Raw genomic sequence first — 57671 nt, 5'->3', positions numbered from 1 at the left:
GCCCATTCGTACGGTCCGCTCACCGTGACCCCGAAGCGCTCGCGCACCGGCTGCCCCTCGCGCTGCCACAGCGCGAGCGCTTCGTGCGGATCGAGGGTTGTGGAAGTCAGCTCGAGAAGGAAGCGGAAGAGCTCGTTCTGGAGGACCCCGCGTGGGAGCCCGCCGGTGTTCTGCCCGTACGAGGCCCGTACGTCCCCGCCGCGCAGCGGTACGAAGTAGGCGGGCGTGTGCAGGAAGCGCCCCTCGGCGTGCTCCGCGTCCCGCACGGTCAGCGCGATCAGCCCGGTGGCCAGCGGCGCGAGGATGCGGGCGCCGGGGCGGCACTGGGCGAGCCAGGCCCTGGGCACCGAGGTCAGGGTGCAGGTGGCGATGATCCGGTCGTAGGGCGCCCGCCCGGGGCAGCCGGCCGCGCCGTCGCCGGTGACCACCGCCGGACGGTACCCGGCGGCTGCCAGGTGCTGCCGCGCGGACTCCGTGATCTCGGGGTCCAGGTCGACGGTGGTCACGTGGTCGTCGCCGAGCCGGTGGGCGAGCAGCGCGGCGTTGTAGCCGGAACCGGCACCGATCTCCAGCACGTCGCAGCCGACGCCGTCGCGTCGTACATCCCCCACGTCCCCCATATGCAGTTCGCTGAGCATCTTCGCCATCAGGGACGGCTGGCTGCTGGAGGAGAGCAGGTCACCGTCGCGCACCCGGGTCGCCAGCGGGGCGTCCGTGTAGCAGCCGCGCAGCCAGCGGGCGCGGCGCCCTTCGTCGGGGTCCTCGCCCCACAGGCGCTCGTAGCCGCCGCCCGTGCCCACGTAGAAGTAGGGCACGAACAGGTGCCGCGGGACGGCCTCGAACGCCGCCCGCCAGCCGGGGTCGTCCCGCCACACCCCGCTCGCCTCGATCTCGCGCAGGAGGGCGGCCCGGGCCTCGGAGAGGAGGACAGGATCGGGTTCCATGTGTCCACTGTGCTGTGCCGACGGCCACGATGCGAGTGGCGGAACCCGGCCGCGCGCCGGACGGAGCCGGGGGTGGTCCTAAGCCTTCCGTACTCGGCCGCCCCGTCTGAGACCATGGAACGCGTGACAGAGATTCCGCGCGGCACGCTTCAGGAGCAGACCTACTACGAACAGGTCGGCGGCGAGGAGACCTTCCGGCGCCTGGTGCACCTCTTCTACCAGGGGGTCGCGGAGGACCCGCTGCTGCGGCCGATGTACCCGGAGGAGGACTTGGGCCCGGCCGAGGAGCGCCTCGCGCTCTTCCTCATGCAGTACTGGGGCGGCCCCCGCACGTACAGCGACAACCGCGGCCACCCCCGCCTGCGCATGCGGCACGCGCCGTTCACGGTCGACAGGGCCGCGCACGACGCCTGGCTGAAGCACATGCGCGCGGCGGTCGACCAGCTCGGTCTCTCCGAGGAGCACGAGCGCACGCTGTGGAACTACCTGACGTACGCGGCGGCTTCCATGGTCAACTCCGAGGGCTGAGCCCCGCTCCCCCGGGGGGCTCTGCCCCACGGGGGCCGGCGGGGTGACGGCGAGCCTTCTCCGGGGACAGCCCCCGTCCTCGGGGAGGGGCGGCCACTCACGCAGGGGTGACGCTGAGCCCTCCGACGCCGGCGCGGCGTACCACGACGGACCCGTACGCCGTGCGCAGCCGCAACCACGCCCCCGACGACAGCAGCGTCAGGTCGTCGCCGCGCAGGAAGCCGAGCGACTGTGCCGCGTGTGCGGCCCGCACCGGCAGCCCCGTGTCGCCGACGGTCCTCGACCAGATCTCCCGGCCCACCCGGTCGAGCTCGGCCCGCACCCGCCGCTCGGCGGGCAACTCCTCTACGCGGGAACGGAATTCGGCGACGGCCGCCCGCACCAGGGCCCGCATCACCTCCGGAGCCGGAAGCCCCGGCTCCGGCCGCCAGCCGCCCCGCGGCGGCAGCACGCCCGCCCACGGCGGTCCGGTGACGGCGCCCGGGACCTCGGCGACCCCGGCCGTCTCCACGGGCTCCGCCGACGCGCCGACGCGCTCCAGGAGTTCACCGGCGGAGACGGTGACGTCGAGCGTGGCGTCGAGCCCGTGTTCGTACGGCTTGGCGAGCCGCGCCGTGCGGACGACCAGCACCTCGAACGACGGCGGCCGCCCGAACACGGCGAGCGTGTCCCCGGCGGCCTGCAGCCGTACCGCGGCCGCCTTGTCGTAGTGGATCAGCCGGGCCAGGAAGGCGGCGAGGTCCGCCGCCTCCCCGGCATCCGCGAAGTGCAGCCGCGCGGTCATGCGGCAAGCGCCCCCGAGCCGCCTCCGACGCCACCGGCGCTGTCGTCCACGTACTCCTCGAGGAACGAGCGCTCCTCGGCCGAGATCCGCCGCGGTCGCTGCGCCTCCAGGTCGAAGGGCACGACCACGGTCGAGGCCCGCACATACACCTGGTCCGCGTCCTTGATCTCGTACGCGATGGTCAGCGACGCCGCACCGATCTTCGTCACCCACGACTCGACGGTGACCGGCTCGTGCCGGTGCACCAACGGCCGTACGTAGTCGATCTCGTGGCGGGCCACGACCGACCCGCCGGAGAACGACGGCGAGCCGTCACCGGGCGCGAGCCGGAACATGAAGTCGATGCGCGCCTCTTCCAGGTACCGCAGGAAGACGACGTTGTTGACGTGCCCGAAGGCGTCCATGTCCGACCAGCGGAGCGGGCATTGGTATATGTGTCGAGCCACGGCCGCCTCAGCCTCGCGTGAGCTTCTTGTAGGTGGCACGGTGCGGACGGGCCGCGTCCGCGCCGAGACGCTCGATCTTGTTCTTCTCGTACGACTCGAAGTTGCCCTCGAACCAGTACCACTTGGAGTCACCCTCGTAGGCGAGGATGTGCGTGGCGACCCGGTCGAGGAACCACCGGTCGTGGGAGATGACCACGGCCGCGCCGGGGAACTCGAGCAGCGCGTTCTCGAGCGACGACAGGGTCTCGACGTCGAGGTCGTTGGTCGGTTCGTCGAGGAGGAGCAGGTTGCCGCCCTCCTTGAGGGTCAGCGCCAGGTTGAGGCGGTTGCGCTCACCACCGGAGAGCACGCCGGCCGGCTTCTGCTGGTCCGGGCCCTTGAACCCGAAGGCGGAGACGTACGCCCGCGAGGGCATCTCGACCTGGCCGACATTGATGTAGTCGAGCTCGTCGGAGACGACCGCCCACAGCGTCTTCTTCGGGTCGATGTTGGCGCGGCCCTGGTCGACGTAGGAGACCTTGACCGTGTCGCCGACCTTGATGGTGCCGGAGTCCGGCTGCTCAAGGCCCTGGATCATCTTGAACAGCGTGGTCTTGCCCGCGCCGTTCGGACCGATGATGCCGACGATGCCGTTGCGCGGCAGCGAGAAGCTGAGGTCGTCGACGAGGACCTTGTCGCCGAAGGCCTTCGAAAGGTGCTCGACCTCGACGACGATCGAACCGAGCCGCGGGCCCGGCGGGATCTGGATCTCCTCGAAGTCCAGCTTCCGCATCTTGTCCGCCTCGGCGGCCATCTCCTCGTAGCGCGCGAGGCGCGCCTTGGACTTGGCCTGCCGCCCCTTGGCGTTGGACCGCACCCACTCGAGCTCTTCCTTGAGCCGCTTGGCGCGCTTGGCGTCCTTCTGGCCCTCGACCTTGAGACGGGACTGCTTCTTCTCCAGGTACGTGGAGTAGTTGCCCTCGTAGGCGATCGCGCGGCCGCGGTCGAGCTCGAGGATCCACTGGGCGACGTTGTCCAGGAAGTACCGGTCGTGGGTGACGGCGATGACGCAGCCCGCGTACTTCGCGAGGTGCTGCTCCAGCCAGTTCACCGACTCGGCGTCGAGGTGGTTGGTGGGCTCGTCGAGGAGGAGCAGGTCGGGCGCCTCGATGAGGAGCTTGCAGAGGGCCACGCGGCGCTTCTCACCACCGGAGAGGGTGGTGACGGGCCAGTCGCCGGGCGGGCAGCCGAGCGCGTCCATGGCCTGCTCGAGCTGGGCGTCGAGGTCCCACGCGTTGGCGTGGTCCAGGTCCTCCTGGAGCTTGCCCATCTCCTCCATGAGCGCGTCCGAGTAGTCGGTCGCCATGAGCTCGGCGACCTCGTTGAAGCGCTTGAGCTTGCCCATGATCTCGGCGGCGCCGTCCTGGACGTTCTCCAGAACGGTCTTCGACTCGTCGAGCTGCGGCTCCTGCATGAGGATGCCGACGCTGAACCCGGGCGAGAGGAACGCGTCGCCGTTGGACGGCTGCTCAAGCCCGGCCATAATCTTCAGCACCGTGGACTTACCGGCGCCGTTGGGGCCCACGACACCGATCTTCGCGCCAGGAAGGAAGCTCAAGGTGACATCGTCGAGGATCACCTTGTCGCCGTGCGCCTTGCGCGTCTTGCGCATGGTGTAGATGTACTCAGCCAAGAGAAACCGTCCGGCAATCAGTGAGTGGGCAGATACACCCCATCTTGCCTGACAGCCACCCCCCGGAGGAAACCAGTATGGCCGGGGGGCCGTGAGCTTGGGCGTTCCTGGCCTACGACGGCGAGCGACCCGTCACTTTCCGTCGTTGCCTGTCGCCGTCGAGCGACCTCGGGCGGCGGCGACGCAGGCCCTCAGGGCGGGCAGCTCCATCCCCGCGGCATCGACACGATCTCTACCAAGCCCGGAGCACCGGGCACACCCTCGATACGGATGAAGCGGCCTCCACGGGATCAGTTCAAGCATCAGGCACACCGAGGTCTCGCCGCATGACCTTGCGGAGGGCGGCCACCACCGAGTCGAACTCATCCTCCAGCGCTCGGTGAGCAGCGGCCTCGTCCGCGGCACCGTCCAGGAGCAGGTCCCGCATGTCCCTCAGGACCACGAACGCGGCACGTGACGCCTCGACCACGTCCTGCGGGGCGATGATGGCCAGCTGGTGACGGATCTCGTACGCCCCGGGTGCCAGGAACAGATCCCGCACCCGTAGCGGACGCTCCTCCGCAGGGATGTCTGCCTGCACGCACTCATTGAGCGCGGTCCGCATGCGCGAGAGCGCGGCGGTGTAGTCGGCGTAGAGCTGCCTGCGCACGTCGAGGCTCTGGCCGGCACGCTCTCTGCGCCAGCTGATGCGGTCGGCGATCAGCGTGGAACCCACTCCGATGACGGCGCCGAGCAGCGTACTCACCGGCGATATCCACTCCATGACCGCGCCGCCCGGCCGCGCCTCCCGCTCACTCCTCCGTTGACGTCTCCGTCGAGTCACCCCTCTTGCGGACGAGGAAGACCGCCGCGCCGCCGAGTACGACGAAGCCCACCGCGATCGTGGCGATCAGGGGCGTGTTGCTGGAGCTGCCCGTTTCGGCCAGGTCGCCGCCGCCCGAGGTGCCGCCTGCCGAGGCGGGGCTGGGCTGGGAGGCGGGCTGCGCCTTGTTCTCGATCGCCGCGCCCTCGGTGCGGCAGTCGAGGACGCCCTTGAAGCGCTTCTCGAAGCCGTTCGGGCCCGTGATCGTGAAGTCGTAGGGCTGGTCCTCCTGCAGCGGTATCGTCACCGTCTGTGACGCGCCCGCCTTGATGGTGTACTCGAAGCCCATCAGCCGGAACGTGAACGGCTCGTCGCCCTTGTTCGTCGCGGTGATGTCCACGCCGCTCTTCGCGCAGTTCTTCTCCGCCGAGAGCGCCGGTACGGCTCCCTTGTCGGCCCAGTCGGCCGTCGCCGTCGCCGAGACCGTCGACTCGCTGGAGCCCGCGAGGATCTGCGTCTGGCTCCTGGTCTCGGACGCGAAGGCGCGGCCCACCGGGACGGTGGTGGACGCCTGGAGGGAGAGCGCGGCCGATCCGTCCGGGGCGTCCTTCGGCACGTCGAAGTAGAGGCGGCTGCCGTCGCGCGCCGACTTCACGGTCTTGCCGTTCTTGCCGACGACCTTCACGCCGCTCGCCTCGGAGTCGGCGGGCGGGGTCACCGTCACCGAATCGGCGTCGGTCCGCACGGTCACCGGGCCGACGCGCTCCCCCGCGCGCCCCGACACGGCGGGCGGGTCGAGGGTCAGCGAGGCCTTCGGCTCCGCGCTGTCGCGCGCGCTCCGGTGCAGGTAGTCGGCGAGCTTCTCGGCCTGCGGGTCGACGGCGTCGACCTTGACGTGGTCGGAGTAGCGCCAGATCGCCACCTGGGTGCCGGCCGCGGCGGTCTGTGCGGTGAGCGAGCGCACGCCCGCCTTCCTGGCCAGCGCCGCGAGATCGTTCACCTGCGGATAGGAGTGCTGCAGGATCCAGCGGATCTTGCCCGCGTCACGGTTGGCGTTCAGCGAGGTGCCGCTCCACGGGGTCTCCTGGTACTTGGCGTCCTTCTGCGTGGGGTTGAGGATGTCGACGCAGTACGTCTGCAGGGTCCCGCCGCCCTCCACCGACATCTCGAAGAGGCCCGCGGGCACCTGCTGCGAGCTGCCGTTGTCCCGGATGACGGCCTGGTCGTACGTCCGCAGCCCGCCCAGCGTCGCGGTCGCGCCGCCCTGGTGCTGCGGCGCCGCTGCCGCCGCGGCCGCGGTGGCGGCGGTCATTCCGCCCGCCACGGCCAGCCCCGCCGCCATGGTCACTGCGGCGAGGCGCGCGACGCCTCGGCTACGTATGGACAACGCAGAAAACACTGGATTCCCCTCCGGGCGGGACCCGTTCACAACGTTGGGGGGTGGTCCCGCCAGCAGACTGAGTGGGGCAGGATCATCGGCCGCCTGCGTGGCCTCACCTGCCGACTGCCCCGTGAGCTACGTCCGGCATCCTAAGGAAACAGCGGATCACGAGCCTCACCCATCCCATCGGGCGGCGGATCCGACTCGGAATCGTTATCCCCAATAGCTGCCCCGAGCTGGGCTTATCGACAAATCAACCGGCTTCATTCACCGATATGCCGCACAACGGTCGCCGCCAGAGGGAGTCCTGCTGACGGCACGTCACCCCACGGGCACCGGCTCCTTCTTCCTCGCGTCGGTGATCTCCTCCTCCCGTTCCGCCGTCGGCGCCGTCAGCGCGGGATTGCCCTTGGCCACCCGCCGGAACGCCGCCGTACCGCGCGACAGATCGTGTCCGATGGTCAGCGCCTCGATGTCCGCCGACGTCCAGTGCTGCCCACCTCGCTCCTCGTCGCGCACCTTCAACCGGCCCTGCACGATGACCGGTTCGCCCACGGACACCGAGCCCTGCACGTTCGTGCCGAGCGCCCGCCAGGCCCAGACCGTGAAGAAGTTGGTGTGCCCGTCGTTCCACGCGTTCTTCGCCGCGTCGAAGTACCGCGCGGTCACCGCCAGTCGGAACCGCGCCACCGGCCCCGAAGGCAACTCCCGGTACACCGGCGTCGTCGCGACATTGCCCACCACCGTCACCAAGGTCTCGTTCATGTCGATCCACTCCCCCGCTTCGTCTGCGCTTTTGCCGCCGCGCACTCCGCGGCTGCGTTCTCAGACTGCACCGGCCGCGCCGATCCCGCCGAGCCCTGTGGACCACCGCCGGGTTGTGGAAATCTCCGTCACTCGAAAGGGTCTCCGGGCGCCCCGGGGTGGTGGCTCTGGGGAACTCATTCCCTCACCCCACCGGCACCCCCTTCACCCCACCGGCACCCCCGTCACCCGCACGTACTGCTCCCTGACCTCCCGATAGCGCAGCAGCTCCGCCGCCACCGGATCGAGGACCCGCGCCCGCCCGCACCCGGCGGCCGCCTCCCGCAGTCGCCGTTCCGCCTCGGCCCCGTACCGGCGCGCGGGCCCCCGGGCCGCGAGGCGGCTCGTCCACTCCACGCACGGGCCGCCCACGATGCCCGCCAGCATCAGCAGCACCGGCACACCCAGGTTCGGCGTGGCCACGCCGATGATCTGCGCCACCAGCCAGAGCCCGCCCACGACCTGGAGCAACGTCATCGCCGCCTGGGTGAGGACGGCGGCCGGCCACCAGCCGGGCCGCGGCGGTCGCCCGGCCGGCACGCCCACCGTCACCGCCAGCTCGTCGAGCACCTCCGGCAGCCCCTTGGCACCGCGCACCGCGGCCTCCCGCACGGCCTGCCCCCAGGGCACCGGCAGCCCCGAAGCCGCCTCGTCGGCCACCGTGCGCACGGCGTGCTCCACGCGCTGGCGAGCCGTCGCCTCCTCGTCCACGGGAGCCAGCGCGGCCGACGCCGGGAAGCCCTGCGGGGAGCGCTGGGCCTCGTACCAGCGCCACAGTTTGAGCCAGGGGTCGCCGCACGCCTTGCCCGCGTTCCTGCGCCAGGCCCGTTCGGCCGCGTCCCCGGCCGCCGCCGCGCCCACGGCGTCCGCGAGGCGGTCGGCGAACTCCTCGCGTGCTTCCTCGCTGAGTCCGATCCGTCCGCGGTTGCGGCCCGCGTGCCCCTCGGCGACGTACACCGGACGCAGCCGGTCCGCGGCGGCGTCCAGGTCCGCGGCGATCCGGCGGGCCGCGGCGCCCCTCTCCTGGGTGAACTGGCCGAGCGCCTCGCGCAGTTCTCCGACGCCCTCGCCGGTCAGCGCGGAGACCGCCAGGACCGTGGCGCCCGGTTCGCCGTGTTCGCCGAGCGCGACGCCGTCCTCGTCGAGGAGCCGCCGCAGGTCGTCCAGGACCTGGTCGGCGGCGTCCCCGGGGAGCCGGTCGATCTGGTTGAGGACGACGAAGGTGACCTCCGCGTGCCCGGCCATGGGGCGCAGGTAGCGCTCGTGGAGCATCGCGTCGGCGTACTTCTCCGGGTCGACGACCCAGATGACGGCGTCGACGAGGGCCAGAATCCGGTCGACGTGCTCACGGTGCTCGCCGACCGCCGAGTCGTGGTCGGGCAGATCGATCAGTACGAGGCCCTGGAGTTCGTCGGTGCCGGGCCCCTGGAGTGGCCTGCGGCGCAGCCGTCCCGGGATCCCGAGCCGGTCGAGGAGGCCCGCGGCGCCGTCGGTCCAGCTGCATCCGATGGGGGCGGCGGTCGTGGGCCTGCGCACGCCGGTGTCGGAGATCATCACACCCGCGAGGGAGTTGAAGAGCGTCGATTTGCCGCTGCCGGTGGCTCCCGCGACGGCGACCACGGTGTGCCGGTCGGAGAGCCTGCGCCGGGCGGCGGCCTCGTCGAGGACGCGGCCGGCCTCGGCGAGCGTGCCGCTGTCGACGCGGGTGCGGGAGAGCCCGACGAGTTCGCGCAGTGCGTCGAGTCGTACGCGCAGGGGCCCCTCATAAGAGGTGGGCGATCCGGGGCTGCCTGAGCGGGTGTACGAGCGCACGCCGGTGTCGGCGTCCGGGCCCGCGGGACGGGCCCCGCCCGCGACGCGCCGCGCGATCAGGCCGTCGTCCCAGGCCCGTTCGGCACGGCCGCCGGGACGCTCGCGGTCCCCGCCGTCGGGCTCACTTCCGTCACTGTGGTCACCGTGGTCGGTGCGATCGGTGTGGTCGGGGCGGTCAGTGAGGGCGGTCACCGTGGTCACCTCTCCTTCTGCAGTACGGACAGGGCGGCGATCAGCTCGGCCTGGGGTTCGGGGTGCACCTCAAGGGCGTACAGGGGTGCGAGGCGCCGCTCCCGCTCGACGGTGAGGACCTTCTCCAGGTACTCGGCCAGCAGGCGTGAGCCCCGGTCGCGCAGCCGGACCGCGCTCTGCGCGCCGATCCGTTCCGCGAGGCTCTCCCCGGCGGAACGTGCCCGGCGCCCGCCGAGCAGGGCGGTGGCGAGCAGCGCGGCGACGACCTCGGGGTCGGGCAGCGCGTTCTTGTCCACCCGCTCGATCCCGCGCACCTCGTCCTCGGCGTACTCCTCCAGGACGCGCCGCCATCTGCGGACGGCCATCCCGATGCGGTGCTCGGCGCTCTCCGCCTCCGGGTCGCGGCCGGTGAGGCCGGGGGCCCCGGCGGCGGGTTCGTGCCGCCAGGCCTCGTCGATACGCTCGTCGGCGGCGGTGACGGCGCAGAGCAGCAGGGCTTCCAGGCTCTCGGCGATGGCGTCGAGCAGTTCACCGGCGCCGCAGTCGAGCGGGTAGCTGCGCCAGCGCTTCAGGGCGTCCCCTGCGAGCACGCCTCCGGCCCGCAAACGCCCCCGTACGCGCGCGTGCTCGTGTTCGTACGCCTCGTCGACGGCGGAGGTGAGCCGCAGTGCGGCCGCGTACTGGGCGGCGACGGCCCCCGCGAGTTCCGGCATCCGGGTGTCGAGGGAGGCGAGGGCGCCCTTGGCGGTGCGGGCGACGGCCTCGCTGCGGGCCGCCGGTTCCTGGACGCGTTGGGTGAGCCAGGCGCGCAGCGGGGCCACGGCGGTGGCGGGGAGCAGCCCGCCGCCGCCCGCGGACTCGGGCAGTTCGGGCACGGTGAAGCGCGGTACGTCGCCGAGGCCTGCCTTCGTGAGCAGCGCCCCGTACTGCCGTGACACCTCTGTCACCACTTGGTGGGGGACGCGGTCGAGGACGGTGACGAGGGTGGCGTCGTGCTCCTTGGCGGTGCGGAGCAGATGCCAGGGCACGGCGTCGGCGTACCGCGAGGCGGTGGTGACCATCACCCAGACGTCGGCGGCGGCGATCAGCTCGGCGGCCAGTACGCGGTTCTCGGCGATGAGCGAGTCGATGTCGGGCGCGTCGAGGAGGGCGAGCCCGCGGGGCAGGCTCTGCGCGATCTCGATCCGCAGGGCGCGCTCCTCCTCGTCGACAAGGGCGTGCACGTCCGCGTCGTCGTTCCTGCCGTCGTCCTCACCGCCCTCCGACGGCTCCGGCCGGGGCACCCACACGCGCGTGAGGTCGGGCAGTACGCGCATCCCCGAGAACCAGTGGTGATCCTCCGGATGGCAGACGAGCACCGGCGTACGCGTGGTGGGCCGCAGCACGCCCGCCTCGCTGACCTGCTGCCCCACGAGTGAGTTCACGAGGGTGGACTTGCCGGCGCCGGTGGATCCGCCGACGACGGCGAGAAGGGGCGCTTCGGGCGCCCTGAGGCGGGGCACCAGATAGTCATCGAGCTGTGCCAGCAACTCGTCCCGGTTGGCACGCGCGCGTGGCGCCCCCGGCAGGGGGAGCGGAAAGCGTGCGGCGGCGACACGCTCGCGCAGGGCGGAGAGTGCGTCAAGCAATTGAGGCCGTACGTCCAAGGTCACCACATGCGAAGAATGCCCAATTTTGGCGGCTTTCTGAAGCATATGACGGTCCCTGCGCGCCGATCGGACACAGGGGATGGAAGGGGCGACTGGGGCGCAGGCATAACGAGTGCACAACACCCGGGGCGCGAGACGCCAAAAGCGATGCGAGATTCGCACCTGCCTGCGATTATCAGGATCGCTTCACCGAACCTCCACATCGCGGCGCGGAGGCGAAGCACCAGGGGCAGGGACCCGGGAGCCCTATCCTTGTCCCCGGCAAGGTCACGGATCTCCCCCACATCCGGGCTCCATGCCACCGGCCACACCCGGCCCCCGTAGCTCAGTGGATAGAGCAGGCGCCTTCTAAGCGCTTGGCCGCAGGTTCGAGTCCTGCCGGGGGCGCAAACAGCCTCTCACCTGCGGAAACGCGTGAGGGGCTCTTTCATGTCCGGATGCACATCGCTCCGACAGCAAGCGCCTTCGCCCGGCCGCGATCGCGGGACAGACAAAGCTCGCGCCGACAAACCCCGCGCCATGGCGACAACGGCCCTCGTCGGCGAACCACGGTCGAAACACGATGTAGCACCGGGTAGCACACCTCCGTTATCGTGGACAGCATGACAGCGCAGCCGGAGATCACTCAGCGCGATCTGCGCACCCGCTCCAAAGAGATCATGGATGCCGTCCAGGGAGGACAGGCGTTCACCGTCACACGCGACGGACACCTTCTCGGCGAGCTGATCCCGCTCCGCCGCCGTCGCCGCTTCGTTCCCCGTGCCGAGTTCGCGGCCATGTCACGCACCGCCCCTGACATTTCCACGGACGCCTTCCGCGACGACCAGGACGCCCTCGTCGAGCAGGAGTTGGACGACCCATATGCCCGTTGAGCACGAGCAGGGGCTGCTCGATACCAACATCATGATCCTGCGCAAGTGGATCGACACCGACGAGTTGCCCGCCGAGATGGCCATCAGTGCCATCACCCTCGCGGAACTCTCAGCGGGCCCCCATCAGGTACGCGGCAGCGACCAGCAGAGTGCCTATGACGAACATGCCGAGCGGGCGCGCCGCACGGACGTCCTGCAGCGCGCCGAGAACGAATTCGATCCGATCCCCTTCGACGTGGAGGCGGCCCGAATCTACGGCAGGATCTGCGCCGCCGTCGTCTCCGCAGGCCGCAAGCCCCGTCACCGGGTGGCCGACCTGATGATCGCCGCCACCGCAGCCGCCGAGGAGCTCCCCCTCTTCACCACCAACCCCGACGACTTCAAGGGCCTCGACGACTTGATCACCATCGTGCCCGTAACCAGGCCCGAGATCCCGCACGCCCGGTAGCACCGAACATGAGTGACCGCTCGGCCCGTGATGAGCCGAACAGTTCCCAGCCGATGAGCGCACGAAGTGACAGCAAGCGCCTTGACGGCTTTCGTTCGTGAACGGCCTGCCAGTACGCAAGTGAGCACATCGCTCAACCTCTGACACCTTCTAAGCGCTTGGCCGCAGGTTCGAGCCCTGCCGAGGTGTGGTCTCTTGCCGCCGGGCCGACCGCCGACGGCAGCTGGCCCCTCTCATATTGGGGTAAATGGTCATCCAGATTGAGGGAACGGTTGATTCCGCACCATCCTTACGGGCATGGCTGCCGCCCCTTCCCTTGCCCCCGAGCTCTCCGACTCGCGTGACTACGCCTTCGACTGGGCGCTCGTGGACGTGGAGACCTCAGGACTCATCGCCCGGCGGGACCGCGTGCTGTCGATCGCCGTGGTGACCATCGGGCGGGACGGCGCGCAGACCGGGGAGTTCTCGACGCTGCTCAACCCCGGGTGCGACCCCGGGCCCGTGCACGTCCACGGCCTGACCGCCGAGCGGCTGCGCGGGGCCCCGCCCTTCGAGCAGGTCGCGGGAGAGATCGGGGCTCTGCTGCGGGACCGGGTCCTGGTGGCCCACAACGCGCAGTTCGACTACGACTTCCTCGCCCACGAGTTCGCACGGGCCCGCGCCTACCTGCCGGTCACGCAGCGGCTGTGCACCCTCGCGCTCAACCGGCAGGTGGACCTGCCGGTTGAAGACATGAAACTGGGCACGCTGGCCACGCACTACGGCGTACCGCAGACCCAGGCGCACGACGCGCTGGACGACACCCGGGTGCTTGCCGGGATCTTCCGCGCCACGCTGCGGGAGGCGGCCCTGCTCGACCTGCCGCTGCCATTGGTGGCCTGCCCGCCGCGGCAGGACTCGCAGTTCTCGCCCAAGCCGCCGAAGACGCCCTGCGCGTACCGCAATCCGGGACGACTGCGGCCCGGCGGCCCGCTCCTCCAGGGCATGAAGATAGCCCTCACCGGGGAGACCGAGACCTCGCGCGCGGAGCTGGTGGCGCGGTCGGTCGCGGCCGGGCTGAACATGGTTTCCTCGGTCAGTCGGCACACCAGCGCGCTGGTCACCAACGACTCCTCGTCCGGGTCGGCCAAGGCCCGGCGGGCCACCGCCGAGGGCGTGCCGGTCATCGACGAGCCCGCCTTCCTCCAGTTGCTCGGCGACGTACAGACCGGGGCGCTCCACCAGACGCCCGCACCGGAGGCCGCCGCCCCGGCGCCGGAGGTGGCTGTCCCCGCGCCGGAGGCGGTTGTTCCGGCCCCCCGCCCGCCGGAGCCCGAAGCACCCAAGTCGGCGGACAAGCCGCTGGCCGGGCAGCGGGTGCTCGTCCTGGGCGGTACGCACGCCGACGCGGTCGCAGCCCGTACCCGCGTCGTCGATCTTGGCGGCTCCGCCGCCGTCAACCTCTCGTGCAGCGTCACCGACATCGTCGTCCTGGCCGGAGGCGAGTACGACCGCCGGCGGCGCAGGATCGCGGACCTGGGACTCCCCCTGCACGACGAACACTGGCTCAGCGACCCAACTGCCGACACGGATAGGCCAAATGGGGCAACAGGCGGCAAGGCGCCGACCACGGCGAGGCCGCCCGCTCCGCACGTACTGCCGCGCGGCGGTGTCATCGACATGCCCGCACCGCCGTCCGGAGCTCCCGCGTCCCCATGGCACATCACCGCGAGCTGGGCCCCACAGGGCCTCTCCGAGATCAACATCGTCGCGTTCGCGCTCGACGAGGACGATCAGGTCACCTTCGACGAGGACTTCGTGTTCTACGGCGCCCCGGAGAACCCCGCGGGCACGGTGCGACTCCTCACCGACGGCCCCGCCGAACAGGCCATCACCATCGACCTCGCTTCGCTCCCGCCCGCCTCACGCAAAGTCGTCATCGCGGCCGCCATCGACGGGGACGTGACCTTCGGCAACGTCGGTGCGATCCAGGTGGCTGCCGCGCCGGACGGCAGTGCCGCAGCACTGGCACAGGCCACCATGGACGCGGCCACCAGCGAACGCACCCTGCTCCTCGCCGAGATCTACCGCCGCGGCTCGGTCTGGCGCTTCCGCGCCGTCGGACAGGGCTACGACCACGGGCTCGGTGAACTCGCACGAATGTACGGCGTCGATATCGACGACTGACTAGTCCGGTGACTCGCTCAATACGATCTCCGTTGCCTGCGCGAGGAGTTCCGCACGGAGTACGTCGGCCCTGCCCCGGCGGGCGAAGCGGTCCTGACAGGCACGGGCAACTTGGTGCTCGGTCATGCCTTCGGGAATCGGGTGGCCCAGGTTTCCTCCTCCAGGAGGAGCCCGTTGGCCAGGTAGCTGATGGTTCGGTACCAGCCGATCAGTACGAGGAGTTCGATCAGCTGAGCGTCCGCGTAGTGAACGCTCAGGGCGTCCCAGGCGGTCTGTGAGAGCTGGGTCGTGTCGTGCAGTTCGTCGACTGCGTCGATCAGTGCCGCATGGTGCGGCGGCCATGCGGCACTGGTTGACGTATCGGTTTCGGTGGTCGCCCGTAGCTGTTCCGGGCCAAGTCCGGCCTGCTGGGCGAGAGTCGCGGCGTGCACGCCCCATTCGTAGGCACAGTCGGCACGCGCGGTCACGCGGGCGATGACGATCTCGCGGTCGATGGCGGGGAGGAGTCCATGGCCCAGCAGCCCGGCGCCCAGGGAGAACATTCGTGAGGCTAGTTCCGGGTTGCGGTGGAGTACTCGGAACAGTGCGAGTGGCTCGTACGGCACGTCAGGGGGCATCCACCGGCGAAGCGCCTGGTCGATGGAGGCGGGATAGGGCGGGTTGAGCGGTTCGATGCGCGGCATGCGGCACCTCCTGCTTCGGTTTCCGAATCAGTGTGACGCTTCGAATACCGAAGCACAAGGGGTGGGCGCGGAAGCCGGAGCGCCGCCTGCTCGCCCTGCAGGCGGAGGGCTACCACCTCACCCAACGGGCCGCCCCAGCGCTATTGCAGGCTGGGGTCCGAGAGTGCCGCCGCGGTGGCGCGGGCGAAGCCTTCCGGGTTGTCCAGCATGATGTTGTGGCCGCAGTCCGGGACCGGGACCACGGCCACCCCGGCTTCGCTGAGCGCATCGGTGCCCGGGAGCGGGCCGTCGGCCTCGGGCAGCAAGTAGGTGCGGGGGACCTTCAGGTCCAGCAGAAGCTCACGCATGGTGGGGGTGGTGCCGCGGGTGAGGTGCACCGCGCTGCGGTGCAGGGCTTCCCGGCCCGCCAGGCGCATCGTGGACCACCAGTGGGAACCGGCCCGGTCTCGCACCTCTTCCCAGCCGCCCGCCAGGAACTCCTCCTCGGAGTACGCGGCGATGCCGCTGCTGCCCACGGCGCCGGGTACGGGCGGGAGCGGGTCGAGGTTGGCGTCGACCAGGACCAGGCGGGAGACCAGCCCCGGGTGCCGGGCTGCCAGGACGATGGCCACCGAGCCACCCATGCTGTGCGCGATCAGCTCGGCGCCCGTGACACCCGCGCTGGTCAGGGCCGCAGCGAGGGCGTCGGCGTGGGACTCCAGGGTGTAGTCGAAGTCCGTCGGCCGGTCGCTGATGCCGTGACCGAGCAAGTCGATCAGCAGCGAACGGCGTCCGCCGAGCAGAGGGTGAACCGCAACCTCCGCGAAGTAGGCCGGCGACGTGGCGCCCAGCCCGTGGACGTAGACGCGGGACGGCTCCTGTCCCGGCAGCTCGGCCCAGCGGATCTGGCCGCCCTCGGGCGTCACGGCGGCGTTGCGCACAGTCTGCTCCCTGCACTCCGGATCGACGAGGGGGACGAGAGTGCCACCGTATCTTCTCAGTGCAGTTGCTCGGCCAGACCGATGATGATGCCCTCCGGGCCGCGGACGTAGCAGAGCAGGTAGCTGTCCTCGAAGCGGGCGATCTCGCCGAGGAGTTCGGCGCCGTGCGGGATCAGGCGGGTGACGGTGGCCTTGATGTCGTCGACGGCGAACATGACGCGGTGCGTGCCCAGGATGTTGTGCGGCTTGTTGCGCGGGCCTGCGCCGGTCGCCCGGGGGCTGCGGTACTTCGCCAGTTCCAGCCTGCTGTGGCCGTCCGGGGTCCGGACCATCGCGATGTCGCAGCGGACACCGTCGAGTCCCGTGCACTGGTCGGCCACGAGGCCCTCGACCTGCGTCCTGCCCTCCAGCTCCATACCGAGTTCCACGAAGAACGCGACGGCGGCGTCCAGGTCCTCGACGACGATGCCGACATTGTCCATCCGCTGAATCGCCATGATGGCTTCTCCTTCTTCCTGGCGCGTTTTTGCCGCAGTTTTGCACCCTTTTGCGCCTGCTTGCGCCTGCTTGCGCCTGCTTGCGCGGCCGATCTTGGCCGCTGTTGCCCCTGGGACGGAGCCAGTGTGGCGTTCTCGACATCCGCGGGATGCCGAACCTCGTATAGCGGTTCGGGCAGGGGAGGGGCAGGGGCAGAGGGCTCCGGTCGCCTGACGGGCCCGGCAGAGTGCGCCGCGCCTCGCCCCGGCCGGGAACTTCGCGTCCCGCCCGGTAGTTGACCAGGTGAAGCCGGTGGCGCCACCGGCTTCACCACCGGGCCCCCCCCCCCCGCCCCCCCCCCCGCCCCCCCCCCCCCCCCACCCCCCCCCCCCCCCCGCCCCGCGGGGGGCGGGGGCCGCGGGGGGGGGGGGCGGCGGGGGGTGGGGTTTGGGGGGGGGGGTGGTTTTTGGGGGGGGGGGGGGGGGGGGCCCCCCCCCCCCCCCCCCACCGCCCACCCCGCCCGCCCCCTCCTACCAGCCCCACCCCTCACCCTCACTCCCCGTAAAGCGCCTCGATCTCGGCCGCGTAAGCGGCGTTCACCGCATGCCGTTTGATCTTCAGGGACGGGGTGAGCAGGCCGTTGTCCTCGGTGAACTCGCCGCCGACGATCGCGAACCTGCGGATCGACTCGGCCCTGGACACCGCCGAGTTGGCGTGGTCCACGGCCTTCTGGACCGCTGCCGTCATCTCCGGGTCGCGGGCGAGGTCCGCGAGCGGCGTGCCCTTGGGGCGTCCGCGTACGGCGAGCCAGTGGTCGACGGCCTCGGGGTCGAGGGTGACCAGCGCGGCGACGTACGAACGGTTGTCCCCCACGACGATGCACTGGCCGACCGGCGCCCGGCTGCGCAGCCGGTCCTCCAGGACGGCGGGCGAGACGTTCTTGCCGCCGGACGTGACGATGATGTCCTTCTTGCGGCCGGTGATGGTGAGGTAGCCGTCGGCGTCGAGCGCGCCGAGATCACCGGTGGCGAACCAGTCGTCGGTGAGGGCGGCGTCCGTCGCGGCCGGGTTGTTCCAGTACGAGTTGAAGACGATGCCGCCCTTGATCAGTACCTCCCCGTCGTCCGCGATGCGCACGGCCGTGCCGGGTATGGGCAGTCCGACGGTGCCGGGGCGCGGCCGGAGCGGCGGGGTGATGGTGGCGGCGGCCGAGGTCTCCGTCAGGCCGTACCCCTCGTAGATGATGATTCCGGCGGCGTAGAAGAAGAGGTTGAGGTCGCGGTCCAGGGGCGAGCCGCCGCTGATCGCGTAGCGCATGCGGCCGCCGACCTCCTTGCGGATGCGGCGGTAGACGAGCAGTTCGTACAGCGCCCAGCCGGCGCGGAGGCCGAGGGAGGGGCCCGGGCCTCTGCTGTCCAGGAACTTGTTGAGGTAGGCCTCCCCGAAGCGCACCGCTACGCGTTCCGCGCGGTCGAAGGAGGCGCCGCGGCCGATCTTCTCCGCGGTCGCCCGGCCGGTGTCGTGGATCTTCTCGAAGAGGTACGGGACGCCGACGACGAACGTCGGCCTGAACGCGCGGAGTTCCGGGCGGAGTTCGTCGGGCTTGATGCTCGGGCAGTGGCCGAGTTCTATGCGGGCGAGCATGCAGGCGATCTGGATGGTGCGGCCCATGATGTGGGCGAGCGGCAGGAAGAGGAGCGTGGCGGCGGTCTGCCCGGTGATCTCCTTGAAGATGGGGTGCAGGAGTTCGACGGTGTTGGCGGCCTCCGCGTGGAGGTTGCCGTGGGTGAGGACGCAGCCTTTGGGGCGGCCCGTGGTGCCGGAGGTGTAGCAGATGGTAGCGAGTGAGTTCGGGGAGAGCGCGGCCCTGCGTTTGGTCACCTCCTCTTCGGACACCTCTCTTCCCAACGCCGCCAGTTCGGCCATGGCGCCTCCGTCGAGGTGGCGTACGCGCGGCGGGGCGGCGTGGCCGGCCACGGCTTCCTCCGCCGTCGCCGCGTTCTCGGCGCTCTCCGCGATGAGCAGGCGGGCGCCGGAGTCCCGGACGATCCACTCGATCTGCTCGGCCGACGAGGTGGCGTAGACGGGCACGGTCTGGCCGCCCGCCACCCAGATCGCGAAGTCGAGGACCGCCCACTCGTAGCGGGTGCGTGACATCAGCGCGACCCGGCCGCCGGGTTCGAGGCCGTCCGCGATCAGTCCCTTGGCGATCTCGGTGACCTCGCGCGCGAAGGCGGCGGCGGTGACGGGCAGCCACCGGCCGCCCTCTTTGCGGCGCAGCACCACGGCGTCGGGGGCTTCGGCGGCGTTGGTGAAGGGAATGTCGGCGGTGCTTCCGGTGGTGGCCCGGGGGACGAGCGGGGCGGTGCGGACCTCGCGCACGGCGCCGTGTTCGTCCCTGATGAGTTCGGTCTCGGCGCGGTCGGCGAGGCCGCCGCGGCGTCGCGCCCTTCTCAGATCCTTGCGTACGCCCATGACGGCTCCCCGGCTTCGCTTCCCGTTCCCAGCTGATGTGCAGGCGATCGGCGCGTACTTACTCGGGGGTCAACTTACCGACACGTAAGGAAAATTCAATGGGGCGGACAGGAAGAGTCGGTATCCTCGCCGCCGCCCGGCGCGTGCCTCCAGGCCTCGCCCTCCAGGACCCGGCCCATGCCCACCCACACCATGTTCATGAGGCGCAGGGTCACGCCCTCCGGAGACTGGCCGGGGTGGCCCGCCATCCAGTCCGTCAGCGAATCCGCCGCACCCACCAGAGCGTGCGCCACGAAGTCCGCGTCATCGTCACGGAGTTTGGCGTCGGGGCCGCTCTCCGCGATGCCCGCCCGCACCAGCCCCGCCACCTCCGCCATCACCGCGCGCCGCGCCCCGGCGACCGCCGCCGCGATCGTCTCGCTCAGCTCCGAGGCCTGGCGGTGCAGCACCACCCAGCTGTCGCGGTGCTCGGCGACGAAGGTGAAGAACGCCAGCAGCCCGTTGTGCAGGCGGAGTTCGGGCGCCGCGCCGCTCGCCGCCGCCGCGCCCTGGAACGCGCCGACCAAACGGTCCGCCTCGCGGCGCAGGCAGGCGAGGAAGAGGCCCTCCTTGGATTCGAGGTAGAGGTAGACCATCGGCTTGGAGATTCCGGCGAGTTCGGCGATCTCGTCCACCGAGGCGCCGTGGTAGCCGCGCTTGGCGAAGACGCGCACCGCCACGTCGACGATCTGCCGCTCGCGCTCGCGGCGCGGCACCCGGCGCCTGCGCGGTGCCGGAACTCCCTGCGCCCCGGGCGCCCCCGGCGCTCCCGGCACCTCCGGCGTCCCCGACGGCTCGGGCGCCCCCTCCGAGTTGCCACCCACCCTTGTCAGCCTCCCGGCTCCGACTTACCTTACTCTTTAGTAAGTTTACCGCAGAGTAAGGAGCTTGCCGTGGCGGACGACATCAGCAGGATCGCCGACCTCGACTTCGCCAGTGTCACGCCCGAGGAGTTCGCCCGGCTCGTGAAGGGGCTCTCCGGCAAGGAGATCGCGGAGATCGCCCGCGACGGCGCGCTGCGCACCCGCGTCCTCAACGAGGTCTTCGGGCGTATGGAGCGGCAGTTCAAGCCGGACGCGGCGGGCTCGCTGAAGGCCCTCATACGCTGGAAGATCACGGGCAGCGGTGACAACGAGGACGCGGTGTACGAGACGGAGATCGCCGACGGCACCTGCGTCGTGCGCGAGGGCCGCTCGGACGCCGAGCCGCGGGTCACGCTCATCATGGCCGACCCCGAGTTCCTCAAGCTCGTCTCCGGGAACGCCAGCCCCGTCACGCTCTTCATGCTGCGCAAGGTCAGGATCGCGGGCGATGTGGCCCTCGCGGCCGGGCTCACCCGGTACTTCGACATCCCCAAGGCCTGAGGAGCCCGCCATGGCCTTCTCCCTCGAACCGACCGAGGAACAGCGGGACCTGCGCGCGTGGGTGCACGGCTTCGCGGCCGGTGTGGTGCGGCCCGCCGCCGCCGAGTGGGACGAGCGCGAGGAGACCCCGTGGCCCGTCATCCAGGAGGCGGCGAGGATCGGGCTCTACGGCTTCGAGTCGCTGGCCGATCTCTTCGGGGACCCCTCCGGGCTCTCCCTCCAGATCGCCAACGAGGAGCTGTTCTGGGGTGACGCGGGGATCGGGATGGCGCTCTTCGGCACGTCGCTCGCGGTCGCCGGGATCTTCTCCGCGGGCACGCCGGACCAGCTGGCCGAGTGGGTGCCGCAGTGCTTCGGGGACGTGGACGCGCCCGAGGTCGCGGCGTTCTGCGTCTCCGAGCCCCAGGCCGGTTCCGACGTGTCCGCCCTGCGGACGCGCGCGACGTACGACGCGGCGCGCGACGAGTGGACGCTGACCGGCCAGAAGGCGTGGATCACCAACGGCGGTATCGCGAACGTCCACGTCGTCGTGGCGTCCGTCGACTCCTCGCTGGGCGCGCGGGGCCAGGCGGCGTTCGTCGTGCCGCCGGGGACGCGCGGGCTCGAAGGGGGCCGCAAGATCCGGAAGCTGGGGCTTCGCGCCTCGCACACCGCGGATGTGTTCCTGGACGACGTGCGGGTGCCGGGGCACTGCCTGCTGGGCGGCAAGGAGCGGCTCGACGCGCGGCTGGCGCGAGCGCGGGAGGGTGGTCGCGGCCGAGAGGGCGGTCACGGCCGAGAGGGGCAGGGGCGGGGGCAGGCCGCCATGGCCACGTTCGAGGTCAGCAGGCCCACGGTGGGCGCGCAGGCACTCGGGATCGCACGGGCCGCGTACGAGTACGCCCTGGAGTACGCGGGCGAGCGCGTCGCCTTCGGGCGGCCCGTCATCGAGAACCAGTCCATCGCGTTCGCCCTCGCCGACCTGCGGACCGAGATCGAGGCGGTGCGGCTGCTGATCTGGCAGGCCGCGTGGATGGCTCGCACCGACAAGATCTTCGACGCGGCCCAGGGCTCGATGTCCAAGCTGCGCGCCGGTGAACTGGCGGTGGCGGCGAGTGAGAAGGCGGTACAGGTGCTCGGCGGCGCGGGGTACAGCCGGGAGCATCCGGTGGAGCGGATGTACCGGGACGCGAAGATCTACACGATCTTCGAGGGGACCAGCGAGATCCAGCGGCTCGTGATCGCGCGGGCGATCTCGGGGCGGCACATCCGCTAGCCGCGGGGGCCGCTGCCCCTCGCGCCGGGGGGCTGCTCCCCTTTTGACCCAAGGCTCTCAAGGCCTCATTGACCTGCGCCGATGTAGGGGTAATGACGACCTCTGCGTACTCCTCCGTCCGTGGTACCGAAGCCGTCGCCGGGGCCTCTCCGGGAGCGGCCGACGGAAGATTCGGCCGATGGCGGGCGCACGCGCGCCTCGCCGCCTGTCTGCTGCCCGCTCTCGTCATCGCCTTCGCCGGGTTCCAGCGGCGGTGGATGTCCGACGACGGGTACATCTACGTACGCACCGTCCGCCAGGTCCTCGCGGGGAACGGGCCCGTCTTCAACCCCGGGGAACGCGCCGAATCGTCCACCGGCACGCTGTGGCAGTGGCTGCTCGTGGTGGGTGGGGCGCCGGGGTTCGATGTGGCGACGGTGGCGATGTACGGGGGGCTGCTGCTGACCGCCGCCGGGTTCGCGCTCGCCGGGGCGGGGGCCCTGCGGGTGTGGGGCGGGGGCGGATTCGTGGCGCCGTACCGGGGCGGTTTCGCAGTGCCGAGCCGAGGCGGTTCCGTGGCGCCGTGCGAGGGCGGTTTCGTCGCGCCGTGCGGGGCGCTCGTGCTGCTCGCGCTGCCGCCCGTCTGGGACTTCGCGACGTCCGGCCTGGAGACGGGGCTCGCGACCTGCTGGATCGCCGGGGCCTGGCTCGCGCTGCTGGCACGCCCGCGCTCCCTGCCGACCTGCGCGCTGCTCGGCCTCGGTCCGCTCGTCCGGCCCGACCTCGCGCTGGTGTCGGTGGTCTTCCTCGCCGCGCAGTGGGCGACGGCCCGCCCTTCGTGGCGCCGGGTGCTCGCGGGGGCCGGGGTCGCGGGCGCGCTGCCCGTCGCGTACGAGATCTTCCGCATGGGCTACTACGGGCATCTGGTGCCGCTGCCCGGCGTCACCAAGGAGGCGTCGCGGAGCCTGTGGGAACGGGGATTCGACTACCTCGGGGACTTCACGGAGCCGTACGCGCTGTGGCTGCCGCTCCTTGCGATCGCCGTCTGTGCCGTGGCCCGCGGACTGGCCCCCGTCCTGGCCCCCGCCCAAGCCCCCGCCCCGGCCTCCGCCGCCAACCGGACCGGAATGAACGTTCCGCCACCCGCTCCCCCGCGTGCCCCCACACTCCCCGCCGCACTCCCCGCCGCGCTCGCTCCCGTGCTCGCGGGGCTGTTGTGCTGGGTGTACGTCATCAAGGTGGGCGGCGACTTCATGCACGGGCGGATGTTCCTGCCGGGGCTGCTCCTGATGCTGCTGCCCGTCTTCCTCGTACCCGTCACCCGTGTGTGGGGCATCGTCGCCGTCGGGGTCGGCGTGTGGGCCGTGGTGTGCGCGAGCGCGCTGCGGATTCCGTACGAGGGGAGGATCGGTCCTGCCGGGGTCGCGGACGAACGAGGCGTGTACGTACGCCAGAACGCCGCCCCGCACCCCCTCCACCACCGCTTCGCAGGCTCCCCCGGCAACGCCAACTACCTGCGCTCGGTGCGCGAGGCCGCCCGCTCCGGCGAGCCCACCCTCCTGATCGCCTGGGCGCCGATCCGCGCCAACGCCCCGTCCGTCACCGGCGTCTACAACACCCTCGGCCTCAACGGCACCGCCGTCCCGCTGGACGGTGCCGCGCTCGACCCGATCGGCCTCGCCTATCCGCTGGCCGCCCACTCCGAGCCCTTCCGGGGGCGGGTCGGCCACGACAAGCGGCTGCCCGACGAGTGGATCGTGGCCGACCGTGGTACGCGTCGGGGCGCCGTGGACCGGGGGCTCGACCCCGCCCGGGTCGGGGCCGCGCGCCGGGCGCTGCGCTGCGGTCCGCTCGCGGAGCTGCGGGCGGCCACGCACGCGCCGATGACGGCGGGGCGTTTCTGGCGGAATCTGACGGGGGCCGTGGAGCGCACGTCGTTCCGCTTTCCCAACGATCCGGTGCTGGCGGAGAGGAAGTTGTGCGGGCCGCGGGGGTGAGGGGACGGCTGCGGAGGGGACCGGTTCCCGGCGCGTACGGGGCTCTTGCGCCCTGAGCGGTCGAGTTGGATGCTGACGGTTCTTGTTGCCTTACGTTCGGAGTTGCCGCATGAGCCGTCCGAGCCGCCGTCCGAGCCGCCGGTCCTTCCTCGTCACCGGCACCGCGCTTGCCGGGTGGGCCGCCTTCGCCGCCCAGAAGCAGGCCTTCGCAGCGGGTGGCGGCGGCCACCGCGGGGCGAAGACCCCCGAGTGGAACGCCGACCCCAGCGTCTTCCAGGTCAACAGAGAACCGGCCCGCACCCGGCTCGTCCCGTACGCCTCCGCCGCCGACGCCCTGCGCGGCGACTTCACCAAGTCGCCCTACTACCGCTCGCTGAACGGGCGTTGGGCCTTCCACTGGGCCCGCAACCCGGAGCGGCGGCCGGTCGGATTCGAGGCCGACGCGTACGACGTGAGCGGCTGGGACCGGATACCCGTGCCCTCCAACTGGGAGATCGAGGGGTATCCGGAGCCGATCTACCTCAACATCAGGTATCCGTGGGAGGGGTACGAGAAGCCCGACTTCCCCGATGTCCCCAAGGACTTCAACCCCGTCGGGTCCTACCGCCGCACCTTCACCGTGCCGCGCGGCTGGCGCGGGCGCCGCACGCTGATCTCCTTCCAGGGCGTGAAGTCGGCCTTTTTCGTCTGGGTCAACGGCGAGAAGGTCGGCTACAGCGAGGACAGCTACACGCCGGCGGAGTTCGACATCACCGATCGCCTCCGGCCGGGCGGGAACACCCTCGCCGTGGAGGTCTACCGGTGGTCCGACGGCAGCTGGCTGGAGGACCAGGACATGATCGACCTGTCCGGGATCTTCCGCGACGTGTACGTGTACTCGGTGCCCGAGGTGCACATCCATGACCTCGGGGTACGGACCGACCTCGACGGGGCGTACCGGGACGCGGTCCTGTCCGTGACGACGGTCGTACGCGACCGGGGCGGTGACCGAGGCGGCGACCGGGGCGGCAAGGGCGGGTCGGGGCGGCTCCGGATCGAGGCCGTGCTGCACGACGCGAAGGGGCGGCCGGTGCCCGGCGCGAAGCTGACCGGTGAGCCCGGACCCGGCGAGCCGCTCACCCTCAGGACCACCGTCAAGAGCCCCGCCCTCTGGTCCGCCGAGCAGCCCAGCCTCTACACCCTCGTGGTCACCCTGCGGGACGGCTCGGGGAAGACGGTGGACGTCCACCGGACGCGGGTCGGCTTCCGTCAAGTGGAGTACGGCTCAGGCAAGTTCACCGTCAACGGCAAGTCCGTGATGTTCCGCGGCACCAACCGCCACGAGTCCCACCCCGACCACGGGCAGGCCGTCCCGGAGCCGGTGATGCTCCAGGACGTCCTGCTGATGAAGCGGCACAACATCAACGCCGTACGCACCTCGCACTACCCGAACCATCCGCGCTGGCTCGAACTCTGCGACGAGTACGGCCTGTACGTCATCGACGAGACGAACCTGGAGACGCACGGCGTGCGCGACCGGCTGCCCGCGTCGCTGCCCGAGTGGACCGACGCCTGCGTGGACCGGATCCGGACCATGGTCGAGCGCGACAAGAACCACCCGTGCGTCGTCGTCTGGTCGCTCGGCAACGAGGCGGGGCAGGGCGACAACTTCAAGGCCATGGCGGACTGGGTGCACGCCCGCGACGACTCGCGGCCCGTGCACTACGAGGGCATGAACGCCGTCGCCGACCTGCACAGCGAGATGTACACGAAGCCGGCCGACGTCGAGAGGTACGGCAGGTCGGGCGATCCCAAGCCGTTCATGCTGTGCGAGTACACGCACGCGATGGGCAACAGCAACGGCAACCTCTCCGAGTACTGGGAGATCTTCGAGAAGTACCCGAACCTGCACGGCGGCTTCGTCTGGGACTGGGTCGACCAGAACATCCGGCGGCCCGTCCCCGGCGACCGGCGCCACTCCTACCTGTCGTACGGCGGCGACTGGGTGCCCGGATACCCCACGGACTCCAACTTCAGCTGCAACGGCCTCGTCGCGTCGACGCGCGAAGTCCACCCGGGGCTGATGGAGATCAAGAAGGTCTACCAGCCGGTGTCCTGCACGCCGGACGACCTCGGATCCGGCTCGGGCTCCGTGCGCCTGCGAAACAAGCAGCTGTTCAGCGGTCTGGACGCGTACGAGCTGCGGTGGAGCGTCACCCGGGACGGCGAGGAGATCCAGCACGGGACGCTGGCGGCGCCGGACGTGGCGCCCGGCGCATCGGGCACCGTACGCATCCCGTACGAGAAGCCCGCGCGCCTCGCGCCCGGCGCCGAGTACTGGCTGAACCTGGCCTTCGTCCTCCGCGAGAAGAACGACTGGGCCGGGGCCGGGCACACCGTCGCGGCCGAACAGCTCGCACTCGACTGGCACACCCCGGCACCGGCCGACCCCTCACCCGGCTCGCTCCCCCGCCTCGAACTGACGGAGAACCAGAAGGAAGTGCGGGTCACGGGCCGGGATGTCGAGGTCGTCCTGTCCAAGGCGACCGGGACGCTCTCCTCGTACAGGGTGAAGGGGCGGCTGCTGCTCGCCGGGGGCCCCGTGCCCAACTTCTGGCGCGGGCCCACGGACAACGACATCGGCCGCAAGTACCACGAGCAGGCCGCGACCTGGCGGGACGCGGGCGCCAAGGCGCACATCACCGGCATCGAGGCCGCTCAGCCCTCGCCGGGTGAGGTCACCATCGAGGTGAGCGCCACGCTGCCGACCGCACCGAAGTCCTCCGACTGGAACACCGTGTTCACGGTGCGCGGCGACGGCGGGATACGGGTCCGGCACACCCTGAAGGCGGCTGCCGGGCTCCCCGACATCCCGCTGGTGGGCGCGCTGCTGACCGTGCCCGCCGGGTTCGAGCGGCTCGACTGGTACGGGCGCGGGCCGCACGAGAACTACCAGGACCGCAAGTCCGCCGCGTTCGTGGGGCGCTACCGCTCCACCGTGGACGAGCAGGTCGCCCCGTACGTACGGCCGCAGCAGACCGGCAACATGACCGACGTCCGCCGCGTCACGCTGGCCGCCCGGTCCGGCGACGGCCTGTCGGTACTGGCCGACCCCGCGGACGACGAGCCGTTCCTTGAGGTCAGCGCCCTGCACCACACCCCGTTCGACCTGGACGGACCGCGCCACCCGCACGAGGTGAAGCGGCGCGAGGAGACGATCCTCGGGGTCAATCACCGCCAGATGGGCGTGGGCGGCAACGACTCGTGGGGGGCGCCGCCACTGGAGCGGTATCTGTTGCACGCGGGGCGTACGTATACGTACGCGTATCGGCTGCGGGCGGCGCAGTAGGGCGTTCGTCTGTGCGGTTACGCGGCGGTCAGCTCGCACCATACGTATGCGTCCGGTCCTGGACCCTGGGCGGGCGCCGTCGCGGCGGGCGGTTCCGGCGGTCCGGGGCCGCCGTCCCACACCCCGATACGGGCCGCACAGCTCGCCGCCGTCACAGCGCTTCGTGGTGCGCGCTCCGATCGCCGAGGAGGTGTTCCCTGCCCCAGGCGCCCAGGGGGCCCAAGGCCTCATTCAGGGAGACGCCGAGCGGCGTCAGGGCGTACGTGACGCGGCGTACCGCCCCCTCGAACGCCTCCTCCCGGCGGATGATGCGATCGGCCTCCAACTCCCGCAGGTGCGAGGCGAGAACCTTCTCGGTGACGCCGGGGACGCCACGCCTGAGCTCACCGAACCGGCAGGGCCCTTCCCCCAGCGCCCACAGGATGAGCACCTTCCACTTGCCGCCGACCACGTCGATCGCCGCGTCGATGCCGCACACGTAAGCGTCCCGCCTGGTCATCCACTCACCTTAAGGTAACCACCCACAAAAGAGTGCGTACTTGATCATGGTCTGGGCGTACACGAGCCTGATCTGCATGGACACGCACAGCACTTCCAAGACTCCCATCACACTCCTCGGCCTCGGCGACATGGGCACCGCGCTCGCCCGCGCCTGGCTGGCCGCGGGACACCCACTGACCGTCTGGAACCGCACCCCGGAAAGGGCCGAACCACTGGCAGGAGAGGGTGCCCGGACGGTGACCACCCCGGCCGATGCGGTCGCTTCGGCAACCGGTCCCGTCGTCCTCTGCCTGCTGGACGACGCCTCCGTGGGCGAGGTCCTGGACGGCACCGACCTGAACGGCAAGGACGTGGTCAACTTGACCACGAACACCCCCGCCCAGGCCCAGGAGCGCGCCCGCTGGGCCGAGGAGCGCGGCGCTCGTTTCCTGGACGGCGGGATCATGGCCATCCCTCCGATGATCGGCCGGCCGGAGACCGGCGGCTACATCTTCTACAGCGGCGACCACGCGCTGTTCGAACGCCACCGCGAGGCACTGTCGGCTCCCGCCGGTGTGAAGTTCGTCGGCGAGGACGCCGGCCACGCGGCGCTGCATGACATCGCCTTGCTCAGCGCGATGACCGGCATGTTCGCAGGCATCACCCACGCCTTCGCCTTGGTGGGCCCCGAGAAGGAACTCGACCGGATCCGGTTCGCCACACTGCTCGCGGAATGGCTCGGCGCCATGTCCGGAGCCGCCCACGGCATGGCCGCCCAGCTGGAAAGCGGCGACTACACCGAGGGTGTCACTTCCAACCTCGCCATGATGGCGGCGGCCAACGGCACACTCCTGGCCACGGCGCAGGACCAGTCGGTCGATCCTCGGCTTCTCACCCCCTATATGGAGCTGATGCGCCGCAGGGTTGCCCAGGGCCACGGCGACGAGGGCCTGGCGGGCACCGTCGGCCTGCTCAGCAGCGAGTGACCACCGGCACCACCCTCAACTCACCACGTCCTTCCGGGCGAACCCCCTGAACGCCAGCGCGAACAGCACCATCGCGTACGTCACCGAGACCGCCGAGCCCTGGATCATGCCGTTCCACTCCGGTTGGGGCTGGATCGCGTCGGCCCAGGCGAACTGCCAGTGCGCGGGGAGGAAGTCGCGCCAGTGACCCAGCGCCGTCACCGCGTCGAGGACGTTGCCGACGATCGTCAGGCCCACCGCGCCGCCGACCGCGCCGAGTGGCGCGTCCGTCTTCGTGGAGAGCCAGAACGCCAGGCCACCGGTGACCAGTTGGGAGACGAAGATGAACGCGACGACGATCAGCAGGCGCTGGGCCGCCGTGGCCGGCGGGAGCTCGCCGCCGGTCGGGATCTCCAGGGGACCCCAGCCGTACGCCACCGTGCCGATGACGAGGGCGACCAGCGGCAGCAGGACCATCGCCGCGGCACTCAGGCCGAGGGCGACGGCCAGCTTGGACCAGAGCAGCCGGGCCCTCGGCACGGGCGCCGCGAGCAGGTAGCGCAGCGAGGACCAGCTCGCCTCCGAGGCGACGGTGTCCCCGAAGAAGAGTGCGACGGGGATGACGAGCAGGAAGCCCGCCGAGACGAACAGGCAGGTAGCGGCGTAGTTCGCGCCGGACGCCGTGGCCGTGTCCATCAGCGTCACGTTGCCGTTGCGGGAGCCCGGCGAGCCGCCCGCGACGGCGAACGCGATGACGAGGACGACCGGCAGGAGCGCCATGATGGCGCCCATCACCAGCGTGCGGCGCCGCTTCAGCTGGCGGACGGCCTCGACGCGCAGGGGCAGGGTGCGCCCCGCGCGGTAGCCGGGCGCGGTCGGGCGCTCCAGGGTGGGGGCGCTCATGCGGTGCCTCCGATCAGGGTCAGGAACGCGTCTTCGAGGCGGCGGTGCGGCCCCATGGACTCCACCGGCACGTCGAGCCGTACCAGTTCGGGCAGCAGGCGTACGGCGCTCGCCTGCTCCGTGCCGTCCAGGCGGATCAGCAGGCCGTCGTCCGCGCGGACCGCCGACGCGACGCCGGGCAGCGCGGCGATCTTCTCCACGAGAGGATCCGGGATGTCGGACGCCAGGCCGACGAGGAGGGTGTCTCCGGAGCCGACGATCTCGGCCACCGGGCCCGCCTGGACGAGCCTGCCGCGGTCCATGACGACCAGGTGCGTGCAGGACTGCTCGACCTCGGCGAGGAGGTGGCTGGAGACGATGACGGTGCGGCCGCCGCGCGCGTAACGGATCATCACCTCACGCATCTCGCGGATCTGCGGCGGGTCGAGGCCGTTGGTCGGCTCGTCGAGGATCAGCAGGTCCGGCAGGCCGAGCATGGCCTGGGCGATGGCGAGGCGCTGCCGCATGCCCTGCGAGTACGTCCGTACGGCGCGGGCCAGCGCGTCGCCGAGCCCGGCGATCTCAAGGGCCTCCTCCAGGTGGGCGTCCTCGGCGGGGCGGCCGGTCGCCTTCCAGTACAGCTCCAGGTTCTCGCGGCCGGAGAGGTGCGGCAGGAAGCCCGCGCCCTCGACGAACGCGCCGACCCGGGAGAGGACCGGAGCGCCGGGACGGATCGCCTGGCCGAAGACGCGGATCTCGCCCGCGTCCGGCCTGATCAGGCCCATGAGCATGCGCAGGGTGGTCGTCTTGCCCGCGCCGTTCGGCCCCAGGAGACCGAGGACCTGGCCCTTCTCGACGGTGAAGGAGACGTCGCGGACGGCGTACCGGTCGGCGGACTTGGCGTACCGCTTGGTCAAGTCCGTGATGCGGAGCGGCACTTCGGCGAGGTCCGGGTCGGGCGCGGGCGCCGTGGTGCGGCGGCGCGCGGTGACGAGCAGGCCGAGGGCGAGCGCGGCGCCGGCGGCCGGCAGCCACCACACCCAGGAGGGCAGCGGCGCGGCAGCGGTCTCCACACCGGGCGCCGTCGGCACCTTCAGATCGCCCCTGAGGGAGACGGTGTACTTGGCGGGCGCGGCCGGTGACGCGTAGCCGAGGTCGGTGGAGGCGACGGCCAGGCGCAGGCTGTGGCCCTTCTGGACCTTGTGGTCGACGGCGGGCATCCGCAGTTCGACGTCCTTGCCCTGCTTCGCGCCCGTCACCCGTACGGGAGAGACCAGTTGTGAGGGCAGCACCTGCTGCTTGCCGCCGGGCCCGACGTCGTACACCTTGGCGAACAGCACCGCTTCGCCTGTGGTGGACTTCACGCGCGCGCGGACCGTCGGGGATCCGGTGATCCGCAGGTCCTTGCCGAGCGGCGCCGAGTCGAATTTCGCGTGCTGGCCGGGGAAGTCCACGGAGACGCCGACGCCGAGCGAGGCGAACTGGGAGAGGCGCCCGCCGCCGACGCCGGGGAGCCCGGAGATGGCGGGCGGGTTGGCGCCCGCCGGGTTGTCGAAGCTCTGCTCGCGCCCGCGCAGCCGCACCGTGCGCGGATCGCTCTCCAGACCCGGGTACACGTCACCGCTCGCGCCGCGCTTGCGGGCCGCGCCGTCGGTGGAGTCGAGGCCGCCGGTACGGGTGATCCGGAACGCCGGGCCGGTGTCGGCGTTCTTGTCGTCCTTGAGGTAGCGGTCGAACCAGTCGTTGACGCGCCCTTCCACGCGGCTCTTCTCCCGGTCGCCGCCGTCGTGACCGCCCGCGATCCAGTCGACGGAGACGGGCGCGTGGTTCGCGCGGATGCCCTTGGCGATGGCGTCGCCCTGGGTGAGTGGGAAGAGCGAGTCGGTCTGGCCCTGGGCGAGGTATGTCGGCACCTTGATGCGGTCGGCGACGGCGACGGGACTGCGCTCGGTGAGCATCCTGCGCGCCGCCGCGTCCGGCTTCCCGGCCTCGGCGACCCGCTCGTACATGTCGCACAGCTTCTTCTCGAACCGGTCGCAGCCGCCACCGGTGTTGACGAAGAGGCCGGCCCACAACTTCTTGAAGACGCCGTCGGGGAACAGCGCGTCCGCGAGGTTCCAGTAGGTGATCTGCGGGGCGATCGCGTCCACCCGCCGGTCGTACCCGGCGGTGAGCAGCGACACCGCGCCCGCGTACGAGGCGCCGGTCATGCCCACGCGCGGGTCGCCCTTCTTGTCGAGCCGCACTTCTGGGCGGGCGGCGAGCCAGTCGATCAGCTTGCGGACGTCGGCGACCTCGCCCTTGGGGTCGTTGAGCCCGATCTTGCCGGTGGACCTGCCGAAGCTGCGGGCGGACCAGGTCAGTACGGCGTACCCGTCCTTGGCCAGGTCCTCCGCCTGCTTGCGCACGTCGTCCTTGCTGCCGCCGAAGCCGTGGCCTATGAGGACGGCGGGGCGCTTGGTGTTCCGGTCGCCCGCCGTGAAGTACGAGGTGTCGATGCGGGCGCCGCCGGTGTCGATCACACGGTCCGCGCGGTGCACGGCCGGGGCGTCGTCCGAGGCCGCCGCCGACCAGGTGCCCACGCCGGCGAGCACCACGACGGCGGCCGCGGCGGCGGTCAGCCTGCGCGGACCGCGCGGCACGGGAAACCTTGGCCTGGGCAGTCGTAGATCCATGCCGTCAAAGGTACGGGCGCGCTCCGGCAACCGGGGCAGCCGCCGGTCTGAACCCGCCCGCCTTCCCGGGGAGTAGACTCCGCGGCCCGCGTACCGCGCCGGTGGTACGCGGGCGGCCGGCCGGGCCGCGTGCGCGGGTGCGGCTCAGGCCCCGTCCGCCCCCTCGGACGGCACGGTCACCAGCCACCGCGTCGCCCGCCGCGGGCGCAGGTAGAACGCCCAGTACAGCGTCGCCGCCACCACGATGCCGCCGGTCCACACCAGGTACGCCGGCTCCTGCCGGCTCAGCACGTACGCGAGGACCGCGATCAGCACCACCGGCACCGCGGGCCACAGCGGCATCCGCCATGCCGACCCGTGCCCGTGCGAGCCGCGTCGCCCGAGCAGCGCGGCGACCGCCACGAGGAGGTACATGCCGGTCACGGAGACGCCGGTCACGCCGTACAGCGTGTCCAGGTTGACGAAGCACAGGAGCGCGCCGGGGACGCCGACGAGGAGCGTGGCCACCCAGGGCGCGCCGGACGCGCCGAGCTTCGCCAGACCCTTGTTCACCGGCGAGGGCCACGCCTTGTCGCGGGCCGAGGCGAACAGGACGCGGGAGTTCTGGATGACCATGACGATGCCCGCGTTGATGATCGCGAGGGCGACGCAGAGGCTGACGAACGTGCCGACCGCCGAGTTGGACCAGCCCGTCACCATGGCGCTGATGTCGCCCTCGCTGAGGGCGGTGAGGCTGTCGGCGCCCATGGTGATCGCGACGACGGGGACCAGGATGATCACGGTGGAGATGGCGAGCGTGGCGAGGACCGTGCGGGCGACGTTGCGGCGCGGGTTCTCCAGTTCCTCGGAGAGGTAGACGGCCGTGGAGAAGCCCTGGGTGACGAAGAGGGCGATGGCGAGGCCGGAGACGATCAGCATGGCGGTGACCGTGTCGACGCCGCCCGGTCCGCTGCCCGCCACCGAGAGGTCGGTGAGGCTGCCCGCGCCCCGCTCGGCGTGCGTGAAGCCGAGGACGGCCACCACTCCTGCCGCGATGACCTCAAGGACGAGGAAGACGCCGGTGATCCACGCGTTGGCGCGCAGGTCGAGCAGGCCCGCGAGGGTGGCGAGGATCATGACGCCCGCGCCCGCGTAGGACGGGTCGAGGTGGATGACCGGGGCCAGGTAGTCGGCCGTGCCCATGGCGATCACGGGCGGCACGATCATCACGACGAGCAGGGACAGGACGAAGACGAGCCAGCCTGCCAGGCGCCCCGCCATCGTCGAGACCATCGCGTACTCACCGCCCGCGCTCGGGATGAGGGTGCCGAGCTCCGAGTAGCAGAAGGCGACGCCGACGCAGATCAGTGAGCCGATGGCGATGGTGAGGGCGGTCGCCGTGCCGAGCGAGGAGAAGAGGTCGGGGACGACGACGAAGAGCGTGGAGGCGGGCGTCACGCACGACAGCGTGAGGAGGGTGCCGCCGACGACGCCGATGGAGCGCTTGAGCTTCTGGGGGTCCCCCGGGACGGCCACCGGCGCCGGGGGCACCTCGGTGACGGCGGTCTTGAGCGGGCGAAGCGTATCCGTCATGGAGCGCGGTTCCGATCGACTCGTGCGGCAGGAGTACGGCGGGAGCGCTATCGCCTCCGAAGGCTGTTGAACTGGTGTTTCGGTGGCTCCCGGCGCGTCATCGAACCCCGGCGGCAACCGGAACGTCAACGGTCATTTACCTACGGAATCCGCAGCCGCGAAGATCCCCAAGTCGCCTCACTTTCCCAAGAGTTTGCTCCATGGGGTCGCAATGAACATGCCTGTGTCGAATATGACCTTGATATTGCAGGCGTATGAACGAAGGCGCATTCGTTGCCCGAATTGCACCCTGTGCACGGGAACCGCAAGAGCGGCGCCAAAAAAGAATCGGGGCCGTCCGGAATCCGGACGGCCCTGCTCCACAACCGGTGACGCGACGGCTCCGCTCAGTGCGTCGGATGGAGCCGGTAGGAGGGGTCGAGGTCGCGGACCTCCACCGAGTACGTCGCCCCCTCGATCCCCGAGAGGTGCTTGCCGAGCAGCGCGAGGACGTCGTCGGAGAGCCCGGCCTTCACGGCGCTCCCGCGCCCCGCCAGCAGCCCCACGCCGACGTGCACGAAGGGGGCGCCCGGCCTGCCGTCCACGAAGGCGGCCGAGGGCCGGCAGAACGTCTTGCCGGCCCCGACCGAGTCCACCCGCTCCACGACCAGAGGGTGCAGCTCCGCCACCAGGGCGGGCAGATCCAGTACGCCGGACAGGGTGTCGGCGTAGTCGATGTCGATGTGCGGCATGCTCACGGCCTTTCATGTAGTGCACACACATCGTAGAGCGGTTCGTAGAACGGTGAACCAACGGCGAAGCCCCCGGCCAGGGCGGGCCGGGGGCTTCGGGAGCCGAGCAAGGGCGGCTCAGTGGTTGCGCGGGAACCCGAGGTCCACGCCGGACGGCGCGTCCGAGGGGTCCGGCCAGCGGGTCGTGACGACCTTGCCGCGGGTGTAGAAGTGCGTGCCGTCGTTGCCGTAGATGTGGTGGTCGCCGAAGAGCGAGTCCTTCCAGCCACCGAAGGAGTGGTAGCCCACCGGCACCGGGATCGGCACGTTCACGCCGACCATGCCCGCCTCGATCTCCAGCTGGAAGCGGCGGGCCGCGCCGCCGTCCCGGGTGAAGATCGCGGTGCCGTTGCCGAACGGCGAGGCGTTCATGAGCGCCACGCCCTCGTCGTACGTGTCGACGCGCAGCACGCACAGGACCGGGCCGAAGATCTCGTCCCGGTAGGCCTTGGCGGTCGTCGGGACGCGGTCGAGCAGGGAGAGGCCGATCCAGTGGCCGTCAGCGCACTCGGGGTGTCCCTCCACCGTGTAGCCGGTGCCGTCGAGGACGACCTCGCAGCCCTCGGCCGCCGCGCCCGTGACGTACGAGGCGACCTTGTCGCGGTGGGCGGCGGTGATGAGCGGGCCCATCTCGGACGCCGGGTCACTGCCGGGGCCGATCTTGATCTTCTCGGCGCGCTCCTTGATCTTCACCACCAGCTCGTCACCGATGGCGCCGACCGCGACGACGGCGGAGATCGCCATGCAGCGCTCGCCCGCGGAGCCGTAGGCGGCGGAGACGGCGGCGTCGGCGGCGGCGTCCAGGTCCGCGTCGGGCAGGACCAGCATGTGGTTCTTGGCGCCGCCGAGCGCCTGCACGCGTTTGCCGTTGGCGGAGGCGGTGGCGTGGATGTGGCGGGCGATCGGGGTGGAGCCGACGAAGGAGACGGCCGCGACGTCCGGGTGCTCAAGGAGGCGGTCGACGGCCACCTTGTCACCGTGCACCACATTGAAGACGCCGTCGGGCAGGCCGGCCTCGCCGAGCAGCTCGGCGAGCTTCATCGACGCGGACGGGTCCTTCTCGCTCGGCTTGAGCACGAAGGTATTGCCGCACGCGATGGCCAGCGGGAACATCCACATCGGGACCATGGCGGGGAAGTTGAAGGGCGTGATGCCCGCGACGACGCCCAGCGGCTGGCGGATCGACGCGACGTCCACGCGGGACGCCACCTCCGTCGACAGCTCGCCCTTCAGCTGGACCGTGATGCCGCAGGCCAGGTCGACGATCTCCAGGCCGCGGGCGACCTCGCCGAGCGCGTCGGAGTGCACCTTGCCGTGCTCGGCGACGATCAGTTCGGCGATCGCGTCGCGGTTGGCGTCGAGCAGCGCGCGGAACTTGAAGAGGATCGCGGTGCGCTTGGCGAGCGAGGACGTGCCCCAGGACGCGAAGGCCTCGCGGGCGGCGGCGACGGCGGCGTCCACCTCGTCCACCGACGCGAACGCGACCTGCGTCGTGACGGCGCCGGTCGCCGGGTCGGTGACCGGGCCGTAGGTTCCGGACGCGCCCTCGACGGCCTTCCCACCGATCCAGTGGTTCACGGTCTTCGTCATGACAAGCATCCCTACTCTCACAGGTGGCGGCGTCGGGCAGCGACGTGCCGGTCGTACTCTTCCCTGGCCTTGACCGCGGACACCCGGGTCGCCGTCTCGGCCACGGGCACATCCCACCACGCCTGTGCCGGGGGCGGGCCCGACACTGTGTCTGCCGTTTCCGTCTCCACATAGACACATGTGGGACGGTCTGCGCCGCGTGCCTCGCGCAGCGCCGCGCGCAGGTCGCGCACGGTCTTGGCGCGAAGCACCCGCATGCCGAGCGAGGCCGCGTTCGCGGCGAGATCGACGGGCAGCGGACCCTCGGTGTACGTCCCGTCCTGCGCCCGGAAGCGGTACGCGGTGCCGAACCGCTCGCCGCCCACCGACTCCGAGAGGCCACCGATGGAGGCGTATCCGTGGTTCTGCAGGATCACGACCTTGATGGGCACGTTCTCCTGGACGGCCGTGACGATCTCCGTGGGGTTCATCAGGTACGTGCCGTCGCCGACCAGCGCCCACACGGGCCGCTCGGGCGCGGCGAGGGCGACGCCGATGGCGGCGGGAATCTCGTATCCCATGCAGGAGTACCCGTACTCGACGTGGTACTGCCGGGGCGAGCGGGCCCGCCACAGCTTGTGCAGGTCGCCGGGGAGCGACCCGGCGGCGTTGATGACGATGTCCTCGTCGGTCACCAACTCGTCGAGCAGGCCGAGCACTTGGGCCTGGGTGGGGCGCACGTCCGGCTCGTCCGCCTGGAACGCGGCGTCCACGCGCTGCTCCCAGCGCTCCTTGTCGTCCGCGTACTCGACGGTGTAGGCGGGCTCGACGCGGTGGCCGCGCAGCGCCTGCGCGAGGGCCTCCAGACCGGCGCGGGCGTCGGCGATCAGGGTGGTGCCCGCCATCTTGTGGCCGTCGAAGGGCGCGATGTTGAGGTTGAGGAAGCGCACCCCGGCCGCTTCGAAGAGGGTGCCGGACGCGGTGGTGAAGTCGCTGTAGCGGGTGCCGACGCCGATCACCAGGTCGGCGGTGCGGGCCAGTTCGTCGGCGGTGGCGGTGCCGGTGTGGCCGACGCCGCCGACGTCCGCGGGGTGGTCGTGGCGCAGGGCGCCCTTGCCCGCCTGGGTGGACGCGACGGGGATGCGGGTGGCCTCGGCGAACTCGCGCAGAGCCTCCTCCGCGGCGCTGTGGTGGACGCCGCCGCCCGCGACGATCAGGGGGCGCCTGGCCTCGCGCACGGCGGCCGCGGCGGCGGCGACCTCGCACGGGTCGGGGGCCGGCCTGCGTACGGCCCACACCCGCTCGGCGAAGAACGCCCGAGGCCAGTCGTACGCCTCGGCCTGCACGTCCTGCGGCAGCGCGAGGGTGACGGCGCCGGTCTCCGCGGGGTCGGTGAGCACGCGCATCGCCGCGAGCGCGGCGGGGATCAGCGCCTCGGGGCGGGTCACGCGGTCGAAGTACCGCGACACGGGACGCAGGCAGTCGTTGACCGATACGTCACCGGCGTAGGGGACTTCGAGCTGCTGGAGGACCGGGTCGGCGGGCCGGGCCGCGAAGGTGTCACCGGGCAGCAGCAGGACGGGCAGCCGGTTGACGGTGGCGAGCGCGGCGCCGGTGACGAGGTTGGTGGCGCCGGGCCCGATGGACGTGGTGACGGCGTGGGTGGAGAGCCGCCCCGACTGCCGGGCGTACCCGACGGCGGCGTGCACCATGGCCTGCTCGTTGCGCCCCTGGTGGAAGGGCATGTCGTCGGCGTGCTCGACGAGCGCCTGGCCGATACCGGCGACGTTGCCGTGCCCGAAGATGCCCCAGGTCGCGCCGATCAGCCGCTGCCTGACGCCGTCCCGTTCGGTGAACTGCCGGGACAGGAAGCGCACGAGCGCCTGCGCGGTGGTGAGCCTGACACTGTCGTTCGGGGTCCCCGTCATCGATATCCCTCCGTATGGTCGGGGTGGAAGCAGATCCGCCACTCCCGCTCCTCGCCCGGACCCGCCATCACGTTCAGGTAGTACATCGTGTGCCCCGGCTGGGCGACGGACGGGCCATGCCAGCCGTCGGGCACCAGCACGGCGTCCCCGGTGCGGACCTCGGCGAGCACGTCGGTGCCGCCCTCCCGGGACGGGAAGACCCGCTGGTACCCCATCCCCGCACGGCCGCCTCGCGCCTCGATCTCGAAGTAGTAGATTTCCTCGAGCTCCGCCTCGACGCCAGGACGGTGCTCGTCGTGCTTGTGCGGCGGGTACGAGGACCAGTTGCCGCCGGGCGTGATCACCTCGACGGCGATGAGCCGGTCGCACGCGAAGGCGTCCGCGGACGCGAAATTGCGGACCTCGCGCGTGCAGCCGCCCTCGCCGCGGCTCTCGACGGGTACCTCCGGCGCGGAGCCGTAGCGGGCGGGGAGTCGACGCTCGCACTTCGCTCCTGCCAGGGCGAAGCGGCCTCCCGCGCCGGAGGCGATCTGGATCCGGGCGTCACGCGGCACGTAAGCGAAGTCGGAGACTCCGCTGAACACGCTCTCGCGGCCCAGCAGTTCGATGATCCCGTCTGCTGTCTGCACCGTACAGCCGCCGGTCAGCGGGAGCACGATCCATTCACTCCCACCGGTGGCGAAGGAGTGCAGCCCGCCCGGTTCGATCTCGACGACGCGCAGCTGGGAGTAGGTCCAGCCGGCCCGCTCCGGATCGATGGAGAGGGCGTACGGACCGTCGGCCGCGCTCCCTTTCGGTACGTACGTCATATGGGCCTCCCAGCCGCTCTGCCCCCACCGGTCTCCGCTGCCCCGCCGCCCGCTACAACAGCCCCACGGCGGTGTCGACCGCCCCCGCCACGTCGCCGTCGGGCGGATACAGCAGGGCCCTGCCGACGACGAGACCCTGCACGGTGGGCAGTTGCAAGGCGCCGCGCCACTTCTCGTACGCGGCGTCCTGATCGCCCCCAACGTCGCCGCCGAGCAGCACGGCGGGCAGCGTCGAGGTCTCCATGACGCGGGCCATGTCGTCGGGGTTCTCGGTGACGGGGACCTTCAGCCAGGTGTACGCGGAGGTCCCTGCGAGGCCGGAGGCGATGGCGATGGAACGGGTGACGGCGTCGGCGCTCAGGTCGTTGCGGAGCGGCCCCGTGCCGTCCGGGCCCCGGCCGGTCAGGAACGGCTCGACGAAGACCGGAAGTCCGCGCTCCGCCATCGCGTCGACGGCGCGGGCCGCGGAGTGCAGGGTCCGCAGGGACCCCGGGTCGTCGTAGTCGACGCGCAGCAGCAGCTTGCCCGCGTCGAAGCCGAGCCGTTCGATGTCCGCGGGCCGGTACCCGGTGAACCGGTCGTCCATCTCGAAGACGGCCCCGGCCAGTCCGCCCCGGTTCATCGACCCCATGACGACCTTGCCGTCGAGGGCGCCGAGGAGCAGCAGATCCTCCAGCACGTCGGCGCCTGCGAGGACTCCGTCGACCCCGGGCCGCGACAACGCGAGACAGAGCCGTTCGAGCAGGTCCCGCCGGTTGGCCATGGCGAGGGGCGCGGCCCCTGCGCCGAGGGCGCCGCGTGCGGGGTGGTCCGCGGCGACGATCATCAGCCGCCCGGTCGTCCCGAGCAGCTCCCGCCGCCCGCGCCGGGAGGCGGCCTCGGCGATGGCTTCGGGGTGCCGGGCGCGGGTGCGGGCCAGCGCCGCGACGTCGACGGAACGTTCCAGCCCCTCCGTCGTCCGAGGAGCGGGGGCCGGGGCTGAGTCCCGTGAACGGTGACCCCGGGTCATGTGACAGCCCCTGCTTCCACCGCAAGGGCGACCTCGCCGGCGAAGGGCATGGCTGAGGAACACTCCAGCCGGGAAGCCACGATCGCCCCCGCCGCATTGGCGTACCGCATGATCCGGCTCAGCTCCCAACCGGCGAGCAGCCCGTGGCACAGCGCCCCGCCGAAGGCGTCCCCCGCGCCGAGCCCGTTGAGGACCTTCACCGGCAGGGGCGGCACCCGCGCCGCCTCGCCCGCGCGGTTCATCGCGAGCACTCCCTCGGGCCCCTGTTTGACGACGGCCAGTTCGACCCCCGCGTCGAGCAACGCACGGGCCGCCGCGCGAGGTTCACGCTCCCCCGTGGCGATCTCGACCTCGTCGAGGTTGCCGACGGCGACGGTGGCGTGCGCGAGGGCGGCGGCGTAGTGGGGCCGGGCCTGCGAGGGATCGGCCCAGAACATGGGCCGCCAGTCCAGGTCGAACACCGTGGCGCCGGCCCCCGCCCGCCGCGCGGCCAGCGCCGCCGACGTGGCCGTGCGACTCGGCTCCGCACAGAGCCCGGTCCCCGTCATCCAGAAGATCCGCGCCGTCGCGATCGCGTCGAGGTCGAGCTCGCTCTCGTACATCTCCAGGTCGGGCGCCTTCGGCTGCCGGTAGAAGTACAGCGGGAAGTCGTCCGGCGGGAAGATCTCGCAGAACGTCACCGGCGTCGGCAGGCCCGCGACCGCGGTGACCCAGCGGTCGTCGACGCCGAACTCCCGCAGCGCCGTGTGGAGGTAGTCGCCGAAGGGGTCCTCTCCGGTGCGGGTGATGACGGCGACGCGGCGTCCGAGCCGGGCCGCGGCCACCGCGACGTTCGACGCCGAGCCGCCGAGGAACTTCCCGAACGCGGTCACCTCGGCGAGGGGCACTCCCGTCTGCAGGGGGTACAGGTCCACCCCGATCCGGCCCATCGTGATGACGTCGTACGGTTCGCTCACCCCGCACGCCTCCCCATCGCGACACGTGCGTTCATGGCGGCCCGCCCCTTCGTCTCGTCCGTGTGCCCCCAGGTCTAATCCCGCCCCGGGAATCCTGTCAACAATTTGTCCTTACATTCGGACCGCTTGCTTGACACTCTTCCGAAACGGCCTGGAGGCTGGCTGACATGACGACGCTGTCTCGCATCCGTATCGGTTCGGCGCCCGACTCGTGGGGCGTGTGGTTTCCCGAGGACCCGCGCCAAGTGCCCTGGAGCCGCTTCCTCGACGAGGTCGCGGAGTGCGGATACGAGTGGATCGAGCTCGGCCCGTACGGCTATCTGCCCACCGACCCGGCCGAACTGCGCGCGGAGACGGCCCGACGCGGCCTCAAGGTGTCCGCCGGCACGGTCTTCACGGGCCTGCACCACGGACCCGCCGTCTGGGAGAAGACCTGGGCCCACGTCGCGGACAACGCCGCGCTCGCGCAGGCCGTGGGGGCCGGGCACCTCGTCGTCATCCCCTCCTTCTGGCGCGACGACAAGACCGGCGAGGTCCTGGAGGACCGCGTCCTGACGCCCGCACAATGGCGCGAACTGACCACCCAGACCGAGCGGCTTGCCCACGAGGTCCGCGAGCGGTTCGGCCTGCGCGTCGTGGTGCACCCGCACGCGGACACCCACATCGACACCGAGGAGAACGTCAGCCGCTTCCTCGACGCCACCGATCCGGACCTCGTCTCGCTCTGCCTGGACACCGGCCACTACGCCTACTGCGGCGGTGACAGCGTCAAGCTGATCGAGACGTACGGCGAACGCATCGGCTATCTGCACCTCAAGCAGGTCGAGCCTGCGGTCCTCGCCGAAGTGCGGGCCCAGGAGGTGCCGTTCGGGCCCGCCGTCGCGCGCGGCGTGATGTGCGAGCCGCCCGCCGGGGTGCCCGCCCTGGAGCCCGTCCTCACCGCGGCCCAGCGGCTGGGCGTCGACCTGTTCGCCATCGTGGAGCAGGACATGTACCCGTGCGCGCCGGACGCCCCCCTTCCGATCGCCCGCCGCACCCGCTCCTACCTGCGGTCGTGCGGCGTCTAGTACGCCCAGTCATCTCTTCGGCCCGGCGCCACGCGTCACTCGTGTCACAAACACGTGCGTCCTGTCACACATGTCCCGTGTACGCGGGTCTTGCGTCACAGGCGGTCCACAGCCGCTCCCCTGCGGTCACTCAGCGTCGTTCACCGGGCACAGGCTGAGTGATCGCCACGCGCCGCGCCCAGCTCCCCCGTCGGCCTTTCGGCCGCCCTGGGCGCGCGCAGGGAGGTGCCACTGATGACCGACCGCAGGCTTTGGTCGTACAAGGAGATCGCCGCACACATCCGTGTGCAGCCGGACACCGTGCGCTCCTACCGCAAGCACGGTCTGCTGCCGGACCCCGACCACGTCGAGGGCGGCAAGCCCTACTGGTACGCGGACACCATCCGCGCCTGGGTCGCGGCCCGGCCGGGGAACCGGGGGCGCAGAGGATGACGCGACGGCCCCCCTTTTCGTTGAGAAATACCCCCTAGGGGTATAGTCTCAGTGGTGTCGGGAGATCACCGGGGCTCCGGGGCCCCCTCCCGCACGCTACGCCGCATACGTACACACCCCCCGAGGAGAACGACATGAGCGCCCAGACCGAGCTCCCGCAGGCCGCGTCCGAGACGACCGGCTCCTGCTGCTCCCCCAGCGGTTCCTGCCACTCCGACGGCGCCGAGGCACCGCAGGGCGCCGTCACCACCGTGTACGAGGTGACGGGGATGACCTGCGGGCACTGCGAAGGCGCCGTCTCCGCCGAGATCTCGGAGCTCGCGGGTGTCGGCTCCGTACAGGCCGTCGCGTCCACGGGCCTGGTCACCGTGGTCTCCGAGGCCCCGCTCGACGAGGCCGCCGTGCGCGCCGCCGTCGACGAGGCGGGTTACGAGCTCGTCGGCGTCAAGGCCTGACGCCCCGGACCCGAGCCCGGCCCCGCCGCCACGTCTGAGCTGCGGACCGCCGGGTACCCCGGGCCCTGTGGTGCCGACACCGGCGCCACAGGGCCCGCAGCCGTCCCACGACCCGGAAGCAGTACGAGAGAACCATGCCGGACGTCACGGAAGTCTCCGAAGTCGAACTCGCCGTCGGCGGGATGACCTGCGCCTCCTGCTCGTCGCGCATCGAGAGGAAGCTGAACCGCGTGGAGGGCGTGACCGCCACGGTCAACCTCGCCACGGAGAAAGCGCGGATCGAGTACGCCGCCGGGGTCGAGGTCGGCAGGCTCATCGCCCTGGTGGAGAAGCTCGGTTACACGGCCGAGGAGATCGTCCCGCCCGCGCCGGCCCCCGATGACCGTGCCGATGCCGCGGCGGCCCCCACCACCGCCGACATCACCGAACCCGACACCCTGCGGCAGCGCCTGACCGTCTCCGCGCTCCTCTCCCTGCCCGTCGTGCTGCTCGCGATGGTCCCCGCCCTGCAGTTCGACTCCTGGCAGTGGCTCTCGCTGACGCTCGCCGCGCCCGTCGTCGTCTGGGGCGGGCTGCCCTTCCACCGGGCGGCGTTCACCAACCTGCGGCACGCGGCAGCGACCATGGACACCCTCGTCTCCGTCGGCACGCTCGCCGCCTTCGGCTGGTCGCTGTGGGCGCTGTTCTTCGGCGACGCCGGGATGCCGGGGATGCGGCACGGCTTCGACCTCACCGCATCGCCGGGCGACGGCGCCTCGACCATCTACCTCGAAGTCGCCGCGGGCGTCATCACGTTCATCCTGCTCGGGCGCTGGCTGGAGGCCCGCTCCAAGCGGAAGGCCGGTTCGGCGCTGCGCGCCCTCCTCGAACTCGGCGCGAAGGACGTGGCGGTGGTGCGGGACGGCGCCGAGGTCAGGGTGCCGGTCGACCGGCTGGCCGTCGGGGACCGCTTCGTCGTACGCCCCGGCGAGACCGTCGCGGCCGACGGCACCGTCGTCGAGGGCGCCTCCGCGGTCGACGCCTCCATGCTGACCGGCGAGTCCGTGCCGGTCGACGTGGGCGCGGGCGCCGCCGTGACCGGGGGCACCGTGAACGTCGCGGGGCGCCTCCTGGTCGAAGCGACGCGCGTCGGCTCGGACACCTCGCTGGCGCGGATGGCGCGGCTCGTCGAGGACGCGCAGACCGGCAAGGCCCAGGTGCAGCGCCTCGCCGACCGGATCGCCGGGATCTTCGTGCCGGTGGTGCTGCTCATCGCGCTCGGCACGCTCGGTGGCTGGCTCGGTGCCACCGGCGACGCGACCGCCGCGTTCACCGCCGCCGTCGCCGTCCTGATCATCGCCTGCCCCTGCGCGCTCGGCCTCGCGACGCCGACGGCCCTCATGGTCGGCACCGGCCGCGGCGCCCAGCTCGGCATCCTCATCAAGGGCCCCGAAGTCCTGGAGTCCACGCGCCGCGTCGACACCGTCGTCCTGGACAAGACCGGCACGGTGACCACGGGACGCATGGAGCTGACGGACGTCCAGGTCGCCGGGGACACCGGGGAGGAGGAGCTGCTCCGCCTCGCGGGCGCCCTTGAGCACGCCTCCGAGCACCCGGTCGCCCGGGCCGTCGCGGCGGGCGCCGCGGACCGGCTCGGGACCGCCGTCGGGGAACTGCCCGCGCCGGAGCGGTTCGAGAACGTCGCGGGGTCCGGGGTGCGCGGCACGGTCGAGGGCCACGACGTGCTCGTCGGCCGCGAACGACTGCTCGCGGAGGCGGGCGTGACGGGCCTTGAGGCGGTGGCCAAGCTGCGGGACGACGCGGAGGCGGCGGGACGCACGGCCGTCCTGGTCGCCTGGGACGGCGCCGCCCGCGGTGTCCTCGCCGTGGCGGACGCCCTGAAGGAGACCAGCCCCGAGGCGGTGCGCCGGCTGCGTGCGCTCGGCCTGTCGCCGGTGCTGCTCACCGGCGACAACCGGGCCGTCGCCGAGACGGTCGCCCGCGCGGTGGGCATCGCGCCGGACGCCGTGTACGCGGAGGTGCTGCCCGAGGACAAGGTCGATGTCGTACGGCGGTTGCAGGGCGGGGGCAAGGTCGTGGCGATGGTCGGGGACGGCGTGAACGACGCGGCAGCGCTCGCCACCGCCGACCTCGGCCTGGCGATGGGCACCGGCACGGACGCGGCGATCGAGGCGAGTGACCTGACATTGGTGCGCGGGGACTTGCGGGTCGCGGCCGACGCCATCAGGCTCTCCCGCAAGACCCTCTCCACCATCAAGGGCAATCTCTTCTGGGCCTTCGGCTACAACGTCGCCGCGCTGCCGCTCGCCGCCGCCGGTCTGCTCAACCCGATGATCGCGGGCGCCGCGATGGCGTTCTCCTCCGTCTTCGTGGTGACGAACAGCCTTCGGCTGAGGAGCTTCACATAACCCCTTCACAGGGTCGTTTCAGCACCCTCACACCCGTCACAGAATCCCCATACCGGTGCTCTTGCGCATGTACTGGACATATGCAAGAGACGCAGATCACAGTGATTGGAACGTAACCATTGAGGGGAGTCGCGAGTCTAATGGGGCGATGCAGGAAGATGTCTTGGGGGACGTCTTCCGCGTCGAGGGGCATCTTGGGGGATGTTCCTGGACATTGCGTTGCCGGGGCACGTGCACCGGGGAGCTTTGAGCGGCCCTCCCGTACGTACGCGTCCCGGCAGACCGCAGGGCAATCCACAGACGCCCGGCCGGATCCCGTGGGGGGAATCCGCACCGGGAAAAAGGGAAGCGCCCCGACCGTCGACCCGTGGGGGGATCGACGGCGGGGCGCTTTCCGCTTTGCCGGGGAGGGTCAGCGGCCCTCGACCGGGACGAAGTCGCGCAGGACCTCGCCCGTGTAGATCTGCCGGGGGCGGCCGATGCGCGAACCCGGCTCCTTGATCATCTCGTGCCACTGGGCGATCCAGCCCGGGAGGCGGCCGAGCGCGAAGAGCACGGTGAACATCTCGGTCGGGAAGCCCATCGCGCGGTAGATGAGGCCCGTGTAGAAGTCCACGTTGGGGTAGAGCTTGCGCTCGACGAAGTAGTCGTCGGCCAGCGCGTGCTCCTCCAGCTTCAGGGCGATGTCGAGCAGCTCGTCGGACTTGCCGAGCGCCGAGAGGACGTCGTGCGCCGCCGCCTTGATGATCTTCGCCCGGGGGTCGAAGTTCTTGTAGACGCGGTGCCCGAAGCCCATGAGCTTCACGCCGTCTTCCTTGTTCTTCACCTTGCGGATGAAGGTGTCGACGTCGCCGCCGGAGGCCTGGATGCCTTCCAGCATCTCCAGGACGGACTGGTTGGCGCCGCCGTGCAGCGGGCCCCACAGGGCCGAGATGCCGGCCGAGATCGAGGCGAACATGTTCGCCTGCGAGGAGCCGACCAGGCGCACGGTGGAGGTCGAACAGTTCTGCTCGTGGTCCGCGTGCAGGATCAGGAGCTTGTCGAGCGCCGAGACGACGACCGGGTCAAGCTCGTACTCGGCGGCGGGCACCGAGAAGGTCATGCGCAGGAAGTTCTCGACGTAGCCGAGGTCGTTGCGCGGGTAGACGACCGGGTGGCCCTGCGACTTCTTGTACGCGTAGGCCGCGATCGTCGGAAGCTTGGCGAGCAGGCGGATCGTCGAGAGGTGACGCTGCTTCTCGTCGAACGGGTTGTGGCTGTCCTGGTAGAACGTCGACAGCGCGCTGACCACGGACGACAGCATCGCCATCGGGTGCGCGTCGCGCGGGAAGCCGTCGTAGAACCGCTTGACGTCCTCGTGCAGCAGGGTGTGCTGCGTGATCTCGTTCTTGAAGGTGGCCAGCTCGTCGACCTTCGGCAGCTCGCCGTTGATCAGGAGGTACGCCACCTCGGTGAAGGTGGAGCGCTCGGCCAGCTGCTCGATCGGGTAGCCGCGGTACCGGAGGATGCCCTCTTCACCGTCGAGATAGGTGATGGCGGATTTATAGGCGGCGGTGTTGCCGTAGCCGCTGTCCAGGGTCACCAGACCGGTCTGGGCGCGGAGCTTCCCGATGTCGAAGCCCTTGTCGCCGACGGTCGACTCGATCACCGGGTAGGTGTACTCGTCGTCGCCGTACCGCAGTACTACACCGTTGTTAGCGTTCTCGCTCACGTCATCCCTCACCGACGTTGTGCCTCTTCTTCGAGGTGCCCTGACTGTCTCTACCATCCCCCATTTGGCCCTGGAGAGTGCACTCGGGGTCGACCATTGGGCCAATTGGCGGCACTCAGTGCCGCCAACCTGCTCATCCTGCCCCCTTCGCCCCGGTTCCGGAAACCCTGTGTGAGGTTTCCGACTCGTTTGATCGATCAAATCAGCCGGGAACGGCTCCGCGGCGCCCGGAAAGTCGGAAATCCAGGGCCGTGCAGCGCCTCCCCGCGGAGACCGTGCGCACTGCCTGTCCCAGAGCCTTGCGCGAACCGACGAGGACGACCAGCCTCTTGGCGCGCGTCACGGCCGTGTAGAGCAGGTTCCGCTGGAGCATCATCCAGGCGCCGGTGGTGACCGGGATCACCACCGCCGGATACTCGCTGCCCTGGGAGCGGTGGATCGTCACGGCGTACGCGTGCGCGAGCTCGTCCAGCTCGTCGAAGTCGTAGGGGACTTCCTCGTCCTCGTCGGTGCGGACGGTGAGCCGCTGTTCGTCGGGGTCGAGGGCGGTGACGACGCCCACCGTGCCGTTGAAGACGCCGTTCTGCCCCTTCTCGTAGTTGTTGCGGATCTGGGTGACCTTGTCGCCGACGCGGAAGACCCGGCCGCCGAACCGCTTCTCGGGCAGGCCGGGCCGCGCGGGCGTGATGGCCTGCTGGAGGAGGCCGTTGAGGTTCCCCGCGCCCGCGGGGCCGCGGTGCATGGGCGCGAGGACCTGCACGTCGCGGCGCGGGTCGAGGCCGAACTTCTGCGGGATGCGGTGCGCGGCGACGTCCACCGTCACGCGGCCCGCGTCCTCGGTCTCGTCCTCGACGAAGAGGAAGAAGTCCTTCATGCCCTGGGTGATGGGCGGGACACCGGAGTTGATGCGGTGGGCGTTGGTGACGACGCCCGACTCCTGGGCCTGGCGGAAGATGCGGGTGAGGCGGACGGCGGGGACCGGGCTGCCGTCGCTGAGCAGGTCCCGCAGCACCTCGCCCGCGCCGACGCTCGGCAGCTGGTCCACATCGCCGACGAAGAGCAGATGGGCGCCGGGCGGCACGGCCTTCACCAGCTTGTTGGCGAGCAGCAGGTCGAGCATCGAGGCCTCGTCGACGACGACCAGATCGGCGTCGAGCGGCCGGTCCTTGTCGTACGCCGCGTCTCCGCCGGGCCGCAGTTCGAGCAGGCGGTGCACGGTGGAGGCCTCCGCGCCGGTGAGTTCGGCGAGGCGCTTGGCGGCGCGGCCCGTGGGGGCGGCGAGGACGACCTTGGCCTTCTTGGCGCGGGCCAGCTCGACGACGGAGCGGACCGTGAAGGACTTGCCGCAGCCGGGCCCGCCGGTCAGGACGGCGACCTTCTGGGTGAGCGCGAGCCGGACCGCCTCCTCCTGCTCGGTCGCGAGCTGGGCGCCGGTGCGGGCCGCGAGCCAGGCGAGCGCCTTGTCCCAGGCGACGTCCCGGAAGGCGGGCATGCGGTCGTCGTCGGCTCTCAGGAGGCGCAACAGCTGGCCTGCCAGGGAGAGTTCGGCACGGTGGAAGGGGACCAGGTAGACGGCGGTGATGTCGTCGCCGCCGTCCGGTCCCGGGAGCGTCTCGCGGACGACGCCCTCCTCGTCACCGGCCAGTTCGGCGAGGCAGTCGATGACGAGGCCCGTGTCGACCTGGAGGAGCTTGACCGCGTCGGCGATGAGCCGCTCCTCGGGGAGGAAGCAGTTGCCCTGGTCGGTGGATTGTGAAAGGGCGTACTGGAGACCGGCCTTGACGCGCTCGGGGCTGTCGTGCGGAATGCCGACGGACTGGGCGATGCGGTCGGCGGTGAGGAAGCCGATGCCCCAGACGTCGGCGGCGAGGCGATAGGGCTCGTTCTTCACGACGGAGATCGACGCGTCGCCGTACTTCTTGTAGATGCGCACGGCGATGGAGGTGGATACCCCGACCCCCTGGAGGAAGACCATGACCTCCTTGATGGCCTTCTGCTCCTCCCAGGCGGCGGCGATCATCTTCGTCCGCTTGGGGCCGAGCCCGGGCACCTCCACGAGCCGCTTCGGCTCGGTCTCGATGACGTCGAGGGTGTCGACACCGAAGTGCGTGGTGATCCGGTCGGCCATCACCGGGCCGATGCCCTTGATGAGGCCTGAGCCGAGATAGCGGCGGATGCCCTGGATGGTGGCGGGCAGCACCGTCGTGTAGTTCTCCACCGTGAACTGCTTGCCGTACTGCGGGTGGGAGCCCCAACGGCCCTGCATCCGCAGGCTCTCGCCGACCTGTGCGCCGAGCAGCGCGCCGACGACGGTGAGCAGGTCGCCCGCGCCTCGTCCGGTGTCGACGCGCGCGACCGTGTACCCCGTCTCCTCGTTGGCGTACGTGATGCGCTCGAGGACCCCCTCGAGCACCGCCGTCGCCGCAGCTGGACTCGCCATGATCCGACGCTACCGCCCGGCACCGACAGCGCGGTGGGCCTGTGGACAACTTCACGGGCGCCGAATCGTTGCGCGCGGACCGGCTCCGGGCGCAGGGACCTTCGAAGGGGCCCGGTCCAATGGACCGGGCCCCTTCGGGTTCCCCTCCCCTGCCAGAACTTCTCGATCCCCCCGGATCGCCTGGATCCCCCCAGATCCCGGATTCCCCCCACTGAAGCCCTGACTCCATGTACGACACGCGTGGTGCCCGAAGGGTTGCACGGCGTTGCGGAAAATTTTCAGAGCGGTTTCCAGATGCTGACAAAGCGGGGCGCACGTAGCGTTTGACGCATGAGCGATGAACCTCGGTCCTTCGAGCAGGACGTGCTGCACGAGCTGGGCGACGACAAGCTCCAGGAGATCGCAGGCCTGCTCGGCACGGACGCGTCCGGTGCCCAGGAGGTCGTGGGTACCACGGCGTCCGCGCTCTCCGGGAACCTCCAGGACAAGGCGGCCACGGCCGACCCCTCGGAGGCCGAGGAGATGCGTCAGGCCGTCGCCGAGGTCGGCGGTGCGCCCGCACCCGGCGATGCGCCCCTCCACGGGGTGGCGTCCTTCGGCGGCCTCGGCGGTCTCGGCGGCCTCGCGGGCGGCGGGATGATGTCCGGTGTGCTCGCCAGGATGAGCAAGCCGGTCGCCAACGCGGTCGCCAAGAAGACCGGCCTGCCCGTGGCGACGGTCACGCGCGTGATCGAGATGCTGATCCCCGTGGTCCTCGCGGTGCTCTCCAAGCGGGCGGCGGGCAAGAAGGCCTCCGGCGGGGCGGGCCCTTCCGCGTCCTCCGGCGGGCTCGGCGATCTGCTGGGCCAGATCCTGGGCGGCAGGAAGTAGCCGCCTCCGGCCACCGGAACTCCGACCACCAGAACTCCGGCCACCGGAAGAAGCGGCCGCACCGCGCCCGCGCATGCGCGCACCCGCGCCTCACGCATGCGCGCAAAAGCGCTCCGCCGTCTCCCTCAGCACCTCGCCCCCGTCGCGCGCCCACAGCGCCTCGTTGAAGATCTCCACCTCGATCCGGCCCCGGTACCCCGCGCCGTCGACCATCTCGCGGAACGCCCTGAAGTCCACGCTGCCGTCACCGAGCTGCCCCCGCCCGAGCAGTACGCCCGCGGGCAACGGCGTGATCCAGTCCGCCAGTTGGAAGGCGTGCAGCCGGCCGCCCGCGCCCGCCCGCGCGATCTGCGCGGGCGCCCGGTCGTCCCACCAGAGGTGGTACGTGTCCACGACGACGCCGACCTGGTGCGCGGGGAAGCGTTCCGCGAGGTCGAGGGCCTGGCCGAGGGTGGAGACCACACAGCGGTCGGCCGCGAACATCGGGTGCAGCGGCTCGATGGCGAGGCGCACGCCCCGCTCCTGGGCGTAGGGCCCGAGGACGGCGAGCGCGTCCGCGACGCGCTCGCGCGCGCCGGTCAGGTCCTTGCTGCCGGGCGGCAGGCCGCCCGAGACCAGGACCAGCGTGTCGGTGCCGAGGGCCGCCGCCTCTTCGACCGCCGCGCGGTTGTCGTCGAGGGCACGCGCGCGTGCCGCCCCGTCGGGGCCGGTGAAGAAGCCGCCCCGGCACAGACTCGTCACCGTGAGCCCGGCGTCCCGCAGCAGGCGGGCGGTGCGCCCGACCCCGTACTCCTGGACGGGCGCGCGCCACAGCCCGACCGCTGTGACGCCCTCCTTGACGCAGCCCGCCGCGAGTTCGGGGAGCGACCACTGCTTGATCGTCTCCTGGTTGAGGCTCAGCCGGGACAGCGGCACCGGTGTGCTCATTGGGGGACTCCGTGGACGGTGAGCAGGGAGCGCATGCGGGCGGCCGCGAGGGCCGGGTCGGGGAAGAGGCCGAGTCCGTCGGCCAGTTCGTAGGCGCGGGCGAGGTGGGGCAGCGAGCGGGCCGACTGCAGGCCGCCGACCATGGTGAAGTGCGTCTGGTGCCCGGCGAGCCAGGCCAGCAGGACGACACCGGTCTTGTAGAAGCGGGTGGGGGTCTGGAAGAGGTGACGTGACAGTTCCACTGTCGGGTCGAGGAGTTCGCGGAAGCCCTTCACGTCGCCGGTGTCCAGGGCCCTTACGGCCGACGCGGCGAGCGGTCCCAGCGGGTCGAAGATGCCGAGCAGGGCGTGGCTGAAGCCGTGGTCGTCCCCCGCGATCAGCTCCGGGTAGTTGAAGTCGTCCCCCGTGTAGCAGCGCACGCCGTCGGGCAGGCGGCGGCGCAGGGCGATCTCGCGGCCGGCGTCCAGGAGCGAGACCTTGATGCCGTCGACCTTGTCGGGGTGGGCGGTGATGACCTCCAGGAAGGTGTCCGTGGCCGCGTCCAGGTCGGCCGAGCCCCAGTAGCCCTCAAGGGCGGGGTCGAACATCGGGCCGAGCCAGTGCAGGATCACCGGCTCGCGGGCCTGGCGCAGGAGGTGGCCGTACGTCTCCAGGTAGTCGTCCGGCGAGGTGGCCGCGGCGGCGAGTGCTCGGGACGCCATGAGGATCACGCGGGCGCCGGCCGACTCGACGAGGGCGAGCTGCTCCTCGTACGCGGCCCGTACGTCCACAAGGGAGGCCCCCGGCGCCAGTTGGTCGGTGCCGACGCCGCACGCGATCCGGCCGTCGGCCGCCTTCGCCTCGGCAGCCGACCTGCGGATCAGTTCGGCTGCTGCCGGCCAGTCGAGGCCCATGCCGCGCTGGGCGGTGTCCATGGCCTCGGCGACACCGAGGCCGTGCGACCAGAGGTGGCGGCGGAAGGCGAGCGTGGCGTCCCAGTCGACGGCGGCGGGGCCGTCCGGGGAGACGTCCGCGCAGGGGTCGGCGACGACGTGGGCGGCGGAGAAGACGGTGCGGGAGGCCGGTGGGCCCGCGGGCGTGAGCCGCAGCGGGTCGGCGCGGGGGGTGTACGCGCGCGTGCCGCCGTCCGCGGCCGGGAGCAGGACGGGGGTGCTCACAGCGTGATCTCCGGTACGTCGATGCGGCGGCCCTCGGCGGCGGACTTCAGGCCCAGCTCGGCGAGTTGCACGCCGCGCGCGCCGGCGAGGAGGTCCCAGCGGTAGGGCGCGTCGGCGTACACGTGCCTGAGGAAGAGCTCCCACTGCGCCTTGAAGCCGTTGTCGAACCCTTCGGAGCCCTGGTTGTCGGGGACTTCCTGCCACTGGTCGCGGAAGGAGTGGGTGGCGGGCAGGTCCGGGTTCCAGACGGGCTTCGGCGTCGTACTCCGGTGCTGTACGCGGCAGTTGCGCAGGCCCGCGACCGCCGACCCTTCCGTGCCGTCGACCTGGAACTCCACGAGCTCGTCGCGGTTGACGCGGACGGTCCAGGAGGAGTTGATCTGCGCGATGGCGCCGCCGTCCAGCTCGAAGATGCCGTACGCGGCGTCGTCGGCGGTGGCGTCGTAGGGCCTGCCGTCCTCGTTCACGCGCCGCGGGATGTGGGTGGCGGTGAGCGCCTGGACGGTGCGGACGCGGCCGAACAGTTCGTGCAGGACGTACTCCCAGTGCGGGAACATGTCGACGACGATGCCGCCGCCGTCCTCGGCGCGGTAGTTCCAGGACGGGCGCTGGGCGGGCTGCCAGTCGCCCTCGAAGACCCAGTAGCCGAACTCGCCGCGCACCGACAGGATGCGGCCGAAGAAGCCGCCGTCGATGAGCCGCTTCAGCTTGAGCAGGCCCGGCAGAAAGAGCTTGTCCTGGACGACGCCGTGCTTGATGCCGGCGTCCTCCGCGAGGCGGGCGAGCCCGAGGGCGGCGTCGAGCCCGGTGGCGCTCGGCTTCTCGGTGTAGACGTGCTTGCCCGCGGCGACGGCCCGCTTGATGGCGTCCTCGCGGGCCGAGGTGATCTGCGCGTCGAAGTAGATGTCGACGGCCGGGTCGGCGAGGACCGCGTCGAGGTCGGTGGAGACGTGCTCCAGACCGTGCTGGGCGGCGAGCGCGCGCAGCGCGTGCTCCCTGCGGCCGACGAGGACGGGCTCGGGCCACAGCACGGTGCCGTCGCCGAGGTCGAGGCCGCCCTGTTCGCGGAGGGCGAGGATCGAGCGGACCAGGTGCTGGCGGTGGCCCATGCGTCCGGTGACGCCGTTCATGGCGATGCGCACCGTCTTGCGTGTCACGACAGTCCCTCCGTAGGTGCGTAGCAAGCGCTTTCTACCCAAGGGCAAGCTAGCCTGCCGGACAAGGTGGCGACAAGGGCTTCGGTCGCGGGCGTGGCGGAAGTCGACGAGACGGGTGACCGGAGGACGACGAGATGACTGTGACCCTGGCGGATGTCGCGGCCCGCGCGCAGGTGTCCCCCGCCACCGTCTCCCGCGTGCTGAACGGCAACTACCCGGTCGCCGCCGCGACCCGCGAACGCGTCCTGCGCGCCGTGGACGACCTCGACTACGTCCTGAACGGCCCCGCGAGCGCGCTCGCCGCGGCCACGTCCGACCTGGTCGGCATCCTCGTCAACGACATCGCGGACCCCTTCTTCGGGATCATGGCGGGGGCCGTGCAGTCCGAGATCGGCGGACCCGGCGGGCGCGCGGGCGGCGAGCGGATGGCCGTCGTCTGCAACACCGGCGGCTCCCCCGAGCGCGAACTCACCTACCTGACGCTCCTGCAGCGCCAACGCGCCGCGGCGGTCGTCCTCACCGGCGGTGCCGTCGAGGACCCCGACCACGCCTGCGCCATCGCGGGCAAGCTGCGGCGACTCGCGGAGGCGGGGACCCGGGTCGTGCTCTGCGGCCGTCCGCCCGCGCCGGACACGGCCGCGGTGGCACTCACCTTCGACAACCGCGGCGGCGCCCAGCAGTTGACGGAACACCTCCTGAGCCTCGGCCACCGGCGCATCGGCTACATCGCGGGCCCCGAGGAGCGCACGACGACCCGGCACCGCCTGGAGGGCCACCGCGCCGCGCTCGCCGCCCGCGGCATCGAGGACGACCCGGCGCTGACGGTCCACGGCCCCTACGACCGCCGCTCCGGCTACGACGCCACGGACGAACTCCTGCGCCGCGCCCCCGACCTGACGGCGGTCGTCGCCGCCAACGACACGGTGGCACTCGGCGCGTGCGCGGCCCTGCGCGACAAGGGCCTGCGCATCCCCGACGACGTCTCGGTGGCGGGCTTCGACGACCTCCCCTTCAGCATCGACGCGGTCCCCGCACTGACGACGGTCCGCCTCCCCCTGCACGAGGCGGGCGCACGGGCGGGCCGCATCGCCATGGGCAAGGAGAACGGGCCTCCCGGTGGGGTGGCGACGGTGCACGGGGAGTTGATGGTGCGGGGCTCCACGGGGGCGCCGGCGGCGCGGTAGGGGCCGCCCGCACCCTGGCGGGCGGCTACCCGCCCCGCACCACCCTCCCCAGCACCCCCACCCCCTCCTCGATCTCCGCCGTGCCGCTCGCCGCGTAGCCGAGGACCAGGCCCGGGGGGTGCGGGAGTTGGGTGTGCCAGGACAGGGGGTGGGTCTTCACACCGTGGTGGAGAGCCTGCGTGGCGAGGGTCGTGTCGGTGCCGGCGTACGTGTGCTCGTACGTGTGCTCGTCGAGGGTGAGCATCAGGTGCAGGCCCGCCGCCGCCCCGTGCACCACCGCCCCCGGCAGATGCGTCCTGATCGCCGCGATCATCGCGTCCCTGCGCCTGCGGTGGTGTTTGCGGATGAGTCGCAGGTGGCGTTCGAGGGCGCCGGAGTCCATGAGGTGGGCGAGGGTGAGCTGGGGCAGGGCGCCACTGCCGAGGTCGATGAGGCGTTTGGCGTCGACGAGGGCCTCCCGGTGGGCGGGCGGCGCGAGCAGCCAGCCGAGGCGCAGGGCGGGCGCGAGGAGTTTCGAGACACTGCCCGCATAGCAGACGTGGTCCGGGAGCAGGGAGCGCAGCGCCGGTACGGCGGGGCGGTCGTAACGGTGTTCGGCGTCGTAGTCGTCCTCGATGACCAGGCCGCCGTCGCGGGCCCACTCCATCAGTTCGCGGCGCCGTTCGCCGCCGAGGACGACACCGGTGGGGAACTGGTGGGCGGGGGTCAGCAGCACGGCAGGGACCCCGGTGGCGCGCAGCACGTCGACGCGGATGCCCTGGGCGTCGACCGGCACGGGCGGGGTGCCGAGCGGCCGCAGGTGCTGGCGTACGCCGAGTGATCCCGGCTCCTCGACCGCCACCTGCGAGATCCCGTCGGCGTGCAGGACGTCGACGAGCAGCCGCAGCGCCTGGGCCGTGCCGTTCACGATCATCACGTCGTCCGGCGCCGCGGGGATCCCCCGGTTGCGGGAGAGCCAGCGCGCGACGGCGGCTCGCAGGGCCGGGGTGCCGCGCGGATCCCCGTACCCGAAGTCCGACGGCGTGAGTCCGGCGAGCACGGATCGCTCGGACCGCAGCCAGGCCGCGCGCGGAAAGGCGGAGAGGTCGGGCAGCCCCGGCGACAGGTCGATGCGGGCGGGCGCGGCACGGATGGCGTCGAAGACGCCGAGGTCGGGAGGGGCGGTGAAGAGGCCGGCAGGGGGTGGGGGCGGCTCGTCACCCGTACCGCGGTACGGGTGAAAGCCCGCACCCTGTATGGGCGTTGCTGGGCCCGGCACCCCGAGCGCCGCGTGTGGCGCGGCCACCACCACCGTGCCGCCGCGCCCCCGCCCCTCGACCTGCCCGTCCTCGGTGAGCCGCCGGTAGGCCTCCGTGACGACGCCTCGGGAGACGCGCAGGTCGGCGGCGAGGGTGCGGGTCGCGGGGAGCCTGCTGCCGACGCCGAGACGGCCGTCGGCGATGGCGCCCCTGATCTGCCGGGTCAGCCAGTCGCAGAGCCCGCCCCTGGGTGCGTCGGCGGCGTTGAGCTGCAACCAGTCGGAGGTGGCAACGGGGACGTCCGCGGTTATGGACCGGTCGGAAGGAGATCCAATGGACCTGTTCATGGAGCCATTGTGACGTCAGGGTCGAGCCATGGAATTCCTCCTCACCTCCCTGGTCGTCTGCGTGACACCGGGCACCGGCGTCCTTTTCACGATCGCGGCGGGACTCTCCCGCGGCACCCGCGCCGCGGTGATCGCCGCCGTCGGCTGCACGCTGGGCGTCGTCCCGCACATGGTGGCCGCGATCACCGGCCTCGCCGCGCTCCTGAACACCAGCGCGGTCGCCTTCCAGACGCTCAAGTACCTGGGCGTGGCCTACCTGCTGTACATGGCGTGGAGCACGCTGCGCGACAAGAGCGAGCTCACCGCCGAGCGGGAGAGCGAGCCGCGCTCGGCGGGCCGCACGATCCTGACGGGCGTGCTGATCAACATCCTCAACCCGAAGCTGACGCTGTTCTTCTTCGCGTTCCTGCCGCAGTTCGTGAGCGCCGACGAGCCGTACGCCTTCCTGCGCATGACGGAACTGAGCGCGTACTTCATGCTGATCACGTTCGTGGTCTTCGTGGCGTACGGGCGGTTCGCGGCGGCGATGCGCGATCAGGTCATCTCGCGCCCCCGGGTGGTGAGTTGGATGCGGCGTACCTTCGCGGTGGCTTTCGCGGCGCTGGGCGCGCGGCTGGCGTTCCTCTGACGCGCCGACGTCGTGCGGGGTTGACCGGTCCGGGACGCCGCCTACTGTCGGGACCATGAAATTCGCCTTCTCCACCCTCGGCGTGCCCGGCCTCCCCGTACCCGACGTGCTGCGGCTCGCCACCACCCACGGCTACCACGGCGTCGAGCTCCGCGCGCACCCCGAGGAGCCGGTGCACCCGGGGCTCGGGCCGGCCGAACGGGCCGACGTGGCCGCCGGGTTCAAGGCCGCCGACGTGGAGATCCTCGGTATCGCCGGGTACGCGCGCGTGGCCGCCCCCGGCGACGACGGGCCGGTCCTCGACGAGATCCGCTCCCTCGTCACCCTCGCCCGTGACCTGGGCGCCCCCTTCGTCCGCGTCTTCCCGGGTGGCGGCACCGAGCAGAGCACGGCGGAGGCCGACGCCACGGCCGCGAGGCGGCTCGGCACGGCCGCCCGGTACGCGGCCGACGCAGGCGTACGCATCCTCCTGGAGACCCACGACTCGCACCGCACGGGTGCCGACCTCACGCGCGTGCTCGGCACCGTCGGCCACCGGCAGGTCGGCGCGCTGTGGGACCTGCTGCATACCTGGCTCGGCGGCGAGTCCGTCTCCGCCACGTTCGCCGCGCTCTCCCCCTACCTCGGCTACGTCCAGGTGAAGGACGTCGCCTCACCGGACGACACGACGCCGCTGCCGCTCGGCGCCGGGGCGCTGCCGCTCGCCGAGTGCGTGTCCCTGCTCGGCCGGGAGAACTGGGAGGGGTGGCTGTGCTGGGAGTACGAGAAGCGCTGGTACGGGGAGGCTGCGCCGCTGGAGGGGTTGCTGGGGCCGGGCCGTGAGCTGCTCTCCCGGCTGGTGAGCGGCTCCTTCTGAGCCTTCCGCAGGCACGAGCGGGACCGCCGCTTCGCGGCGAAATGGGCGGGTGGGTGGGTACCTCCCCCCGCCTTCCGTCCGCCGGTACGAACAGGCCCGCCGCTTCGCGGCGGATGTAGGGTGCGGCCAAAACCCACACAAACCCACCGCAAAACCCACGAT

47 protein-coding genes and 1 tRNA gene (1 of these 48 running past the window's edge) are annotated in these 57671 nt (G+C 71.5%); 18 read left to right on the top strand and 30 right to left on the bottom strand.

From position 1 onward, the window contains the following. Window positions 1-944, bottom strand: partial view of a methyltransferase domain-containing protein gene (locus ACFVYR_RS33175; RefSeq protein ID WP_384259252.1) — the 5' portion only. The gene continues 43 nt to the left of window position 1, outside the view; the window shows 944 of its 987 coding nt (coding positions 1-944); it begins with the start codon at window positions 942-944; the stop codon falls past the left edge of the window. 114 nt (window positions 945-1058) lie between these two features. Between ACFVYR_RS33175 and ACFVYR_RS33170 the strand changes: the two genes are divergently transcribed. Then, window positions 1059-1472: a globin gene (locus ACFVYR_RS33170; RefSeq protein ID WP_384259254.1), complete on the top strand. Its 414-nt coding sequence runs from the start codon at window positions 1059-1061 to the stop codon at window positions 1470-1472. A 97-nt stretch (window positions 1473-1569) separates the two neighbouring features. Here the strand turns inward: ACFVYR_RS33170 and ACFVYR_RS33165 are convergent, their stop codons facing one another. The 8 genes from ACFVYR_RS33165 to ACFVYR_RS33130 form a co-directional block, all read right to left on the bottom strand. Further along, complete coding sequence (locus ACFVYR_RS33165) at window positions 1570-2256, bottom strand: hypothetical protein (RefSeq protein WP_384259257.1); 687 nt, start codon at window positions 2254-2256, stop codon at window positions 1570-1572. Further along, window positions 2253-2702, bottom strand: coding sequence for an acyl-CoA thioesterase (locus ACFVYR_RS33160; protein WP_384259259.1), 450 nt, complete (start codon window positions 2700-2702; stop codon window positions 2253-2255). The genes ACFVYR_RS33165 and ACFVYR_RS33160 overlap by 4 nt, the downstream gene beginning before the upstream one ends. Before the next feature lie 7 nt (window positions 2703-2709). Continuing rightward, window positions 2710-4374: an energy-dependent translational throttle protein EttA gene (ettA, locus tag ACFVYR_RS33155; RefSeq protein ID WP_384259261.1), complete on the bottom strand. Its 1665-nt coding sequence runs from the start codon at window positions 4372-4374 to the stop codon at window positions 2710-2712. 295 nt (window positions 4375-4669) lie between these two features. Then, complete coding sequence (locus ACFVYR_RS33150; protein ID WP_384259263.1) at window positions 4670-5119, bottom strand: hypothetical protein; 450 nt, start codon at window positions 5117-5119, stop codon at window positions 4670-4672. Between the two features lie 46 nt (window positions 5120-5165). Then, on the bottom strand, window positions 5166-6518 hold the full coding sequence (locus tag ACFVYR_RS33145) for a Cys-Gln thioester bond-forming surface protein (RefSeq protein WP_384259356.1): 1353 nt from the start codon (window positions 6516-6518) through the stop codon (window positions 5166-5168). Between the two features lie 360 nt (window positions 6519-6878). Continuing rightward, window positions 6879-7322, bottom strand: coding sequence for a single-stranded DNA-binding protein (locus ACFVYR_RS33140; protein ID WP_384259266.1), 444 nt, complete (start codon window positions 7320-7322; stop codon window positions 6879-6881). Window positions 7323-7526: 204 nt separating this feature from the next. Beyond that, a complete protein-coding gene (locus tag ACFVYR_RS33135; RefSeq protein WP_384259268.1) occupies window positions 7527-9365 on the bottom strand; it encodes a GTPase in 1839 nt (612 codons plus the stop codon). A gap of 5 nt (window positions 9366-9370) precedes the next feature. Next, window positions 9371-11020 carry a dynamin family protein gene (locus ACFVYR_RS33130; RefSeq protein WP_384259271.1) on the bottom strand — a complete coding sequence of 550 codons (1650 nt, stop codon included), beginning with the start codon at window positions 11018-11020 and terminating at the stop codon, window positions 9371-9373. Window positions 11021-11328: 308 nt separating this feature from the next. Here ACFVYR_RS33130 and ACFVYR_RS33125 point away from each other — a divergent pair. The 4 genes from ACFVYR_RS33125 to ACFVYR_RS33110 all read left to right on the top strand — a co-directional run bounded on the left by ACFVYR_RS33125 (window position 11329) and on the right by ACFVYR_RS33110 (window position 14500). Beyond that, window positions 11329-11401: transfer RNA gene (locus tag ACFVYR_RS33125), tRNA-Arg, on the top strand. Between the two features lie 215 nt (window positions 11402-11616). After that, window positions 11617-11886, top strand: coding sequence for a type II toxin-antitoxin system Phd/YefM family antitoxin (locus ACFVYR_RS33120; RefSeq protein WP_384259273.1), 270 nt, complete (start codon window positions 11617-11619; stop codon window positions 11884-11886). Further along, window positions 11876-12334: a type II toxin-antitoxin system VapC family toxin gene (locus tag ACFVYR_RS33115; RefSeq protein ID WP_384259275.1), complete on the top strand. Its 459-nt coding sequence runs from the start codon at window positions 11876-11878 to the stop codon at window positions 12332-12334. Before ACFVYR_RS33120 ends, ACFVYR_RS33115 begins: the two co-directional genes overlap by 11 nt. Before the next feature lie 297 nt (window positions 12335-12631). Continuing rightward, the gene (locus tag ACFVYR_RS33110; RefSeq protein WP_384259277.1) at window positions 12632-14500 is read left to right on the top strand and encodes a TerD family protein; all 1869 of its coding nucleotides are present in this window, start codon (window positions 12632-12634) and stop codon (window positions 14498-14500) included. Window positions 14501-14622: 122 nt separating this feature from the next. On the opposite strand, the gene ACFVYR_RS33105 is transcribed toward ACFVYR_RS33110, so the two are convergent. The 5 genes from ACFVYR_RS33105 to ACFVYR_RS33085 form a co-directional block, all read right to left on the bottom strand. Beyond that, window positions 14623-15183, bottom strand: a complete 561-nt coding sequence (locus tag ACFVYR_RS33105) for a carboxymuconolactone decarboxylase family protein (RefSeq protein WP_384259280.1) — start codon at window positions 15181-15183, stop codon at window positions 14623-14625. Window positions 15184-15323: 140 nt separating this feature from the next. Then, entirely contained in the window at window positions 15324-16103 is a 780-nt protein-coding gene (locus ACFVYR_RS33100; protein ID WP_384259282.1) for an alpha/beta fold hydrolase, read from the bottom strand. 56 nt (window positions 16104-16159) lie between these two features. Beyond that, window positions 16160-16600, bottom strand: a complete 441-nt coding sequence (locus ACFVYR_RS33095) for a VOC family protein (protein WP_384259285.1) — start codon at window positions 16598-16600, stop codon at window positions 16160-16162. A gap of 532 nt (window positions 16601-17132) precedes the next feature. Continuing rightward, complete coding sequence (locus ACFVYR_RS33090) at window positions 17133-19055, bottom strand: AMP-dependent synthetase/ligase (RefSeq protein WP_384259287.1); 1923 nt, start codon at window positions 19053-19055, stop codon at window positions 17133-17135. Between the two features lie 95 nt (window positions 19056-19150). Next, a complete protein-coding gene (locus tag ACFVYR_RS33085; RefSeq protein WP_384259358.1) occupies window positions 19151-19810 on the bottom strand; it encodes a TetR/AcrR family transcriptional regulator in 660 nt (219 codons plus the stop codon). 177 nt (window positions 19811-19987) lie between these two features. Here ACFVYR_RS33085 and ACFVYR_RS33080 point away from each other — a divergent pair, with 177 nt between their 5' ends. The 4 genes from ACFVYR_RS33080 (at window position 19988) to ACFVYR_RS33065 (ending at window position 27017) form a co-directional block, all read left to right on the top strand. Further along, window positions 19988-20458 (top strand): SCP2 sterol-binding domain-containing protein, encoded by a 471-nt coding sequence (locus tag ACFVYR_RS33080; RefSeq protein ID WP_384259290.1) that lies wholly within the window; start codon window positions 19988-19990, stop codon window positions 20456-20458. 10 nt (window positions 20459-20468) lie between these two features. Continuing rightward, a complete protein-coding gene (locus ACFVYR_RS33075; protein ID WP_384259292.1) occupies window positions 20469-21713 on the top strand; it encodes an acyl-CoA dehydrogenase family protein in 1245 nt (414 codons plus the stop codon). Window positions 21714-21805: 92 nt separating this feature from the next. Then, window positions 21806-23689 carry a hypothetical protein gene (locus ACFVYR_RS33070; protein WP_384259295.1) on the top strand — a complete coding sequence of 628 codons (1884 nt, stop codon included), beginning with the start codon at window positions 21806-21808 and terminating at the stop codon, window positions 23687-23689. A gap of 109 nt (window positions 23690-23798) precedes the next feature. Next, window positions 23799-27017 carry a glycoside hydrolase family 2 TIM barrel-domain containing protein gene (locus tag ACFVYR_RS33065; RefSeq protein WP_384259297.1) on the top strand — a complete coding sequence of 1073 codons (3219 nt, stop codon included), beginning with the start codon at window positions 23799-23801 and terminating at the stop codon, window positions 27015-27017. Window positions 27018-27168: 151 nt separating this feature from the next. Here the strand turns inward: ACFVYR_RS33065 and ACFVYR_RS33060 are convergent, their stop codons facing one another. Then, the gene (locus ACFVYR_RS33060) at window positions 27169-27516 is read right to left on the bottom strand and encodes a winged helix-turn-helix transcriptional regulator (RefSeq protein ID WP_384259299.1); all 348 of its coding nucleotides are present in this window, start codon (window positions 27514-27516) and stop codon (window positions 27169-27171) included. 76 nt (window positions 27517-27592) lie between these two features. On the opposite strand from ACFVYR_RS33060, the gene ACFVYR_RS33055 reads away from it, so the two are divergent. Beyond that, window positions 27593-28483: an NAD(P)-dependent oxidoreductase gene (locus tag ACFVYR_RS33055; RefSeq protein ID WP_384259302.1), complete on the top strand. Its 891-nt coding sequence runs from the start codon at window positions 27593-27595 to the stop codon at window positions 28481-28483. A 15-nt stretch (window positions 28484-28498) separates the two neighbouring features. Here ACFVYR_RS33055 and ACFVYR_RS33050 read toward each other — a convergent pair whose 3' ends face one another. The 9 genes from ACFVYR_RS33050 to iolC form a co-directional block, all read right to left on the bottom strand. Beyond that, window positions 28499-29365 (bottom strand): ABC transporter permease, encoded by an 867-nt coding sequence (locus tag ACFVYR_RS33050; RefSeq protein ID WP_384259305.1) that lies wholly within the window; start codon window positions 29363-29365, stop codon window positions 28499-28501. After that, complete coding sequence (locus ACFVYR_RS33045; RefSeq protein ID WP_384259308.1) at window positions 29362-32019, bottom strand: alpha/beta fold hydrolase; 2658 nt, start codon at window positions 32017-32019, stop codon at window positions 29362-29364. The genes ACFVYR_RS33050 and ACFVYR_RS33045 overlap by 4 nt, the downstream gene beginning before the upstream one ends. A 144-nt stretch (window positions 32020-32163) precedes the next feature. Beyond that, a complete protein-coding gene (locus ACFVYR_RS33040; protein WP_384259310.1) occupies window positions 32164-33591 on the bottom strand; it encodes an APC family permease in 1428 nt (475 codons plus the stop codon). A gap of 386 nt (window positions 33592-33977) precedes the next feature. Further along, window positions 33978-34322 (bottom strand): 5-carboxymethyl-2-hydroxymuconate Delta-isomerase, encoded by a 345-nt coding sequence (locus ACFVYR_RS33035; protein WP_384259360.1) that lies wholly within the window; start codon window positions 34320-34322, stop codon window positions 33978-33980. 117 nt (window positions 34323-34439) lie between these two features. Beyond that, window positions 34440-35951 carry a CoA-acylating methylmalonate-semialdehyde dehydrogenase gene (gene mmsA, locus ACFVYR_RS33030; RefSeq protein ID WP_384259313.1) on the bottom strand — a complete coding sequence of 504 codons (1512 nt, stop codon included), beginning with the start codon at window positions 35949-35951 and terminating at the stop codon, window positions 34440-34442. Window positions 35952-35968: 17 nt separating this feature from the next. Then, window positions 35969-37858, bottom strand: a complete 1890-nt coding sequence (iolD, locus tag ACFVYR_RS33025; protein ID WP_384259315.1) for a 3D-(3,5/4)-trihydroxycyclohexane-1,2-dione acylhydrolase (decyclizing) — start codon at window positions 37856-37858, stop codon at window positions 35969-35971. Then, a complete protein-coding gene (gene iolB, locus ACFVYR_RS33020; protein WP_384259317.1) occupies window positions 37855-38667 on the bottom strand; it encodes a 5-deoxy-glucuronate isomerase in 813 nt (270 codons plus the stop codon). The genes iolD and iolB overlap by 4 nt, the downstream gene beginning before the upstream one ends. A 52-nt stretch (window positions 38668-38719) precedes the next feature. Further along, window positions 38720-39676: a deoxyribose-phosphate aldolase gene (locus ACFVYR_RS33015; RefSeq protein ID WP_384259320.1), complete on the bottom strand. Its 957-nt coding sequence runs from the start codon at window positions 39674-39676 to the stop codon at window positions 38720-38722. Next, window positions 39673-40605 carry a 5-dehydro-2-deoxygluconokinase gene (gene iolC / locus ACFVYR_RS33010; RefSeq protein WP_384259362.1) on the bottom strand — a complete coding sequence of 311 codons (933 nt, stop codon included), beginning with the start codon at window positions 40603-40605 and terminating at the stop codon, window positions 39673-39675. Before iolC ends, ACFVYR_RS33015 begins: the two co-directional genes overlap by 4 nt. Window positions 40606-40799: 194 nt before the next feature. On the opposite strand from iolC, the gene ACFVYR_RS33005 reads away from it, so the two are divergent. From ACFVYR_RS33005 to ACFVYR_RS32990, 4 genes are all read left to right on the top strand, one after another. Further along, window positions 40800-41699, top strand: a complete 900-nt coding sequence (locus ACFVYR_RS33005; protein ID WP_384259322.1) for a sugar phosphate isomerase/epimerase family protein — start codon at window positions 40800-40802, stop codon at window positions 41697-41699. A 234-nt stretch (window positions 41700-41933) separates the two neighbouring features. Next, window positions 41934-42131 carry a MerR family transcriptional regulator gene (locus ACFVYR_RS33000; RefSeq protein WP_384259324.1) on the top strand — a complete coding sequence of 66 codons (198 nt, stop codon included), beginning with the start codon at window positions 41934-41936 and terminating at the stop codon, window positions 42129-42131. 134 nt (window positions 42132-42265) lie between these two features. Further along, a complete protein-coding gene (locus ACFVYR_RS32995) occupies window positions 42266-42586 on the top strand; it encodes a heavy-metal-associated domain-containing protein (protein ID WP_384259327.1) in 321 nt (106 codons plus the stop codon). 134 nt (window positions 42587-42720) lie between these two features. Continuing rightward, window positions 42721-44994 (top strand): heavy metal translocating P-type ATPase, encoded by a 2274-nt coding sequence (locus ACFVYR_RS32990; protein ID WP_384259329.1) that lies wholly within the window; start codon window positions 42721-42723, stop codon window positions 44992-44994. 412 nt (window positions 44995-45406) lie between these two features. Here the strand turns inward: ACFVYR_RS32990 and ACFVYR_RS32985 are convergent, their stop codons facing one another. Both ACFVYR_RS32985 and ACFVYR_RS32980 read right to left on the bottom strand, forming a co-directional pair. After that, entirely contained in the window at window positions 45407-46705 is a 1299-nt protein-coding gene (locus tag ACFVYR_RS32985; protein ID WP_355819913.1) for a citrate synthase, read from the bottom strand. Window positions 46706-46907: 202 nt separating this feature from the next. Next, entirely contained in the window at window positions 46908-49145 is a 2238-nt protein-coding gene (locus tag ACFVYR_RS32980) for an ATP-dependent RecD-like DNA helicase (RefSeq protein ID WP_384259332.1), read from the bottom strand. Between the two features lie 330 nt (window positions 49146-49475). On the opposite strand from ACFVYR_RS32980, the gene ACFVYR_RS32975 reads away from it, so the two are divergent. Then, the gene (locus tag ACFVYR_RS32975; protein ID WP_384259334.1) at window positions 49476-50015 is read left to right on the top strand and encodes a DUF937 domain-containing protein; all 540 of its coding nucleotides are present in this window, start codon (window positions 49476-49478) and stop codon (window positions 50013-50015) included. A 90-nt stretch (window positions 50016-50105) separates the two neighbouring features. Here the strand turns inward: ACFVYR_RS32975 and ACFVYR_RS32970 are convergent, their stop codons facing one another. Genes ACFVYR_RS32970 through ACFVYR_RS32960 form a run of 3 tightly spaced genes read right to left on the bottom strand, consistent with a single transcriptional unit; the run spans window position 50106 to window position 53256 of the window. After that, complete coding sequence (locus tag ACFVYR_RS32970; RefSeq protein ID WP_384259336.1) at window positions 50106-50942, bottom strand: sugar phosphate isomerase/epimerase family protein; 837 nt, start codon at window positions 50940-50942, stop codon at window positions 50106-50108. Beyond that, window positions 50939-52099, bottom strand: a complete 1161-nt coding sequence (locus tag ACFVYR_RS32965) for a dihydrodipicolinate synthase family protein (RefSeq protein ID WP_384259338.1) — start codon at window positions 52097-52099, stop codon at window positions 50939-50941. The genes ACFVYR_RS32970 and ACFVYR_RS32965 overlap by 4 nt, the downstream gene beginning before the upstream one ends. Beyond that, on the bottom strand, window positions 52096-53256 hold the full coding sequence (locus ACFVYR_RS32960) for a Gfo/Idh/MocA family protein (protein WP_384259341.1): 1161 nt from the start codon (window positions 53254-53256) through the stop codon (window positions 52096-52098). Before ACFVYR_RS32960 ends, ACFVYR_RS32965 begins: the two co-directional genes overlap by 4 nt. A 134-nt stretch (window positions 53257-53390) precedes the next feature. Here ACFVYR_RS32960 and ACFVYR_RS32955 point away from each other — a divergent pair, with 134 nt between their 5' ends. Beyond that, window positions 53391-54440 carry a LacI family DNA-binding transcriptional regulator gene (locus ACFVYR_RS32955; protein WP_384259343.1) on the top strand — a complete coding sequence of 350 codons (1050 nt, stop codon included), beginning with the start codon at window positions 53391-53393 and terminating at the stop codon, window positions 54438-54440. A gap of 25 nt (window positions 54441-54465) precedes the next feature. Here ACFVYR_RS32955 and ACFVYR_RS32950 read toward each other — a convergent pair whose 3' ends face one another. Further along, window positions 54466-56025 (bottom strand): PLP-dependent aminotransferase family protein, encoded by a 1560-nt coding sequence (locus ACFVYR_RS32950; RefSeq protein ID WP_384259346.1) that lies wholly within the window; start codon window positions 56023-56025, stop codon window positions 54466-54468. Window positions 56026-56053: 28 nt separating this feature from the next. Between ACFVYR_RS32950 and ACFVYR_RS32945 the strand changes: the two genes are divergently transcribed. Next, on the top strand, window positions 56054-56653 hold the full coding sequence (locus ACFVYR_RS32945) for a LysE family translocator (protein WP_384259349.1): 600 nt from the start codon (window positions 56054-56056) through the stop codon (window positions 56651-56653). Between the two features lie 55 nt (window positions 56654-56708). Continuing rightward, window positions 56709-57509: a sugar phosphate isomerase/epimerase family protein gene (locus ACFVYR_RS32940; RefSeq protein ID WP_384259351.1), complete on the top strand. Its 801-nt coding sequence runs from the start codon at window positions 56709-56711 to the stop codon at window positions 57507-57509. The last annotated feature ends 162 nt before the right edge of the window (window positions 57510-57671 follow it).

This window comes from Streptomyces sp. NPDC058284, assembly GCF_042881135.1.
Lineage (GTDB): Bacteria > Actinomycetota > Actinomycetes > Streptomycetales > Streptomycetaceae > Streptomyces.
Note: the sequence above shows the minus strand (reverse complement) of the source record. Positions and strands in the feature narration are given on the sequence as shown.

Coding starts and splice junctions, on each gene's coding strand:
- ACFVYR_RS33170 (WP_384259254.1), top strand. CDS start 1,059: ATGGAACGCGTGACAGAGATTCCGCGCGGCACGCTTCAGGAGCAGACC.
- ACFVYR_RS33165 (WP_384259257.1), bottom strand. CDS start 2,256: ATGACCGCGCGGCTGCACTTCGCGGATGCCGGGGAGGCGGCGGACCTC.
- ACFVYR_RS33145 (WP_384259356.1), bottom strand. CDS start 6,518: ATGGCGGCGGGGCTGGCCGTGGCGGGCGGAATGACCGCCGCCACCGCG.
- ACFVYR_RS33140 (WP_384259266.1), bottom strand. CDS start 7,322: ATGAACGAGACCTTGGTGACGGTGGTGGGCAATGTCGCGACGACGCCG.
- ACFVYR_RS33120 (WP_384259273.1), top strand. CDS start 11,617: ATGACAGCGCAGCCGGAGATCACTCAGCGCGATCTGCGCACCCGCTCC.
- ACFVYR_RS33115 (WP_384259275.1), top strand. CDS start 11,876: ATGCCCGTTGAGCACGAGCAGGGGCTGCTCGATACCAACATCATGATC.
- ACFVYR_RS33110 (WP_384259277.1), top strand. CDS start 12,632: ATGGCTGCCGCCCCTTCCCTTGCCCCCGAGCTCTCCGACTCGCGTGAC.
- ACFVYR_RS33105 (WP_384259280.1), bottom strand. CDS start 15,183: ATGCCGCGCATCGAACCGCTCAACCCGCCCTATCCCGCCTCCATCGAC.
- ACFVYR_RS33095 (WP_384259285.1), bottom strand. CDS start 16,600: ATGGCGATTCAGCGGATGGACAATGTCGGCATCGTCGTCGAGGACCTG.
- ACFVYR_RS33090 (WP_384259287.1), bottom strand. CDS start 19,055: ATGGGCGTACGCAAGGATCTGAGAAGGGCGCGACGCCGCGGCGGCCTC.
- ACFVYR_RS33075 (WP_384259292.1), top strand. CDS start 20,469: ATGGCCTTCTCCCTCGAACCGACCGAGGAACAGCGGGACCTGCGCGCG.
- ACFVYR_RS33070 (WP_384259295.1), top strand. CDS start 21,806: ATGACGACCTCTGCGTACTCCTCCGTCCGTGGTACCGAAGCCGTCGCC.
- ACFVYR_RS33065 (WP_384259297.1), top strand. CDS start 23,799: ATGAGCCGTCCGAGCCGCCGTCCGAGCCGCCGGTCCTTCCTCGTCACC.
- ACFVYR_RS33060 (WP_384259299.1), bottom strand. CDS start 27,516: ATGACCAGGCGGGACGCTTACGTGTGCGGCATCGACGCGGCGATCGAC.
- ACFVYR_RS33055 (WP_384259302.1), top strand. CDS start 27,593: ATGGACACGCACAGCACTTCCAAGACTCCCATCACACTCCTCGGCCTC.
- ACFVYR_RS33050 (WP_384259305.1), bottom strand. CDS start 29,365: ATGAGCGCCCCCACCCTGGAGCGCCCGACCGCGCCCGGCTACCGCGCG.
- ACFVYR_RS33045 (WP_384259308.1), bottom strand. CDS start 32,019: ATGGATCTACGACTGCCCAGGCCAAGGTTTCCCGTGCCGCGCGGTCCG.
- ACFVYR_RS33040 (WP_384259310.1), bottom strand. CDS start 33,591: ATGACGGATACGCTTCGCCCGCTCAAGACCGCCGTCACCGAGGTGCCC.
- ACFVYR_RS33035 (WP_384259360.1), bottom strand. CDS start 34,322: ATGCCGCACATCGACATCGACTACGCCGACACCCTGTCCGGCGTACTG.
- mmsA (WP_384259313.1), bottom strand. CDS start 35,951: ATGACGAAGACCGTGAACCACTGGATCGGTGGGAAGGCCGTCGAGGGC.
- iolD (WP_384259315.1), bottom strand. CDS start 37,858: ATGACGGGGACCCCGAACGACAGTGTCAGGCTCACCACCGCGCAGGCG.
- iolB (WP_384259317.1), bottom strand. CDS start 38,667: ATGACGTACGTACCGAAAGGGAGCGCGGCCGACGGTCCGTACGCCCTC.
- ACFVYR_RS33015 (WP_384259320.1), bottom strand. CDS start 39,676: ATGACCCGGGGTCACCGTTCACGGGACTCAGCCCCGGCCCCCGCTCCT.
- iolC (WP_384259362.1), bottom strand. CDS start 40,605: ATGGGCCGGATCGGGGTGGACCTGTACCCCCTGCAGACGGGAGTGCCC.
- ACFVYR_RS33005 (WP_384259322.1), top strand. CDS start 40,800: ATGACGACGCTGTCTCGCATCCGTATCGGTTCGGCGCCCGACTCGTGG.
- ACFVYR_RS33000 (WP_384259324.1), top strand. CDS start 41,934: ATGACCGACCGCAGGCTTTGGTCGTACAAGGAGATCGCCGCACACATC.
- ACFVYR_RS32995 (WP_384259327.1), top strand. CDS start 42,266: ATGAGCGCCCAGACCGAGCTCCCGCAGGCCGCGTCCGAGACGACCGGC.
- ACFVYR_RS32990 (WP_384259329.1), top strand. CDS start 42,721: ATGCCGGACGTCACGGAAGTCTCCGAAGTCGAACTCGCCGTCGGCGGG.
- ACFVYR_RS32980 (WP_384259332.1), bottom strand. CDS start 49,145: ATGGCGAGTCCAGCTGCGGCGACGGCGGTGCTCGAGGGGGTCCTCGAG.
- ACFVYR_RS32975 (WP_384259334.1), top strand. CDS start 49,476: ATGAGCGATGAACCTCGGTCCTTCGAGCAGGACGTGCTGCACGAGCTG.
- ACFVYR_RS32970 (WP_384259336.1), bottom strand. CDS start 50,942: ATGAGCACACCGGTGCCGCTGTCCCGGCTGAGCCTCAACCAGGAGACG.
- ACFVYR_RS32955 (WP_384259343.1), top strand. CDS start 53,391: ATGACTGTGACCCTGGCGGATGTCGCGGCCCGCGCGCAGGTGTCCCCC.
- ACFVYR_RS32950 (WP_384259346.1), bottom strand. CDS start 56,025: ATGAACAGGTCCATTGGATCTCCTTCCGACCGGTCCATAACCGCGGAC.
- ACFVYR_RS32945 (WP_384259349.1), top strand. CDS start 56,054: ATGGAATTCCTCCTCACCTCCCTGGTCGTCTGCGTGACACCGGGCACC.
- ACFVYR_RS32940 (WP_384259351.1), top strand. CDS start 56,709: ATGAAATTCGCCTTCTCCACCCTCGGCGTGCCCGGCCTCCCCGTACCC.